Genomic DNA, 56208 nt, shown 5'->3' with positions numbered 1-56208 from the left:
GCTAGACCCCGGCCGCGCCAAGGGCTATTCACCGGCCTCGTTTCGAACTGCCCGCTTTCAGGAGCCGCCATGCTCGCCCGCATCTACAGACCGGCCAAGACGGCGATGCAGTCGGGCAAGGCCAAGAGCCTGGCCTGGCGGCTGGAGTTCGAGCCGGCGTCGGCCCGCACCATCGACCCGCTGATGGGCTGGACAAGCTCATCGGACATGAACGGCCAGGTCCGCCTGACCTTCGACACGGCCGAGGAGGCGGTGGCCTATGCCGAGCGCCACGGCATCCCGTTCCGCCTGCAGGAGCCGCAGGAGCCGCCGGTTATCATCAAGGCCTACGCCGACAACTTCGCCACCAACCGCAAGCAGTCCTGGACGCACTGAGCGCCCGACTGTCGCCGCGCGGCGCCCGTAGCTCAACCGGATAGAGCATCCGCCTTCTAAGCGGACGGTTGCAGGTTCGAGTCCTGCCGGGCGCGCCAACCTTGACCGATCATTGAACCAAGCGCCTCGCTACTCACCCCGTGAGCCATATTTCGCATAATATATCTTAGGCGATAACGAGTTGTCGAGATTTTGCGTCCGTTCGAGGCCCGCCTCTCTCACTCAGATGTGTATGACACGTCCGTAAGCGTCTAGCGCGGCTTCATGCATCGCTTCACTCATCGTCGGGTGCGGATAGACGATGCCGTGGATGTCTTCTTCCGTCGCCTCCATCGTGATGGCGGTTACGTAGCCCTGGATCATCTCGGTCACCTCGTGGCCGATCATGTGGGCGCCGATCAGCGCCCCGGTCTTGGCGTCGAAGATGACCTTGACGAAGCCGTCGGTGTCGCCGGACGCGATGGCCTTGCCGTTAACCCTGAACGGGAAACGGCCGATCTTGACCTCGCGCTTGTCGGCCCTGGCCTGCTGTTCGGTCACGCCGACCGAGGCGACCTGCGGCTGGGCGTAGGTGCAGCCGGCGATCGGAGAATGCACGTTCGGCGTCTTGAAGCCCGCGATGTGCTCGGCGGCGTGGATGCCTTCATGCGACGCCTTGTGCGCCAGCCAAGGCGCGCCGGCGCAGTCGCCGATGGCGTACAGGCCTTTGACGTTGGTCTGGCAGTGGCTGTCGGTCTTGATGTGGCCGCGGTCAAGTTCGACGCCCAGCGCTTCCAGACCGATACCGTCGGTGTTGGCCGTGATGCCGACCGCCGAGATGCAGACCTCGGCCTCCAGCGTCTCGGCCTTACCGCCGACTTCAACAGCGACCTTCACGCCCTTGGAATCCTTGGAGACCTTGGTGACCTTGGCTCCGACCTTGAACTTCATGCCGCGCTTTTCGAACGACTTCTGCGCGGCCTTGGAGACCTCTTCGTCCTCGACGGGCATGATGCGGCCCACCGCCTCGACGACGGTCACATCGCAGCCCAGCGCGCGATAGAAGCTGCCGAATTCGATGCCGATGGCGCCTGAGCCGATGACGATGAGCGACTTGGGCAGGGACTTGGGCGCCATGGCCTCGCGATAGGCCCAGATGCGCTCGCCATCGGCCTCCAGACCGATCTGCGGCAGGGCGCGGGCGCGGGCGCCGACAGCCAGCATGACAGACTTCGCCTGAAGGGTGCGCGACTGGCCGTCCTTAAGGGCGACGACGACCTTCGGGGCTCCCTGCCCTTTCTCGAGCTTGGCGTCGCCCGACACGACCTCAATCTTGTTCTTCTTCATCAGGAAGCCGACGCCCTGATTCAGCTGCTTGGCCACTCCGCGCGAGCGCTGGATGATGGCGTCGAAGTCGAACGACGCGCCCGAGGCGGACAGGCCGTACTCCTTCAGATGCGACAGACTTTCGAACTTCTCGCCGGACTTGAGCAGCGCCTTGGTGGGGATGCAGCCCCAGTTCAGGCAGATGCCGCCCAGGTTCTCGCGCTCGACAATGGCGACCTTCAGGCCCAACTGGCTGGCGCGGATCGCGGCGACATAGCCGCCCGGGCCCGAACCGATGACGATGAGATCGAAGGTGTCAGCCATGAGAATCAAGCCGTTGCAGTCAGGCCTTGCGGCCGGAAGTTAGACACGTGAGGGGCGACGCCGCCGCCCCTCGCCTGGCGTCAGGCCAGCATGGTGACCGGGTCTTCGATCATAGCCTTGAAGACCTGGAGGAAGCGGGCGCCGACCGCGCCATCGACGACGCGGTGATCGCAGGTCAGGGTCACCGTCATGACGGTGGCCACGGCCAGCTGCCCATCCTTGACCACGGGCCGCTGTTCGCCCGCGCCCACGCTCATGATCGCGCCCTGAGGCTCGTTGATGATCGAGGCGAAGTGCTTGATGCCGAACATGCCCAGGTTGGACACGCTGAAGGTGCCGCCCTGGAACTCGTCGGGCTTCAGCTTGCGGTCGCGGGCGCGCTTGGCCAAGTCCTTGGACTCGGTCGCGATCTGACTCAGCGACTTGGTCTCGGCCTTGCGGATGATCGGGGTGATCAGGCCGCCGTCGATCGCCACCGCCATCGCCACATCGGCGTTGTGATGCATGGCGATGCCTTCGGGCGAGTAGCTGGCGTTGGCTTCGGGCACGGCCTTCAACGCCATGGCCGAGGCCTTGAGCACGAAGTCGTTGACCGAAACCTTGATCCCGTCCTTCTCCAACATCGCATTGACCTTGGCGCGCGCGGCCAACAGACCGTCGATCTCGCAGTCGATGGTCAGGGGGAAATGCGGCACGTCGCGGAAGCTGTCGGTCAGGCGGCGCGCGATCGCCTTGCGCATGCCGTCCAGCGGGACCAGGTCGTAGCTGCCGTCGGGAATGCCCATCTGGGCCAGCGACTGGACCTTGCGCGGTTCGCCGCCGGCCGTGGCCGCAGGGCTGGCGGCGACGGCGGAACCGCCCTTGGCCCCCTCGACGTCACGCTTGACGATGCGGCCGTGCGGGCCGGTGCCCTTGATCGATTTCAGGTCCACACCGTTCTGCGACGCGATTCGGCGCGCCAGGGGCGAGGCGAAAATGCGGGCGCCGTCTTCAGACTTGGCCGAGGCGGCCGCCTTCGCCGGCTCGGCTTTGGGCGCTTCCGCCTTGGAGGGTGTGGCTTCAGCCTTCTCAGCCTTGACGGGAGCTTCGGCGTCCGATTTGGGCTCGGCCTTCGGCGCTGGCGCAGCCGCGCCGTCCTCGCCTTTCAGGCGGGCGATCACGCTATTGACCTTCACGCCCTCGGAGCCTTCCGGCACTACGATTTCGGCGACTTCGCCCTCGTCGACGGCCTCGACCTCCATGGTCGCCTTGTCGGTCTCGATCTCGGCGATGACGTCGCCGGCCTTGACGGTGTCGCCGGCCTTGACGTGCCACTTGGCCAGCACGCCTTCCTCCATCGTGGGCGACAGGGCCGGCATCAGGATGTCGGTCATCAGGCGTCGCCTCCCTGACGGCTCAGCGGCTCGGCCACGGTCTGGACGTTGTCGGCCTTCACTACCTCAGTGATGCCGAGCAGAATCCGATCGTAAGCGTGTTTCTGGTCGTGGCCATGACGCACCGCATAGCCATGCGCCATGTGGCGCGCCGCATACGCCAGCATGCGGCCGAACTGCATCGGATCGTTGAACGCCGGCTTTACAGACATCACCGGCTCATTCTTCGACCACCACATCCGCAGGATCTCGATGGCTTCGGGATCCGCCACGACGCTTTCAGGCGTGGTCAGCTGATGTTCGGGCTTCTCGCTCATGCCGTCACCTGCTTCACAGCCTTGATGATCTTGTCCACGCCGGGCAGCGACAGGGCTTCCAGGTTGGCCGCATAGGGCAGCGGCACGTCTTCCTGGTGCACCCGCAGCGGCGGCGCGTCGAGGTAGTCGAAGGCGTGCTCGATGACGCGCGCCACCACCTCGGCGCCGACGCCCATCGGGCCCCAGCCTTCCTCGGCCGAGACCAGACGGTTGGTCTTCTTGACGCTCTCGACGATCGTTTCGTGGTCGAGCGGGCGCAGGGTGCGCAGATCGATGACCTCGGCCTCGATCCCCTCTTCCGCCAGCTTCTCGGCGGCGGCCAGGGCGAAGCCGACCATGCGGCTGTGGGCCGTGATGGTGACGTCCTTGCCTTCGCGACGGACCTTCGCCTTGCCGATCGGCACGACGTAGTCCTCGACGTCGGGCACGTCGAACTCCAGCCCGTACATCATCTCGTGCTCGAGGAAGACGACGGGATTCGGGTCGCGGATGGCGGCCTTGAGCAGGCCCTTGGCGTCGGCCGCGTCATAGGGGGCGATGACCTTCAGGCCGGGCACCTGGGCGTACCAGGCGGAATAGTCCTGGCTGTGCTGGGCGCCGACGCGGCTGGCGGCGCCGTTCGGGCCGCGGAACACGATGGGCGCGCGGATCTGACCGCCCGACATGTACAGGGTCTTGGCCGCCGAGTTGATGATGTGGTCGATGGCCTGCATGCCGAAGTTCCAGGTCATGAACTCGACGATCGGCTTCAGCCCTGCCATGGCGGCCCCGACGCCCAGGCCGGCGAAGCCGTGCTCGGTGATCGGGGTGTCGACCACCCGCTGGTCGCCGAACTCCTGAAGCAGTTCGCGGCTGACCTTGTAGGCGCCCTGATACTGGGCGACTTCCTCGCCCATCAGGAAGACGCGGTCGTCGCGCCGCATTTCCTCGGCCATGGCGTCGCGCAGGGCGTCGCGGATGGTGGTCTTCACCAGCTTGGCGTCGGCGGGGATCTCCGGATCGCGGAGCTCGACCTTGGGCGTGACGGGCGCGGCCCCCTCGCCTTCCGGACGCGGCTCGGCGGCCTCAGGCGCCTTTTTCTCGGGATCACCAGCCTGCTCGGCCTTTGGCGCATCCTGTTTGGCCTCGGCCGTCTTGGGCGCGGGCGCGGCGTCGTCGCCGGACAGGCGTGCAATGGGGGTGTTCACCTTCACGCCCTCGGACCCTTCGGCCACCAGGATTTCGGCGACTTCGCCTTCGTCGACGGCCTCGACCTCCATGGTCGCCTTGTCGGTCTCGATCTCGGCGATGACGTCACCGGCCTTGACGGTGTCGCCGGCCTTGACGTGCCACTTGGACAGCGTGCCCTCTTCCATGGTGGGCGACAGCGCCGGCATCAGAATGTCGGTCACTGGGCGGCCTCCACATAGACGTCGGTATAGAGTTCGGACGGGTCGGGCTCCGGGCTTTCCTGAGCGAACTGGACAGCTTCGGCAACGATCGCCTTGATTTCGCTGTCGATCGCTTTCAGCTCGTCCTCGGTGGCCTTGGCCTGGTCGAGCAGGATCTTGATGTGCTCGATCGGGTCACGGGTCTTCTTGACCTCGTCGACCTCTTCCTTGGTGCGGTACTTGGCCGGGTCGGACATGGAGTGGCCGCGATAGCGGTAGGTCTTCACTTCCAGGATGAAGGGGCCGCCGCCTTCACGGGCGCGCTTGACGGCGCGCGCCGTGGCGTCGCGAACCGCCAGAACGTCCATGCCGTCGACCTGCTCGCCCGGAATGCCGAAGCTGGAGCCGCGCTGGAACAGCTCGGTCGTCGACGAGGCCCGCTCGATCGACGTGCCCATGGCGTACTGGTTGTTCTCGATGATGTAGATGGCCGGCAGCTTCCACAGCTGGGCCATGTTGAAGCTCTCGTAGACCTGGCCCTGGTTGGCCGCGCCGTCCCCGAAATAGACGAAGGCGACCGAATCATCGCCGCGATACTTGCCGGCGAAGGCCAGGCCGGTTCCCAGCGCCACCTGGGCGCCGACGATGCCGTGACCGCCGTAGAAGCCGGTCGGCACGTCGAACATGTGCATCGAGCCGCCCTTGCCCTTGGACGAGCCGCCGATGCGGCCGGTCAGCTCGGCCATGACCTCTTTGGGGTCCATGCCGGCGGCCAGCATGTGGCCGTGGTCCCGGTAGCCGGTGATGATCTTGTCGTGACCCTGTTTGACGCTCTCCTGAACGCCCACCGCCACGGCTTCCTGGCCGATATACAGGTGACAGAAGCCGCCGATCAGGCCCATGCCGTACAACTGGCCCGCGCGCTCCTCGAAACGACGGATCAGCACCATCTCGCGGTAGAAGCGCAGCAGGTCCTCCTTGGAGGCCTGGGGCGTGTTCGGAATCTTGTCGTCTGACGATTTCTTCGCGGCGGCTCTCGCCATCCGGCATCTCCCGGCTGAGCCCCGCGCGGGGCCTCTTATCGTTACGGAAAGGGGGCTTTAGCAGCCTTCGTTCCCGAAAGGCAAAGTCGCCTTCACGGCTTGTAACAATAGTTCAGCGTGGACTTAGGACAGGCGCGCAGCGGCCTGCGTCGAAGGCGCCGGCGACAAACGAACCACGTAGTCGCGCGGATCCGAGAAGCCGATCACCGCCCGCGCACGCTCTTCCAGAAGATCGCGCGACAGATTGTCGGTGCGCAGATAGCGGACGCGGACTTCAAGATCCCTGCGCTGTTCGGTCAGCCTCGCCAACTGGGCCTCACGCCGCATCAGCAGCGCTTCGCGCTCGGCGCCGCTCAGCAGTCCACGCTCGCCCGTCAGCGCTTGCACGCCCAGATAGACGATCAGCAGACCCAGCAGCAGGGACGGAAGGTAAGGCTTCATGGACTCGGGCACGGAACGCTCCTTCTGAGCGTGCGGGACAGTTACCCAGTCGTGGCCGAAAATGCCTAACGAACCGTAGCTTGGCCTTACTATTTCAGCAGCATTCCGTCGCCGAAATAGGCGCCCTGATCGCCCAGCATCTCTTCAATGCGCAGCAGCTGATTGTACTTGGCCGTGCGGTCCGAGCGGGCCAGCGAGCCGGTCTTGATCTGCCCGCAGTTGGTGGCGACAGCCAGGTCGGCGATGGTCGAATCCTCAGTCTCGCCCGAGCGGTGGCTCATGACGGCTGTGTAGCCGGCGCGCTGGGCCATATCGACGGCGTCCAGCGTCTCGGACAGGGTGCCGATCTGGTTGACCTTGATCAGGATCGAGTTGGCCAAGCCTTCGCCGATGCCGGCCGCCAGGCGGCGCGGATTGGTCACGAACAGATCGTCGCCGACCAGCTGGATCCGGTCGCCCAGGCGATCGGTTAGCAGCTTCCAGCCGTCGAAGTCGTCTTCCGCGCAGCCGTCTTCGATCGAGACGATGGGGAAGCGTTCGCACAGGTCCGCCAGATAGCCGACCATGCCGTCCTGATCGAAGGTCTTTCCCTCGCCGGCCAGCACATATTTGCCGTCCTTGAAGAACTCGGTTGAGGCCACGTCCAGGCCCAGGTGGAAGTCCTCACCGGCCAGATAGCCGGCCGACTGGCCCGCCTTGGTGATGAAGCTCAGCGCCTCTTCGGCCGAGGCCAGGTTCGGGGCGAAGCCGCCCTCGTCGCCGACGTTGGTGTTGTGGCCCGCATCCTTCAGCGCCTTCTTCAGGGCGTGGAAGATTTCGGCGCCCATGCGCAGGGCTTCGGAGAAGTCCTCGGCGCCGGTTGGCAGGATCATGAATTCCTGGATGTCGATCGGATTGTCGGCGTGGGCGCCGCCATTGATGATGTTCATCATCGGCGTCGGCAGGACGCGCGCCGAGACGCCGCCCAGGTAGCGGTGCAGCGGCAGGTTCGAGGAGATGGCGCTGGCCTTGGCCACGGCTAGGCTGACGCCCAGGATGGCGTTGGCGCCCAGGCGCGCCTTGTTCTCGGTGCCGTCCAGCGCGATCAGCGCCTCGTCAATGCGGCGCTGGTCTTCGGCGTCCATGCCCGACAGGGCGTCGAAGATTTCGCCGTTGACGGCGTCGACCGCCTTCTGGACGCCCTTGCCGCCCCAGACCTCCTTGTCGCCGTCGCGCAATTCGACAGCCTCGTGCGCGCCGGTGGAGGCGCCGGACGGAACGGCCGCGCGACCGAAGGAGCCGTCTTCCAGCACCACATCGACTTCCACCGTCGGATTGCCGCGGCTGTCGAGGATCTGGCGGGCGACGATGTCGGCGATGTCGGTCATGGGAGCGCTCTATCTGAAAGGATCAGGCCGCGTTTAGCCCGCCCCTGCCCCATCCGGCAAGGAAGCGAACCCTACAGGCAGCCTTCGACATACTGGATCGAGGGGCCGCCGCCGGTGATGGAGCTGACCCGACCATCCTGGCCGATCTCGAAGCGCAGCCCGCGCGCGTCCGGCGTGGCGCGAGCGGCGCCCGACCAGGCCGTCAGATATCTCGCCGGGGCGGCTTCATAGGCATGCGCCTGTTCGTCCAGGGTGGGATAGGCGGCCCGCACGGCGGCCTCGCTGTCGCCGATGGACACGCCAGCGTCGGCCGTGACTGTCGAGCTGCGGGTCAGACGCACGCTGGTCAACACGCCGCGTTCGATCATGACCAGAAGGCCTTCGGGCGCTCGGGCCGGGCGGAATTGGTCGCAGACTTCAGGCTCGGGACCGCCGACGGCCTCAGGTTTGGCGTCGGGGCCCAGCGCCGCCTCGACTTGCGCAAGGCTCATGCCGATCCGCAGAGGCCCGAAGCCTTGAGCGCTCAGCGTGTCGGCGCCGGACGCGGGCGTCATGGGACTGACGGCCGGCGCAGGCGATTCGACTGACGCCGACGCGGGTTCCGAGGCGCGGTCTCCGCAGGCCGAAAGGCCGGCGACCAGCACGGCGGCGACCATCAAGCGCATCACGAGCAGCCCTCGACATACTGGATCGACGGCCCGCCGCCCGAGATGGAGCGCACGGCGCCATCCTGACCGATCTCGTATTTGATGCCGCGCGCCGCCGGGCTGGAATGGTCGGGCGTCGCCCAGGTGGTCAGATATTCGGCCGGCGATGGCTCATATTTGTGCCCCGACGCCTCGATGGCCGAACCATAGACCTCGCGGACCCGCGCAGCGGTGTCGCCGACCCTGATGCCCCGCTCGCTGACGGCGGTCGACCCTTCGCCCAAGGTGACCCGCGTCACCAGCCCGTTCTCGACCATGACGTAAAGGCCCTGAGGCGCGCGTTGAGGCCGAAGCTCGTTGCACTGCTCGATCGGGTTGTCGAGCGCATGGGCGGGCGACCCCATGGCGGCCTCCAGCTCGGCCATCCGCATGCCGACGTGCACCGGGCCGAACCCGTGGGCAGTCAAGGTCAGGGCGGGCTGGGTCTCGGGCTGGGCCGGGCCGGTCGCAGCCGGCGGGTCGACAGGTTGGGCGCCGCCGGCTGCGGCGGGATCGCGCGGCGAATCGCAGGCGCTTAACGAGAAGGCGGCCAGCGACAGGGCGGCCACGTAGGCGATAGGGCGGATCATGGGCGTCTCCCAGACAGGTCCTGACCCCAAACGCACGAAAACGGCGCGCGAACCCGTCGCGCGCCGCTAAAATTAACGCCCGGCCGCGAGGCCGGAAAGCGAAAGACCTTTAGTCTTCCTTGGGCGTCAGCACCTGACGGCCACGATAGGTACCGGTCTTCAGGTCGATGTGGTGCGAACGACGCAGCTCGCCCGTGTCCTTGTCCTCGACGTAGGGGTTGGCTCCCAGCGAGTCGTGGGCGCGACGCATATTGCGACGCGAGGGCGATACTTTGCGCTTCGGAACGGCCATGTCCGTCTCAATCTCTAAGTCGGTGCGCCGGGACCGGCGCGAAAAACAACAGGGGCGGCCCGAAAGAGCCGCCACGCGAGCGCGGGCTTATGCATGAACCGGCCCATGAGTTCAAGTCCGCGCGCGGACCGGACCCGCGCGACCTCAAACGAGCTCGCGCTCCAGCACCGCAAAAGCCAGGTCATCGCGGCGGGGCAGACCAAATCGCGGGTCGGTGGCGGGGAACGGCCGCGTCTCGCCGGTGCGGCGGTATCCGCGCCGCACATACCAGTCGATCAGCTCCGTGCGCTGGATGATGACCGTCATCTCCATGCGAGAGGCGCCGAATCGATCACGCGCCGCGGCCTCGGCCGCCGCAATGAGGGCGCGCCCCATCCCCTGACCCTGATCGTCCGGTGCGACCGACAGCATACCGAGATAGGCCAGGCCCTCGCCCTTGTCGGTCACCTGCACGCAGCCAGCCAGCCCGCCGTCACGCTCGGCCATGACCACGACCTGCGCTGGATCGGCGATCACCGCCGCCAGGGTTTCCGCGTCGATGCGGTTTCCGTCCAGCAGATCGGCTTCATGGGTCCAGCCGCGTCGGGCGCTATCGCCGCGATAGGCCGCGTGGACAAAGGGCTGCAAGGCGGCGACATCCGCCGCCTTGGCCGCGCGGAACGTCAGCTCACTCACCCAGCCGCTCCGCCACCGCCTCGCCGATCGCCAGCGAACTGGTCAGGCCGGGGCTCTCGATCCCGAACAGGGCCATCAGGCCCTCGATGCCGTGATGTTCGCGCCCATGCAGCTGAAAGTCAGGCTGGACCTCGCCCGGACCATGCAGCTTGGGCCGGATGCCGGCGTAGTCGGGCGTCAGCCGCTCGACCTCCACGCCGGGCCAGAAGCGGCGGATGTAGCGGGCGAACTCTTCGGCCTTGGCCGGGTCGACCGAATAGTCCTCGCTTTCGACATAGGCGAGGTCCGGCCCGAACACCCCCTGCCCGCCCAGATCCTTGCGATAGTGGGTGCCCAGCGCGCCGGGGATGGGCGGCGGATAGATGAGCCGGTCGAACGGCGCCGCGCCCGTCAGGCGGAAATAGACGCCCTTGCCGAAATGCCCCTGGGGAATGTCACCGGCCGGATAGCCCTCGATTCTCGCCGCCACCGCCTGAGCCTGCAGCCCCGGCGCAGTGACCAGCAGGCGGCTGGTGACGGTCATCGCCCCCTCCCCGCCGACCCGGATCGAGAAACCACCGGCCGCCAGGGACTCCGCCCCCTCGAACGGCGCGGAAACCACCACCGAACCGCCTGCGTCCTCGATCTCGCCCTGCAACGCCAGCATATAGCCGTGGCTGTCGAACACGCCGCTCTCGGGAGACAGGATGGCGGCATGGGCGTTCAGCGCTGGCTCCAGCGCGCGGGCCTGGGCGCCGGTCAGATGCTCCAGACCTTCGACGTCATTGGTCGTGGCCTGCTGAAAGATCGCCTCGATGCGTTCGACCTCGGCCTCTTCGGTCGCCACGACCAGCTTGCCGCATTTCCAGTGCTCGATCTTGCGGCTTTCCAGAAAGGCGTAGAGCCGCCGCCGTCCCTCGACGCAGAAGCGCGCCTTCAGCGAACCGCTGGGATAATAGAGGCCGCCGTGAATGACCTCGCTGTTTCGCGAGGAAACGCCCTGTCCGATGTGCGGCTCGCGCTCCAGCACCAGCACGGTCAGGCCGCGCTTCGACAGCGCCCGGCCGCAGGCCAGGCCCACGGCCCCGGCGCCCACGACGGTCGCGTCGAAATCAAAGGTCATCGCGAACCGTAGCGCCGTTTGGCCTCGGCCTCGAAACTGCCGATCAGCGCCCCGACGGCGCGGTCGAAGTTGGCATGGAGCATGGCGTCCAGCATGCGCGACTTGAAGGCGAAGTCGATCATGAACTCCAGCCGCGCGCCTTCGGGGTGGGGAAAGAACTCCCAGCGATTCTTCAGATGCCTGAACGGCCCGCGCAGCAGGCCGACCTCGACCTTGGGCGCATTGCGGTCGTGTCGCACCCAGGTCGAGAAGGTCTCGTTCAGGAACGAGAAGCCGACCTTGGCCTCGGCGTCCAGAAGCGTCACGCCCGGCGCCTCCTCGCGGGCGTTCCACGTCCGCATGGACGTCACCCAGCGCACGAAGTCGGGATAGGCCCCCACGTCCGCCACCAGCTCGGCGAGCTGGGCGGGTTCATAGGGCAGGATGCGGGTCAGGCGATGGACGGCCAAGCCGGATCAGCGCGCGGCCAGAGTGGGGCTTTGGGCCATGCGCGCCGCCTTCAGCCGCGCGAAGTCGTCGCCCGCGTGGTGCGAGCTGCGCGTCAGCGGCGAGGACGACACCATCAGGAAGCCCTTGGCCCGGGCGATCGCCTCATAGGCCTTGAACTCTTCCGGCGTGACGAACCGTTCGATCGCCGCGTGCTTGCGGGTGGGCTGCAGGTACTGGCCGATGGTGATGAAGTCGACGCCGGCCGAGCGCATGTCGTCCATCACCTGCATGACCTCTTCCTTGGTCTCGCCCAGTCCGACCATGATGCCGGACTTGGTGAACTGGTTGGGGTCGCGCTCCTTGACCATCTGCAGCAGGCGCAGGGAGTGGAAGTAGCGCGCGCCGGGCCGGATCTTCAGATACAGGCGCGGCACGGTCTCCAGGTTGTGGTTGAAGACGTCGGGCGTGGCGTCGATCATCATCTCGGCCGCGCCGTCCTTGCGCAGGAAGTCGGGCGTCAGGATCTCGATGGTCGTGCCGGGCGCCTGCAGGCGAATCTGGCGAACCACCTCGGCGAAGTGGGCGGCGCCCCCGTCCGACACGTCGTCGCGGTCGACCGATGTGATCACGACGTGGTTTAGGCCCATCTGCTGGACCGCCAGGCCGACCTTCACAGGCTCTTCCGGGTCCAGCGGCTGGGGCAGGCCCGTCTTGACGTTGCAGAAGGCGCAGGCCCGCGTGCAGGTGTCGCCCATGATCATCAGGGTGGCGTGCTTCTGGCTCCAGCACTCGCCGATGTTCGGGCAGGCCGCCTCTTCGCAAACCGTGTGAAGACCCTTTTCCTTCACGATGGCGCGCGTGGCGTTGTACTGGCCCGAGCCGGGCGCTTTCACGCGCAGCCAGTCGGGCTTCTTCAGCACGACGGAGTCCGCCCGCTTCTGCTTTTCCGGGTGGCGCAGCGCCGCAGGCGACGCCTTCAGGGTGTCGATCAGGGTGACCATCGCCGGCTATGTCGGGCCTAAGCGGCCTGATGGCAAGCCACGGACGGTTTCAGCGCGTCACGATCACGCGCCGTAACGTATCTTTTCATTCCCGGCGGGCCTCTCTAGGTTCGTGCAGAGTAAACCGAGAGGGCGCAACGACCCTCAGGGAGATTGCGCCTTGCGGCCTGCCGCCGACTGGAAGACCCAACCCGAGACCCTGTTCGATTCCCTGATCTCCGCGCGTGCGCGTTTTGGCGACAAGGAGATTCTGGAAGACCAGGACCGCAAGCCCCTCACCTACACCGGCCTGATCCGCGCCGCCCTGGTGCTGGGCCGCAAGCTGGCGGCCATGACCCAGGCGGGCGAGCGGGTCGGCGTGCTGCTGCCGTCTAGCATGGGCGTGGTCGTCACCTTCTATGGTCTGCACGCCTACGGCCGCACCCCGGTCATGCTGAACTTCACCTCGGGCGAACTGAACCTGAAGGCCGCGCTCAAGGCGGCGGGCGTCAAGAAGGTGCTGACCGCCAAGCGCTTCATCACCCAGGCCAAGCTCGAGGAGCTGGTCGAGGCCCTGGCCCAGGACGCCGAGATCGTCTGGCTGGACGATGTGCGCAAGACGATCGGCTTCAAGGACAAGCTGTTCGGCCTGGCCGCCGGCCTGGCGCCCGAGCGGTTCCGCGTGAAGACCGACCCGCAGTCGGCGGGCGTGATTCTGTTCACCTCCGGCAGCTTCGGCGCGCCCAAGGGCGTCATGCTGACCCAGGCCAATCTGGTCGCCAACTGCCGCCAGGTCGGGGCGCACATCGATCTGAAGCCCGAATGGGTGATGTTCAATCCGCTTCCGACCTTCCACTGCTTCGGTCTGACCGGGGGCGTGCTGCTGCCGCTGGTGAACGGCCTGAAGGCCTTCCAGTACCCCTCGCCGCTGCACGCCAAACAGATCGTCGAGCTGCTGCCTCAGGTGAAGGCGTCGATCCTGTTCGCCACCGACACCTTCCTGAATCAGTACGCCCGCGTCGCCTCGCCCGACGACTTCGCCACGCTGCAGTTCGTGGTGGCCGGCGCCGAGAAGGTGCGCGACGAGACGCATCACCTGTTCAACACCCGCTTCGGCGGGCTGAAGCTGCTGGAGGGCTATGGGGCGACCGAGGCTGCGCCCGTGGTCGCGGTCAATCACCCCGACCGCAACCGCCCCGGCACCGTCGGCCAGCTTCTGCCCGGCATGGAGTTCCGACTGGAGAGCGTGTCGGGCATCGAGGACGGCGGGCGCCTGTATCTGCGCGGGCCCAACGTCATGGCCGGCTATCTGTCGCCCGAGGATCCGCTCAAGGTCGAGCCGCTGGACGGCGGCTGGCATGACACCGGCGACATCGTCGACATCGATCCGGACGGCTATGTCGCCATCCTGGGTCGGGTGAAGCGCTTCGCCAAGATCGGCGGCGAAATGGTCTCCCTGACCGCCGTCGAGGGTCTGGCCAGCGCCGTCTGGCCCGAGGCGCGCCACGCCGTCGTGGCCATCGCCGATGCGCGCAAGGGCGAGAAACTGGTGCTGGTCACCGACCGCAAGGACGCCGACAGCGGCCGTCTGGCCGAATGGGCCCGGACCCACGGCGCGCCCGAGCTTGCGGTGCCCAAGAAAATCGTCAAGGTCGCCGAGGTCCCGGTGCTGGGCACCGGCAAGACCGACTACGTGGCCATCCAGAAGATGGTCGAAGGCGAGGCTCGCGCCGCCTGAACGGGCCGTTTCGGGGGACTTCCAGGATGAACGCTCTTTCCGCCCATGCGCCCAAGGTTCTGGGGCTGCTGCGCATCGTCACCGGCCTGATGTTCATGCAGCACGGGACGCAGAAGATCTTCGGCTTCCCCGCGCCCGCGCGCGGCCCGTTCGAGCTGTTCAGCCAGATGGGGATCGGCGGCGTGCTGGAGCTGGTCGGCGGCGCGCTGATCGTGCTGGGCCTGTTCACCCGCCCGGTCGCCTTCATCCTGTCCGGCATGATGGCGGTGGCCTACTTCCAGTTCCACTTCGCCACCGGCGGGATCTATCCGCTGGTCAACGGCGGCGAGCTGGCGGCGCTGTACTGCTGGGTGTTCCTGTACCTGGCCTTCGCCGGACCGGGCGCCTTCGCCCTGGACAGCGCCTTCCGCGGCCGTCGCGCCTACCGCTGACGCTCAGCCGAAGCGGACGCCGGTCATCGAGATCGAGCCGCCCTCGATCACATCGTTGAAGAAGACCGGCGTCTCGCCCGGCCTCTGCTGGGCGGCCACATAGAGCAGCGGCAGATAGTGCTCATCGGTGGGCACGCTCATCTGCGCCTCTTCGGCCAGGCCGACCCAGTCGATCAGGGCGTCGTGGTCTCCGCGCGCCAGCGCCGACTTGACCGCTTCGTTGAAGCCGCTGGCCCAGGCGTGGGGCTCGCCGCCGTCACGCTTCCAGGTCCGCAGATTGTGCACGAAGTCGCCCGAACCGGCCACCATCACGCCTTCGTCCCGTAGGGGCGCCAGGCGTCGCGCCAGCTCATAGTGCCCGCGTGCGTCCAGGCGGCGATCCAGCGACAGCTGCACGATCGGCACTTCGGCGCCTGGAAACACATGAGCCAGGACCGACCAGCTTCCGTGGTCCAGACCCCAGCTGTCGGTCGGCTGCGCGCCCGTCAGTTCGGCCACACGCGCCGCCAGCGCCGGCGAACCCGGCGCCGGATACTGCATCTCGTGCAGCTCACGCGGAAAGCCGCCGAAGTCGTGGATGGTCGGCGGTTTTTCCTGAGCGGTGACGCCCAGACCCATCGTCTCCCAATGGGCGGAGACCATCACCACGCCGCGAGGCCGGCCGATGGCCTGGCCCAGCTTTCGCCAGGCGTCGGCGTGCGGCCCGCCCAAGGCGTTCATGGGCGAGCCGTGGCCGAAGAAGACGGCGGGCGCGGTCATTAGCCGTGCAGCTTGGTCGCCAGTTCGGCGATGTGGCGGCCCTGGAAGCGGGCGCCGTCCAGCTCGTTCTCGCTGGGCATCCGCGATCCGTCGCTGCCCGTGATGGTGCTGGCGCCATAGGGCGAGCCGCCCGTGATCTCGTCCAGGCGCGACTGCCCCTGGAAGGCGTAGGGCAGACCCACCACCGGCATGCCGTGGTGCATGAAGAAGTTGTGCAGACCCTGGAAGGTCGTCTCCTGCCCGCCGTGCTGGGTCGCCGTGGCGGTGAAGGCGCCGCCGATCTTGCCCAGCAGCGCGCCTGTGAACCACAGGCCGCCGGCCTGATCCAGGAAGGCGCGCATCTGCGAGGCGACCGAGCCGAAACGGGTGCCCGCGCCGATGATGATGGCGTCGTAGTTCTTCAGGTCGTCGATGACGGCGATCGGCGCGGCCTGATCCAGCTTGTAGCCGGACTTCTCGGCCAGCTCCTGCGGCACCGTTTCGGGCACGCGCTTGATGTCGACCTGCGCGCCCTCGACCTGGGCCGCGCCCTCGGCGACGGCCTGGGCCATGACCTCGAGGTGGCCGTAGGTGGAGTGATAGAGGACGAGGATCTTGGCCATGCGGGGCTCCCTGGGAGATGGAACGACGCATAAGCAACTGCGTCAGTGGCTGATCTAAGCCCGCGCGCCGCCGATGCAAGGTCTCCTCGTCAAATTTCCATCCTTGCGCCCAGCGGGCAGACCCGGGCGTAGAAGTCGCGGCCCGCGGGCGCGCGTCCGCCCCGTGAAAGCAGGAAGCGGTGCTCGACCACCATGGCCTGCTGCTCGATGTTCAGCCCGCGCCATTCGCACTCGGGCCCCAGCGGGTAGGCGTAGGCGCCCGGCCCGTCGCCGGCCTTCAGCTTGCCGACCAGCAGGCTGACGCCCTGCCGCGCCTGCCACACGTGAACCATCTCGTGCACCAGCACGCCCTGCTGAGCCAGCGAGGCCGTCGCGAAGTCGGTCGGTAGGCTGCGTCGGGGCCAGACGATCCAGTCCCGCCCGAACCAGCGGCCAATGACGAAGGCGCGTTTCACCGGCCAGGGCGCGGCGAGGATGCGCACCGGCGTGGCGTCGAAATCCTGTCCCAGCGCCTCGCGCGCCAGGGCCGCCTCTCCGCTCGTCAGTTGTGTGGCCACGGCCGCACATACTCCCAGTGCCAAGGCTCATAGACATAGGGGACGAAACCGAACCGGCCAGCATTGCGCACCAGCCAGCGATAGGCCGCGCCGTTCGCCATGTGCCGGCGGCTCCAGGCGTCGGTGGAGTCCACGCCGAATCCTTCGACATGGCCGACATACAGATCGACCGCCGTGCCCGTGCGGTGCGGCGAGCAGACCGCGCGTCTCAGACCGTCGCAGTTGCCCTGCTGGGCGCATCGCGCCGCGTCGGCCTCTGGATCGCGAAAGCCGGAGAAGATCTGCAGCAGCTCGGGGTTGGCCGCGATCTCGGGAACCTCGGCCCGCGCCGCCGCCGCCATCTGGCGATAGGCGTCCAGCACGTCACGGCGCAGCAGGCGGGTGATGCGGTCGGCGTGTTCCTCGCCCGGTGACAGGTAGCCCAGTTGCGCGATGGGCGGCGGCTCGGGGCAGTCACCGCCGACGCGCGCCATCACGAAGGGCCGCCGCTCCTGCCAGAGTCCACGGAACACCTGAAAGGTCGCCGCATCGAACTGGCCGGTCGCCGGCAGTCCACGGGTCTGCTGAAAGCCCGCCAGATGTTGGGCGAACACAGCCGATTCGGGCGCGCAGCCGGTGTCGATCTCCTTCTGGATCAGCGGCAGATAGGTTTCCCAGCCGTATTCCATGCCGGCGAAGGGCGACCATTCCATCACGCTCAGCGACCGGGCGTTGGCCTCCGCCGTCAGATCCCAGGCCCCGTCGTCCAGGTGGCAGACCTCGGCCCCGTCGGAGGCCCGAACAGGTTGGGCCTGCGCCGGCCGTTCGGATACGGCGCAGGCCAGGGCGATCACAGCGAGGGATAGGAGACGAAGCGACATCGGCTGATGGTGGCCCGGTCATGATGGCGACCGCAAGGCTGCGCTGGCGGCTCGCGCGTCTGACGCGAACACGGCATGGTGAGCGTGGCGGCCGACTCGGCGCCGCCGCCGGACCGCGTCCATGACCGCCGCCTCCTCTTCAGCCGCTCCGACCGGACGCCGCTCGAACCGCACCCTCGCCGCCTTCGCCGCCAGCTGCCTGCCCTATGCGGCGCTCGGCCTGCCGGTCTACGTCACCCTGCCCGAGTTCTACGCCAGCCACGTCGGCGTGCCGTTGGCGGCGGTCAGCCTGATCTTCCTGATCGTGCGCCTGGGCGACATCGTCACCGACCCGCTGTTCGGGGTCATCATCGACCGCACTTCGACCAAATGGGGCCGCTATCGCGTGTGGATGGCCATCGGCATGCCGATCCTGATGGGGTCGGTCGCCATGCTGTTCTTCGTCGGCCAGGGCGCAGGCGCCACCCACCTCGCCGTCTGGCTGGTGGTCATGTACATCGGCTATTCGATCAGCCTGCTCAGCCAGACCAGCTGGGCCGCGGTCCTGTCGCCGGATTACGACCAGCGATCGCGCATCTACGCCTTCTGGCAGGTGGCCAACATCCTGGGGGTGCTGGCGGTGCTGCTGATCCCGGTGGGCGCACAGGCCCTGGGCCACACCTATGTCGAGGCGGTCAGGATGCAGGGCGGCTTCATTGTCGTGCTGTTGCCCGTGGCGCTGCTCGTGACCTTCCTGTTCACGCCCGAGCCGCGCAACGTCACGCCGCCGCCGCACGGCGGGCTGAAGGCGACCCTGTCGCTGATGGCCAAGCCGGTGCTGCGCCGCCTGCTTCTGTCCGACCTGCTGCTGGGCGCGGCGCGCGGTCTGATCGGCGTCTTGTTCTTCTACTTCTTCGAACAGGCGCGGGGGTTCGAGCGCGAGCAAACCTCGCTGCTGCTGCTCGTCTATTTCGTCGCCGGCTTGGTGGGCGCGCCGCTCTGGGCCATGCTGGCCACGCGCATCGGCAAGCATAAGGCCCTGGCCGTCGCCAGCGTCTATTTCGCGGTCAGCTTCGCCGCCGCAACCCTGCTGGTGCCCGCTGGCAACCTGCCCGCCGCCATGGCCGCCATCTTCGGCACGGGCCTGGCGTTCGGCGCGGCCGACCTCTTGCTGCGCGCCATGATGGCCGATGCGTCGGACGCCATCCGGCTGGACGCCGGCGCCGACCGCACGGGCTTGCTGTTCTCGATCCTGAACGCGACGTCCAAGATGGGCTACGCCGTGTCGGTCGGGGCCTTTGCGGTGCTGGAATGGATCGGCTTCGACCCCGCCCCCGGCGCCGTCAACGACCCTGGCGTCATCCTGGGGCTGCAATGGCTGTTCATCGCCGTGCCGGTGGTGCTGCTGCTGATCTCGGCGGTGGTGCTGCGCCTCTACCCCCTGACGCCCGAGCGTCACGCCGAGGTCCGCGCCGCCCTGGCCGCTCGCGACGGAGAGGCCGCATGACCCCCATCGACCGTTTGAACGCCATCATGGCCCGGCTGCGCGATCCCGACGGCGGCTGTCCCTGGGACGTCGAGCAGACCTTCGCCACCATCGCCCCCTATACGATCGAGGAGGCCTATGAGGTCGCCGACGCCATCGAGCGCGGCGATCACGACGACCTCAAGAGCGAGCTGGGCGACCTGCTCTTCCAGGTCGTCTTCCATGCCCGCATGGCCGAGGAACAGGGCCTGTTCGCCTTCGACGACGTGGTCGGAGCCATCGCCGACAAGCTGGAACGCCGTCATCCGCACGTCTTCGGTGAAGAGGCCGCCAAGGCCGACGGCGCGGCCCAGAAGGCCCGGTGGGCGGACATCAAGGCCGCCGAGCGTCAGGCGCGCGCGCAGCACGGCGTCTTGGACGACGTGCCTGTGGGACTGCCCGCGCTCGCCCGCGCCGCCAAACTGACCAAGCGCGCCGCCCGCGTCGGCTTCGACTGGCCCAGCGTCCACGAGGTGATCGACAAGCTCGACGAGGAGGTCGCCGAACTGAAGGTCGAGATCGCCGAGGGCGACACCGCCAAGGCCGCCGAGGAGCTGGGCGACCTGCTGTTCGTTATGGCCAACCTGGGCCGCAAGCTGGGCGTCGAACCCGAAGACGCGCTGCGCGCCGCCAACGCCAAGTTCGCCCGCCGCTTCGCCTTCATTGAGGCCGAGCTGGCCAAGGCCGGGCGGACGCCGGATCAATCGGACCTGGCCGAGATGGACGGGCTGTGGAACGCGGCGAAGGCAGCGGAGCGCCGCTGAGCGGACCTAGTGAATGTCGGACAAGGGTGGAAAGCGGACGGTGCTCCTGTAGGCTACCGGCTCCCTTGGGACGTCAACTGGTGAAGATGTTCATGCGCTCTGCGGCTATCGCGGCTCTCACGCTCATAGCCGCACTGGGTGCGTGCACGACGAAGCGGCCCGAATATCCTTGGGTGGACACAAGGGACATGTGCGCGGGAGAGATCATTGGCGCGGGAGTGCATCGAACCCTTCCCTCCATTCCTTCCGCAAGTGGGACCGTGGTGGCCGTCAGTGGAGAACCGTTGCCCGAGGGACTTCACTACCGCATTTCATTCTCAAGCGATCATGGTGCCCAAACCATGACCACGACAAGTCCTGCCTTCTCCCTGTGCATCGGTAACCCTGAGAGGAAGAGCGACTACCAGTGGTTTGCCGAAGTCAGAGAAAGCGCGACGGGGCGAACCCTATTTCGATCTCCGGCTCCTCAACCCTTCAAAGCCACGGCACCCATCGTGGTTTTGGTGGATGCCCTTCCAGATTAGCAAGTAAGAGCCCGACGTCCGCAACGGGTCGAAAGCACACCCTGACTAGGGCACCGTAAACTGCCGCTCGAACCGACCCAGCGCCGCTGGGTGAAGGCGCACCGAGACTCGCGTCCGCCCCGCTTCGTCGGTTTCACGACCCGTGACGCGGCCGTTTTCATAGAGCCAGGCCAGGGCCTCGCCCTGATGCGCCTCAAGCACCAGCTCGCTTTCTGGGTCGTCGTCGATCAGGCCGGCGATGGTTTCGCGCAAGGCCTCGATCCCCTCCCCGGTCCAGGCCGAGACGGCGACCGCCTCGCCGTCGCGGGCGCGGCGTTCGGCCTGGCCCAGGACGACCTCGCGGGCCTCGTCGTCCAGCAGGTCGATCTTGTTCCAGACCTCCAGCACGCGGCGCGGGCGGTCCTCGGGGATTTCGATCTGCTTGAGCACGGCCTCGACATCGGCCGCCTGGGCGGCGCTGTCGGGCGAGGCGATGTCGCGCACATGCAGGATCAGGTCGGCCTCGCCCACCTCTTCCAGGGTGGCGCGGAAGCTCTCGACCAGTTCGTGCGGCAGGTCCGAGATGAAGCCGACCGTGTCGGCGATGATGGCGGGACGCCCCTGCGGCAGGCGGATCGTCCGCTGGGTCGTGTCCAGGGTGGCGAACAGCAGGTCCTTGGCCATGACCTCGGACCCGGTCAGCCGGTTGAACAGGGTCGACTTGCCGGCGTTGGTGTATCCGACCAGGGCCACCGTCGGGAACGGGACCTTCTTGCGGGCCTTGCGATGCAGGCCGCGCGTGCGGCGCACCTCCTCCAGCTCGGCTTTTAGCCGCACGATGCGGTCGGCGATCAGGCGTCGGTCGATCTCGATCTGGGTTTCGCCGGGGCCGCCTGTCGCGCCGGTGCCGCCGCGCTGGCGCTCAAGGTGGGTCCAGGTCCGCACTAGGCGCGAGCGCTCATAGTCCAGCCGCGCCAGCTCGACCTGCAGGCGGCCTTCCTTGGTGCGCGCCCGGCGACCGAAAATTTCGAGGATAAGGCCCGTGCGGTCGATGACCTTGCAGTTCCAGGCCTTTTCCAGATTGCGTTGCTGCACCGGCGTCAGCTGGTCATCGACGACCACGGCCTCGGCCTCGGCGGCGCGGACCAGGGCGGCCAGCTCGTCCACCTTGCCCGTGCCGAACAGGGTGGCGGGCGTGGTCTTGCGCAGGCGCACGATCTCTTCGGCGCGCACGTCCAGATCCAGCGCGCGGGCCAGGCCCGCCGCCTCCTCCAGCCGCTCGGACGCCAGACGCGGGCTGTCGCTGCGTCCGTCGGGGTGGATGACGACCGCCCGGATCAGCGGAACGGCGTGGTCGATGAGTTTTTGGGTCAATCAGTCTTCTTCGGCGTCGGGCTCGTACAACTGCACGGGCGCGGACGGCATGATGGTGGAGATGGCGTGCTTGTAGACCAGCTGCGACTGGCCATCACGACGGAGCAGCACGCAGAAGTTGTCGAACCAGGTCACGATGCCCTGAAGCTTGACCCCGTTGACGAGGAAGATGGTCAGCGGCGTCTTGGTCTTGCGGACCGAATTCAGGAAGGTGTCCTGCAGGTTTTGGCGTTTGTCTTGCGACATGGCAGGTTTGTCCTGTTCTTGTTTCTGGCGGCGGATCGAGCGCCGAGCGCGACCTTAGACGCCGTCGGACGGCCGTCGCAACACGCTAGATGGCCTCGTCACGCGCCTGGTCAAGATACAGGGTGCGCAGTTTCGTGGCGATGGGCCCCGGCTTCCCATCGCCAATGCGCGCGCCGTCGATCGACACCGCCGGCATGATGAAGCCGGTGGCGGAGGTATAGAAGGCCTCCCGCGCCCGCTTTACTTCCTCCACCGAGAAGGCGCGCTCGTCCAACTCGAGGCCCTCGGCCTCGATCAGCTTCATCACCGCCGCGCGCGTGATGCCGCGCAGGATGTTGGACTGGGTGTCGCGCGTGCGCAGCTTGCCGTTCTCGTCCACGATCCAGGCGTTGGTCGAAGACCCTTCGGTGACCAGCCCCATCTCGTCGACCATCCAGGCCTCGGCGGCGCCCATCTCCTTGGCGGCCTGCTTGGCCAGGACATTGGGCAGCAGGCCGACCGTCTTGATGTCGCATCGGCCCCAGCGGATGTCCGGATGGGTGACGACGGCCACGCCCTTTTCGGCGCTGGCGTTGCCCTTCGACAGAGGCATGGACCGAGCCGTCACGACGACGCTGGGCGGCGTGCCTTCGGCCGGGAATGGGTGATCGCGCCGCGCCGTGCCGCGCGTGACCTGCAGATAGACCAGGCCTTCGTTCACGCGGTTGCGGCGAACCGTCTCTTTCAGCACCCGCTCCATGGCCTGGCGGGTCATCGGAATGGGAATGCGAAGTTCGTCCAGGCTGCGATGCAGCCGGGTCAGGTGCCCGTCAAAGTCGGCCAGGCGACCGTCGAAAACCGACCAGACCTCATAGACGCCGTCGGCGAACTGGAACCCACGATCCTCGACGTGAACCGTCGCCTGGCCGTGCGGCTGGTAGGTTCCGTTGACGTAAGCCACCCGCGACATCAGTCGGCGCTCCCTTCCTCGTCATCTCCACCCCGTGAGGGCGACACGCCCAGCGACTTCAGCTTCCTGTGAAGCGCGGAACGCTCCATCCCGATGAAGGCGGCGGTGCGGCTGATGTTGCCGCCGAACCGCATGATCTGGGCCGCCAGATACTCGCGCTCGAAAACCTCGCGCGCTTCACGGAGCGGCAGGGCGATGGCGCGGTCCGCGCCCATGCCGCCGCCGCTAGAGGCCGCGACCTCCTGAGGCAGCATGTCGGCGGTGATGGGTTCGCCTGCGTCGCCGGTGGCAAGGATCAGCAGGCGTTCGACGTTGTTGCGCAGCTGCCGGACATTGCCGGGCCAGGGGTGAACCTGAAGCACCGCGACCGCGTCCTCCCCCACCCTGCGCCAGGGCAGGCCCTGCGAGGCGCTGAGGTTGTCGATGAAGTGCTCGATCAGCTCAGCGATGTCCTCGCGGCGCTCGGACAGGCCCGGCACACGGATCGGCACGACGTTCAATCGGTGGAACAGATCCTCACGGAACCGTCCTTCGGCGATCTCTGCTTTGAGGTCCTTTGAGGTGGAGGAAATGACGCGCACATCCACCTGAACGTCCTGCTCGCCGCCGACACGACGGAAGCGCTGTTCGACCAGCACGCGCAGAATGCGGCTCTGGCTCTCAGGCGGCATGTCGGCCACATCGTCTAGATAGAGGGTGCCGTTATGCGCTCGCTCGAACACACCGATCTTTCGCGGCCGGCCGTCGCCGCCCTCTTCGCCAAAAAGCTCCACGTCCAACCGCTCGGGCGTCATGCCGGCGGCCGAGATGGCGACGAATTCAGCTCGGGCGCGGGGGCTGGCCTCGTGGATCTGGCGCGCCACCAGCTCCTTGCCCGAGCCCGGCGGTCCGGATACGAGGACGCGGCTGTTGGCCGGCGCGACTTTCGCGATCGTCGAACGCAGGGCCTGGGCGGCCGCGGATCGACCGATCAGACCAATGGGCGTCATAGTCTGAGCGCGCAGGCGACGATTCTCGCGTTTAAGGCTGGCGGCCTCCAGCGCGCGCTCGACCACCACCACCAGTCGGTCGGACTTGAACGGCTTCTCGATGAAGTCATAGGCGCCGCGCTTGAGGGCGCTGACCGCCGTTTCGATGTTGCCGTGGCCCGAAATCATGACAACCGGCAGGTCAGGGTCGATTTCCTTGACCACGTCCAGCAGTTCCAGCCCGTCCAGACCGCCGCCCTGCATCCAGATGTCCAGGACCGCCAGCGACGGCTTGCGGGCCCGCACGGCGGCCAGGGCTTCGTCGGAATTGGAGGCCGTTCGCACCGCGTGGCCTTCATCCTCCAAAAGACCAGAAACCAGGTCCCGGATGTCGGCCTCGTCGTCAACGACCAGTATGTCTGCGCCAGTTGCTCGCATGTCGCCTCGCTATTCGGCCGCCGCGACGCGTTCACGCGCGGCCGCCTTGCCAGTCGGATCCAGGGGAAAGACGAGGCGCACCCGAGCGCCCTTCAGCGTCTCGGCGTCGGCCAGCCGAAGCTCGCCATTGTGGTCCTCGCAGATGCGCTTGACGATGGCCAGGCCCAGGCCCGTGCCCTTCTCGCGCGTGGTCACATAGGGTTCGGTCAGTCTGTCGCGGTCTTTTTCCGGTAGGCCGACGCCGTCGTCTTCGATGGTGAAGCAGGCGAGCCCCTCCTCGACCGTCAGGCGCGCGATGACCCCTGGCGTCGCCCGATCGAAAGTCATGCCTTGCGCGGCCCGCCGCGCCTGGACCGCCTCGCCGGCGTTCTTGAGAATGTTGGTCAGCGCCTGACCCACCATGCGCCCGTCGCAGCTCAGCGACGTGTGAGGCAAGGGCTCCATCAGCGTCACGCCGATGTCGGGCGCGGCGACGCGCTGGGCGAAGACCGCCTGCCGCAGCAGTTCGGCAGGATTTTCGGGCGCGAAGCGCGGCGCGGGCATGCGCGCAAACGCCGAGAACTCGTCGACCATCCGACCGATGTCGCCGACCTGACGGATGATGGTGTCGGTGCAACGATCAAACACCTCCACTTCATCGACCTGACCACGATACTTGCGACGCAGACGCTCGGCCGACAATTGGATGGGCGTCAGGGGGTTCTTGATCTCGTGGGCGATGCGGCGCGCCACGTCGCGCCAGGCAGCGTTGCGCTGGGCCGTTACCAGGCGGGTGATGTCGTCAAAGGTCAGCACCATTTCGCCGCCCACGCCGCCCTCGATGCGCACCCGCAGGCGCCGGGTGTCCCCGTCACGGCTGACGTCGATATCTTCTTCGATGTGCGCCTCGGCGCGCTTCACCAACTCACTCAGTTCGGGCGAGACATCCGCCAGCGGACGGCCGTTCAGGTCAGAGTCGGTGATCGCCAGCAGGTGCGCGGCGCTGTCGTTGATGGCCGAAATCCGACCCTTGCGGTCCAGGCCGATGACGCCCGCCGACACGCCGGACAGCACCGTCTCGATGAAACGACTGCGCGCCTGAGCGTCGTCGCTCGCGGCCTTCAGCGCCGTTTGCTGGTCCTGTAAGTCGCCTGTCATGCGGTTGAAGGCCTGCGAAAGCATGGCGATCTCGCCAGGCGCGCCCGTGCTGTCCACGCGGGCGTCGAGATCGCCGGACGCCACCTGATCCGCCGCACGGACCAGACGCCCGATTGGCCCGGAAATCGCACTGGCGGCCGACATTCCGAGCCACACCGCCCCTACCAGCACCAGCAGCACAGTCTCCAGATAAGACAGGGCGAATGCCGCCTGAATGCGTGCCCGGCTGTCCTGCGCCTCACGATAGGCCTGTATGGACTGGTCGCCGTTCTTCATCCGCGCCACCAGGCCCGGTTCCAGAGGCCTGACGAGGTACAGAAATGCGTCGCCGTAGGCCGGCAGGGCCGAGACGGAACGGACTACGTCCGGATTCTCGGTCACTTCCTGCGGAGGCGCCCCACCTTCGGCCGCCGCCTCCAGCGCCGAGCGCGGCGGGGCCAAATAGGGCGGCGCAGCAGCAGTTTCGCCGCGCGCCAGCACCTGACCTTCGCCGTCCAGAATGTAGATGGCGGGATAGCCGAATATTTCGGCGGCCTGGACCAGGGCGTCGGAGAACTGAATTCGATTGCCGAACAGTGGCCTCGCACCGGTCAGTTGATCGCCGATAGTCGCCAGATCCGCGTCCATCTGTCCCGAGACGTCGCTGATGTAGGCGCGGCCGATGTCGGCGCCGTTCTCGACCGCTGCCTGGACGTTCTGGCTGAACCACTGGTCCACGCCTCGATTGACCAGAACGCCGAACACCAGGGCCACCAGGATGGCTGGAGCGACCGCCACCACGGAGAAGATCGTCACGAACCTGAGATGAAGCCGGGCGCCGGGATCGCGTCGTCGCTGGGCCAGCCGCAGCACCCGGGCGCCGACCACCAGGGCCAACCCTCCGATCAGCAGCAGATTGCCGATCAGGACGAACAGCACCGCCTGACTGGCCGCCGCCTGCGCCCCGCCGCCGGTGGCGCCCGGCGTCGCCACGACCAGCCAGATCGCCGCTGCGGTGACGAGCACGGCCAGGACATAGGCTGAGATGAAGACGTTGCGCGCAGGCCCTTCCGCCAACCGGCCCAGCCACGGCCGTTCATCGGCGGCGGCGGCGTCAGCCAAGGATGCGGGCGCGTCAGTCATGCCAACGCAGCTTCCGCCACCTGTTGCGGATTTTCAACGGTCCTGTCGCCTGAAAGCGTCACTTCCGTCAGCCAAAGCTCGGAAAGCGCGGCTTCCACCGCGCCCGGCGTCTCCAGCCGGCACAATCGAGCCTTGGCGACGCGCCGTTCAGCGGGATCCAAAGGCCAGGGGGCCTGTTCGATGTACCACCCCAAATGCTTGCGGAACATTTTCAGGCCCAGCGGCAGACCGTAGAAGCCGACCGAAGCACGCAGGTGTTCTACGACGACGGCGAACCGTTCAGCCCGACCCGGCTCCGCCGCGATGGCGTCTCCACGGAGCGCGGCCTCCAGCTGCGCCGCCAGCCACGGCCGACCATACACGCCGCGCCCCAGCATCAGTGCGTCGGCGCCCGAACGATCAAGCGCCTCTCGGGCCTGCTGCGCCGTGACGATGTCGCCGTTGACGATGACGGGAATAGCGACCGCGCTCTTGACCTCGCCCACCGCGTCCCAATCGGCCTGGCCGGTGTAGAACTGCTTGCGGGTTCGGCCGTGCACAGTCACGGCCGATACGCCGGAGTCCTGCGCTTGCCGCGCCAGATCGGATGCATTGACGCTGTTTTCGTCCCAACCCAGCCGCATCTTGACCGTCACCGGCCGAGACACCGCGCCGACGACCGCGTCGATGATCCGCAGCGCCAGGTCCGGATCGCGCATCAGCGCCGATCCCGCCGCCGAGCCCGTAACTTCTTTGGCCGGACAGCCGTAGTTCAGATCGATGAGGTCGGCGCCGGCCTCCTCAGCCATGCGTGCGCCCTGCGCCATCGCGGACGGGTCGCGCCCGACCAGTTGGATGACCGTCAAAGGCAAGCCGTCACCAACCGCCGCCCGCCTCACTACGTCGGGCCGTCCACGCGCCAGCTCGGCCGACGCCACCATCTCGGTCGCCACATAGGGCGCGCCCAGCCGGCTGGCGACCTGCCGAAAAGGCAAATCGGTGATCCCGGTCATGGGCGCCATCAGCACCCGCCCAGGAATAGTCACGTCGCCAATGGTGAGGCTGTGGGTCATTCCGCCGCTTTGCGCCTGTCCAAGACCCTCTCGTCAAGCCCGAAGGCGGCGCTTAGAAGGCGGAATGACCTTGCAGACCGTTTTCGACGCCGTCGTGGTGGCCGCCGGTTCCGGCTCGCGCTCGGGCGGCGCCAAGCAATGGCGGATCCTGGGCGCACAGACCGTGGCTCGACGCGCCGTCCAAGCGCTTTCAGGCGCGCGCCATGGCGTGCTCGTTGTACCTTCCGGCGACGAGGCGCTGGGTGAAGCGACGCTGAATGGCATGCAGAACTGGCGCGTGGTCGCGGGTGCGGCGGATCGTGCGGGATCGGTCAGACTAGGGTTGGCGGCCTTGATCGGGGACGACGACGCTCCCGTGCTCATTCATGATGCGGCGCGCCCACTGCTCCCCGGAGCCGTGATCGACGCCCTTCTGGCGGCGGTCGAGGACGCCGACGGCGCCCTGCCCGCCCTGCCCTGCGCCGACAGTCTGCGCCGAGTGCAAGGTGGATGGATTGTCGGCGCCGAGGATCGAAACGGTCTTTTTCGCGCCCAGACGCCTCAAGCGTTCCGCCGCCGCATCACCCTTACTGAGGCTCTGGATCGCTGGACTGACGACCGTCCTCCTACCGACGAGGCCGAGGCAGTTCTGGCCGCCGGCGGACGCGTGCGGACCGTTCCGGGCGATCCCCGCCTGATGAAGCTCACCTACACTGAGGATTTCGCCATGGCCGACGCCTTGATCCCACGCCAGATCCGCGTCGGCACCGGCTTCGACGTGCACCGTTGGGGGCCTGGCGCATCGGTGTGGCTATGCGGTGTCGAAATCCCGCACGACCAGACGCTGATCGGTCATTCCGACGCCGACGCGGGCCTGCATGCGCTGACGGACGCGTTGCTAGGCGCGATCGGAGAAGGCGACATCGGCGACCACTTTCCGCCGACCGACCCGCAGTGGAAGGGGGCGGCCTCGGATCGCTTTCTGGTCCACGCCGTCGAACTGATCGCGCGCCGGGGCGGGCGGATCATCAATGTCGATGTCACCCTGATCTGCGAGCAGCCCAAGGTGAAGCCGCACCGCCAGGCCATGCGCGAACGCCTGTCGGAACTGCTGGCCATTCCGTTGGAGGCCGTGAGCGTCAAGGCTACCACGACCGAGGCGCTCGGCTTCACCGGTCGCGGAGAAGGCCTGGCCGCCCAGGCCGCGTGCAGCGTGGAGCTGCCGGCCTGACGCCGATCAATAGCTGTGCCGGCTCAGGCCGTGGTGGCGCAGCAGCGAGCCGAACAGATTGACATAGTCGTCCGTCCACGGCCGCACTTCGGTCGGCGCCAACTGGTTCCAGCGCCCAGTCGCGTCGAACTCGGCCAGGCCCTCTGCCGTCGGCGACAGGATCAGCGCCTCGGTCGAAGCCTCGGCCATGTCCGGGGTGTCCGCCCGCTCGATATAGACCTGATGTCGCGAAGGTACGCCCAGCGCCTGAGCCGCAGCCTGAGCCGGCAGCGTGATCTCCAGATTGCGGTTCGACAGGTGCAGGACCAGGACGCCGTCCGGCTTCAATAGGCTCAGATATTCCCGCATCGCTTCGACCGTCAGCAGGTGGGTCGGGATGGCGTCCGAGGAGAAGGCGTCGATCAGCAGCATGTCGTAGATGCCGGCTGGTTCCTTGGCCAAGGTCAGGCGGGCGTCGCCCAGCACGGTGCGGATCGGCCCGTCGGCGCAGTCGGAAATAAAGGTGAACCAGCGAGGATCGCGCGCCACCCGGTCAACCATCGGGTCGATTTCGAAGAAGGTCATGACGTCGCCGGCGCGCTTGAAGCCCGCCATCGCGCCGGCCCCCTGACCGACAACCCCGATGACGGCGTCGGCGCGGCGTGTCTGCACGATCTGGGTCGCCTGGCCCAGCGAAGTCTGAGGTGCGTAGTAGAGCGTCGGCATGCAGCGGAAAGCCGGAGACGTCGGCTGGGCCCCGTGCAGTGTCGTCCCATGCATCATGACATGCACGTCGCCGCCCAGGCTCGGGTCTGGCGTGCTGGCCACCCGCATGACGCCGAAGAAGCTTCGTTCGGACAGGGACCAGTCGTAGCCGCGCCCGACGTGCTGAGCCGACAGGTTGATCATGAACAGCGCCGCGACGAAGAGCAGAGCCCGTTCACGCAGCAGGAAGGCCCCAATGGCGGCCGCGCCCAGAATGATCTGCGTCGTCTGGATCAGGGTCGTGGCGTCGAACATGGCCCTGAACTCGGGATTGTAGCGCATGATCTCCAACGCTACGGGCGGCGCTGCGGTGATCACGGTGACGGCGACCAGGATCATGGCGTCCATGGTGCTGATCTGGCTGTTGCGCCACGGCCGCGCCAAGCCGACGGCGATCAGCACCAGCGGATATTCCCACACCATGTTGAAGATGACCGGGGCGATTAGGGCGTTGAAGGCCCCGCCCAGCACACCGCCGAGCGACAACAGCAGGAAGAACTCGGTCAGCCGGTCCGGCGGCGGCCGTCTGAGTGCCAGCAGCTGGTGACACATCAGAGCGGTGAAGAAGAAGGTGGCGATGTGGATGGCGAACATCACCGGCCAGAAGCCGGTTCGGAACGCCAGCATGCTGACGCAAGACGCCACCAGGGCGGCCTGAACCAGAAGCGTCACCCATACCGGAATGACCGGCTTGCTCGCGAAGGCGATCACGAAGGTCAGCAGGTACAGGGCCAGCGGCACGACCCAAAGAAAGGGCGCCGAGGCGACGTCCGTCGACAGGTGGGTCGTCACGCCCAGCATCAGGCTGGATGGCGCGGCCGCCAGCAGGACCAGGATGCCGCGTTGCTTCCATGTCAGGGGGGCGCTGCGGGCCAGCGGGGCCGGCTCCGCCGTTGATCGATCTTCGCGCCGACGCCACACGACGAAGGCCAAGACCGCCACCAGAAGAACGAACACGCCATAACCGCCGCTCCACAGACCGCGCTGGCCTGAAAGCGTCATCAAGGGCTCGACGAGCGCCGGATAGGCCAGCAAGGCCAGGAAGCTTCCAAGGTTGGACGCCGCATACAGAACGTAGGGGTTCTGGCCGTCCGGATAGCCGGCGCGCACACGCGCGTACCAGGCCTGCAGCAGCGGCGCCGTCGCCGACAGCACCGCAAAAGGCGCCCCGACCGAGATCGCCAAGGTGGCCAGAAGCCACAGGATCGGCGCCGCCGGGTCGGGCTCTCCCATCAGGCCGGAGATTTGCAGCGGCAGAAACAGGGCCGCAGCCAGCAGCAGCGCCAGGTGGATGCCGGCCTGCAGCCGGATCGACTTCACCCGCTGCAACAGGTGGGCGTAGCCGTAGCCTGCGAGCAACGCCGTCTGGAAGAAGACCATCGAGGTGTTCCAGACCGAGGGCGACCCGCCCAGCATCGGCAGGATCAGCTTGGCCGCCATGGGCTGGACCAGAAAGACCAGTGACGCCGAGGTGAAGATGGCCACGGCAAACAGCATGGGCGTGGCCGGATCGGGTCTGGGCGCGGCGGGTGCGCCGGTCAGTGCCGCGTCAGTCATCGATAACCCCGCTCAGCCCGCCGTCGACAGATCGGCGCATCGGACCTACCTAAACCGACTCGCAGGGCTTACGGATAGACCCATGTTCCCAGACGACATCCTGACGCAGGCACAGGCCGTCTGCGACGCCGCGGGCCGCGCGGGCCTGATGGTGGCCACGGCGGAAAGCTGCACTGGCGGGCTGGTCGCCGCCGCCCTGACCGCCCTGCCCGGCTCGTCGAAGATGCTGGACCGAGGGTTTGTCACCTATTCCAACGCCGCAAAGGCCGACCAACTGGGCGTGGCGACCGAGCTTATCGAGCAGCACGGTGCGGTGTCCGAGTCGGTCGCCCGCGCCATGGCCCAGGGCGCGGTCGCGCGGTCCCTGGCCGACGTTGCTGTGGCGGTGACGGGTATCGCCGGGCCCGGCGGGTCGGAGCACAAGCCCGCAGGGCTGGTCTGGTTCGCCAGCCAAGGGCCGCTCGGTCTCCGCGCGGAAAAGCGAGAGTTCGGCGATATCGGCCGCACCGAAGTGCGCATGGCCAGCCTGCGCCTGGCCCTGGATCTTTTGAAAGCTCAGCTGGACGCTCGTGCCTGAGGCGGAAATCATCGATGCGAGGGGCCATCGCTGCCCTGTGCCGACTCTGCGGCTGCGCCGTGCGCTTGAAGGGCGGCCGCCCGGGACGCGGCTGACGCTTCTGGCCACCGATCCCATGGCGCGGATCGATGCGCCGTTTCTAATGGATCAGCTGGGCGGGCGCGTGGTGACTTTGCAGGAAGCCGACGGCGTCCTGTCCATCACTGTCGAGACGCCCGCCTCGCCGACAGGCTGACCACGCGCGGATCGTCTTCAGGAGCCGGCAGAGCCGCACGACGGCGCGCCTCGACAGCCATCTCAAGCTCGGTGGCGAAGGCCCCGCCGTAAAAGACCGCATTGACGTTCCAGGACAGCCAGATCAGCAGGACGACGACCGCCCCGACCGACCCGTAGGTCGCGCCCAGATGGACGATCTGTTCGACATAGATCGCGCACATCCACGAAAAGACCATGCAGAACACCGTCGCCACCGCACCGCCCGCTATGGCCGCGCCCCAGGCGACCCGGTCGCTGTGGCTCATGGCGTAGCGATACAGCAGCGTCAGCCCGCCCCCCAAGCCCAAGGCCGGCAGCAGACCGTTCAAGGGCAGGCCTAGCTCCATCAGCTCACCATGGGTGTGAGCGAACAGACGCAGACCCACGACCGCCCCCGATACGACTGTGAACAGAGCGAAGGCGAACAGGGCCACAAAAAAGGCCAGCAGGTTAAAACGGAAGAAACCGTGCGGCTCCACCTCGTCATGTATGAGGTTAAGGCCGGCCAACAAGGCCTTGAATCCACGATGCGCAGCATAGGCGCCAATGACCAAGGCGATAGCGCTTTGTGCAGAGATCGTCCGCGTCGATGCGGATGCGAGGCGCTGGATTTCAGCCAGGAATATCCCCTGCGCCGCCTGGGGCAGAACATCGGCCAACGCCGAGGCCTGTTCGTTCACGGGCCCGATCGACAGGCCGAATTTGTACAGGCCGATCAGGATGGCGATGGCCGGAAAGACCGCCAGCAGGGCAAAGAAGGACACGCCCCCGGTGAAGAGCATGACGTCACGGCCCCAGCTGCGAGCGAAGGCCCTTCCCGACAGGCGAAGCCAGAAGCCGAGAGACGTCATCTCCGTGTTCGGTTTGCTCAAGTCCCGCCCCCGCGGAGGTGACCGGCTGTGCCGGACTCAAGTGTCGCACCTTAGGCTCATTTGACCGCCTTAGAAACGGTTTGCGGCGATCTGGGCCGATTTGTGCTTTCGCCGTTGCGCCCACCGCCTCGCTTGGGGGATATGCTGAGGACCGACGCCTGGGGGCGTTTTGCTGTTCCGGAGACACGCCGCTTGGCTTCTCAACCCCGCATTCTGGTGGTCGCGTCCGACGATGTCCGCGCGGCGGAGCTGTGCGACGGACTGGACGAACTCGGCTGGCGAACGGTGACGGCGCGTGACCCCGAATCCGCGCGCGCGGCGCTGAACGATCTGCCGCTGGAAGCGGCGATCATCGACGGGGCCTCTCCTGTGGTCGATGTCGCCGCGCTCAAGGCCGCCGCCAGACCTCGCAGTCTGCCAGTGCTGTGGTTCGGCCCGGGCGGCGAGGCGGCAGATCTGGCGATGACGCGCCCGCCCCATCCCGCGCAGGCGGTCCTTCGCATCGAACAGCTTGTGCGCGGTGCGATCGCCGAAGAAGAGTTCGACCTGCGCAGGCAGAGCCTTGCGGACCTCGGGCTAGACCTTCCCACGGTTCAGGCTGACGGCGCTCCCCTGCGCGTGCTGGTGGCTGGCCAGCCGGACCGGCGCTTCCTGGGCCTGTCCAACGCCCTGGCCGAGGCAGGCGTTGAGACGGTCGCGGCGCCCACGCCCTATACGGCTTTCGACTATCTGCACGAAAGCGCCTTCGACGCGGCGGTCCTGTGGGGCGGCGAGGATCACGCCCCGGCCCTGTCGATCGCATCAGGCATGAAGCGCAACACACGCCTCTATCACATCCCGCTGATGCTCTACCTGCGGGGCTCGGGCGACATCAGCCTGACCGATGTCTTCAACCGCGGCTTTTCCGACGTGGCCGCGGCCGACACGGATGAAACCGAAACCGCGCGGCGGATCATCGCCCTGGGCCGGACCTATCGCCGCCATCTGGAGATTCGCAGGGCGCTGGACGCCGGACGGGAGTCCGGCGCCATGGAGGCGACGACCGGCCTGTTCGGACGCGATCTCTTCGCCGCACACCTCAAGCGGATCGCGGAGGGCGCACGGGACAGGCGTCGGCCCCTCTCGGTATGCGTATTGCGTGTGGCCGAGAGCAACGCCGTGGCGGCCGCCCGTCAGGGGGGCTGGCTGGATCGCGCCCTGCCTCAGATCGGCGCGATGGTGTCGCGCCTTGTCCGTGTCGAGGATACGCCGGCGCGGCTGGCCAGCGAAGTCTTCGCCTTGGCCCTGCCGGCTACTCGCGGTCCTGCGGCGCGGTTGGCGGCTGAACGCATCGCCGCTGTCATAGCCTGCACCGCTTTTGACGCCGGCCCGGACAAGCCGCCCTTCGTCGTCGAGTTCCAGGTCGGCGTGGCCGAGGTGTCCGAGGGTCAGACGCCTGCCGCCGCCTTGGAACGCGCCTCCCAGAACCTTCAGGAAGCCAGCCGGGCCTGACCACGGTCAGCCGGCGGCCGCCACTCGCGCCAGATCCGCGGTGATGCGCTCGGCGACCTTCAGCCGGTCTTCCGGCGTGGGCCAATCGCCCTTGACCACGATCTTCTGGTCCGGACGGATTTTCCAGAAGGCCTGGTTCTTCTGGATCAGGCCAATCAGGCCCGCCGGGTTGGGGAAGCGGTTTCCGCGCAGCGTCAGCACGGCCCCCTTGGGCCCCACGTCGATCTTCTCGATGCAGGCCGTCTTGCACGCCGCCTTGATGCCCACGATCCGCAGCAGTTGTTTCGCCTCGTCCGGCAGCGGACCGAACCGGTCGATCAGTTCGGCGGCTAGGGCTTCCCGATCTTCGGTGTTCTCGGCGTCCGACAGGCGACGATACAGGCTCAGGCGGACGTTTAGGTCCAGCACGTAATCCTCTGGAATCAATACGGCCGCGCCGACATTGATAGCGGGTGACCAGCCGCGATCGACAGCTTCGCCCTCGCCGTTGGCCTTCAGGTCCGCAACCGCGTCTTCCAGCATCTGCTGATACAGTTCGACACCGACCTCGCGGATGTGACCTGACTGTTCGTCGCCCAGCAGATTGCCGCCGCCGCGCTGATCCAGGTCGTGGCTGGCCAGCTGGAAGCCGGCGCCGAGGTTGTCGAGCGACTGCAGCACCTGCAGCCGCCGCTCGGCCGACAGGGTCATGGGCTTAATCGGATCGCTGGTCAGATAGGCGAAAGCACGGGCCTTGGAGCGGCCGACACGGCCTCGGATCTGATACAGTTGGGCCAGGCCGAACATGTCGGCGCGATGCACGACCAGGGTGTTGGCCGTGGGAATATCCAGGCCGCTCTCGACGATGGTGGTCGAAACGAGCACATCGTACTGCCCGTCGTAGAAGGCGCTCATCACGTCTTCCAACTGGGTGGCCGCCATCTGGCCGTGGCCGACGACGAACTTCACCTCGGGCACCTGCTCGCGCAGGAACTTCTCGATGTCGGGCAGGTCCTTCAGACGTGGGGCGACGTAATAGGCCTGGCCGCCGCGATACTTCTCGCGCAGCAGGGCCTCGCGCACCATCACCGGGTCGAACGGCGTGACGTAGGTGCGCACCGCCAGGCGGTCGACCGGCGGCGTGGCGATGATCGACATCTCGCGAATGCCCGACAGCGCCATCTGCAGGGTGCGCGGGATCGGCGTGGCCGTCAGGGTCAGCAGGTGCACGTCTGCGCGCAGCGTCTTCAGCTTCTCCTTGTGCTTGACGCCGAAGTGCTGCTCCTCGTCGACGATCACCAGGCCCAGGTCCTTGAACCCGACCTGTTCGGCCAGGACGGCGTGGGTGCCGACGACGATCTCGACCGAGCCGTCCTTCAGGCCCGCGCGCGTCTCGTTCGCCTCCTTGCCGGTCACCAGACGCGACAACTGGCGCACCTTAACCGGCCAGCCGGCGAAGCGTTCGGTGAAGGTCTTGAAGTGCTGGCGCGCCAGCAGGGTCGTCGGTGCGACGATCGCCACCTGTTTGCCGGTCATGGCCACGACGAAGGCGGCCCGCAGCGCGACCTCGGTCTTACCGAAGCCCACATCGCCGCAGATCAGGCGGTCCATGGGCGTGCCCTTGCCCAGATCCTCCAGCACGTCGCCGATGGCGTTCAACTGATCGTCGGTCTCTTCATAGGGGAAGCGGGCGCAGAACTCGTCGAACAGGCCCGACGGCGGGGTGACGGACTCGGTCACGCGCAGCGCGCGCTTGGCGGCCAGGGCGATCAGGCCCTCGGCCATGGCGCGCAGGCGCTCCTTGGCCTTGGCCTTGCGCGCCTGCCAGCCCGCGCCACCCAGCCGGTCCAGCTGAACGCCTTCGCTGTCGGACCCGTAACGGGTCAGCAGGTCAATGTTTTCAACGGGTAGATAGAGTTTGCTCTCACCCGCGTAGAGCAGTTCCAGGCAGTCGTGCGGCGCGTCCTGAATGTCCAGGGTGCGCAGCCCTTCATACCGTCCGATGCCGTGATCCAGGTGCACCACCAGGTCGCCGGTCGTCAGCGCAGACGCCTCGGCCAGGAAGTTGGAGGCTCGACGCTTCTTGCGCGGCCGCGCCAGGCGATCGCCCAGGATGTCGGTTTCCGAGATCACCGCCAGGTCGTCGGTGACGAACCCATGCTCGACCGGCAGAACGCCGCGCAGATACAGATCCTTCGGCGCCGCATGTGCGTCGGCCCAGTCGCGCACGGCCACCACATGGGTCAGCCCGTGATCGGACAGCATGGCCGCCAGTCGCTCCGACGAACCTTCGCTCCAGGACGCGAACAGCACGCGCTTGCCCTGCCCCCTCAGCGTCTCCGCATGGCGCGCCACCGCCTCGAACAGATTGACGCTGTCCTGCGCGCGCTCGGCGGCGAAGCTGCGGCCCAGGCGGCCGCCGGCGTCTTCACCCTGCGTATCGAAGGGCGTGAGGCGACGCACGGCGCGGCCCGCCAGCGCGCTGTTCCAGTCCTCAGCCGTCAGATACAGCCGCTCGGGCGGCAGCGCCCGGTTCGCGCCCAGCGGCGCGCCGGCCGCCCGCTTGGCCTTGGCGGCTTCCTGACGCGCGTCATAGGCGTCATCGATCAGCGTCCAGCGCTCGGCGCGCGCCGCCTCTACCTGGTTGTCCAGAAACACCGGCGCATCGTCCGGCAGATAGTCGAACAGGGTGTCCAGCCGGTCGTAGAACAGCGGCAGCCACTGCTCCATGCCCTGGCGCCGCGCGCCTTCGCTGATCGAGGAGTAAAGCGGATCGTCGCCCGACGCCCCGAACAAATTCAGATAGCCACTGCGGAAACGCGAAATGCTTTCGCGATCCAGCAACACCTCGGACACAGGCGACAGCGAGACCGATTTCAGCTGACGCGTCGACCGCTGGGTCTCGGGATCGAAGGCGCGGATCGATTCCAGCTCCGAGCCGAACATGTCCAGGCGAACCGGCTCGTCAAAGCCCGGCGGGAACACATCGACCACCCCGCCGCGCACCGCGTACTCGCCGCGTTCCGACACGGTCGAGGCGCGGACATAGCCATTGGTGCTGAAGTATTTCTCGAGCGCCGCCATATCCAGATCGCGGCCGATGCGCGCCTCGAAACCTGCCGCGGTCGTGACCGAACGCGGCGGCGTGCGCTGGGCAGCGGCCGCGATGGTGGCGACCACCAGAAGCGGTCGGTCATCCTTCGGTCCCTGAGCCAGGCGCGTCAGCGTCGCCATGCGCTGGGCCGAAACCGAAGCGGTGGGGCTGAGCCTATCGTACGGCAGACAGTCCCAGGACGGATACTCAAGGACTTCAATATCCTTGGCGAAGAACTGAAACGCCTGAACAAAGGCGGCTGAGCGCTGATAGTCGCGCGCCACGAACAGGGCAACGCCGCCATTCGCCTGCACGCGCTCGGCCACCACCAGGGCGTCCAGGCCCTCGGGCGCGCCGCCCAGTTCGATGTCGACGCGCGGGGTCTTGAGTTGAGCGTCCATCAACCGATCCCCTCGCCGACAGCGCTCGCCACATGGGCGCGCATGAAGGCGCGAATGCGGTCCATCACCGGCCCCTGGTGTTCGGGCGGCGTCGGCTCGCGCTCGATGATCCAGGCGTAGAGATACTGGTCCTCGACATCCAGCAACGCCTCGAACACGTCCAGCTCGGCCTCGGTCAGGGTGGGCGCCACCTGATCGGCGAAGGGCCCCAAGACCATGTCCGCCTCGCGGAATCCGCGACGCCAGGCGCGGAAGGCGATGCGGCCCAGCCGCTGTTTCAGACGCGCGTCGATGTCGGCCACAAGGATCCTTGCCCGGTTCGTTCATTCAACAAGAGCGGTCAGATAGCGTTCCAGTCGCCGTTTCGCCAGCTATGCTGGGCGGATCATGCGGCCGCAGATTCTCTTTCCCCTGTTCGCGGAGGTCACCAGCCTGAAAGGCGTGGGGCCGCGCGTCGCGCCGCTGGTCGCCAAAGTGGCCGGGCCTCTGGTGCGCGACCTTCTGTTCCTTTCACCCTCAGGGCTGGTTCATCGCCGCCCCATGACCGCTCAGGGCGCTGTGGAGGGCGAGGTCGGGGTCTTCGACGTGACGATCGACCGGCTGTTTCCCCCGCACAAGCCCGGCGCGCCCTTCCGAATGCGCGCGTCCGACGACACCGGCTTCATCCACCTGGTCTGGTTCGGCGGATCGCCGCGTCACATCGAAAGCCTGGCCCCCAAGGGCGCGCGCCGCCTCGTCAGCGGCCGGGTCGAACGGTTCAACAACGAGGTGCAGATCCCGCACCCCGACCACATCGTGCCGCCTGAAAAGGCCGCCGACATTCCCGAGGCCGAGACGGTCTATCCCGCCACCCAGGGCCTGACCTCGCGCGTGGTGCGCAAGCTGGCCTTGCAGGCGCTGGAGACCGCGCCGGAGCTTGAGGAATGGCAGGACGCGGCCTGGCTGGCCAAGCGCGCCTGGCCGGGCTGGCGCGAGGCGCTGGGCCAGCTTCACACGCCCCGCACCGAAGCGGACCTGTCGCACGAGGCCCCGCCGCGTCAGAGGCTGGCCTATGACGAACTGCTGGCCCACCAACTGGCCTTGGCCCGCCGGCGGCGCGCGCGGCAGATCAATCCGGCCCCCGTCGCCCGCCCCGGCGAAGCGTCCGCACGCCTGCTCGACGGTCTCGGTTTCGTCCTGACAGACGCTCAGTCGCGGGCGGTCGAGGAAATCCGACACGACCTCGCCTCAGGCAAGCAGATGGGCCGGCTGCTGCAGGGCGACGTGGGGTCGGGCAAAACCGCCGTGGCTGCGCTCGCCCTCGCCGACGTGGCGGATTCCGGCTTCCAGGCCGCCCTGATGGCGCCGACCGAAATCCTGGCGCGCCAGCATCACCAGCGCCTGTCGCCCCGGCTGCAGGCCGCCGGCGTCTCCAGCCTGCTGCTGACCGGGCGCGACACTCCGGCCGAGCGGCGCGGCAAGCTGGCGGCCCTGGCGTCCGGCGAGACCCAGGTCGCCATCGGCACACACGCCCTATTCCAGGACGCCGTGCGGTTCGACAGGCTGGCCTTGGCGGTCATCGACGAACAGCATCGGTTCGGCGTGTCGGAACGTCAGCGGCTGCAGGCCAAGGGCGATCCGCGTCTGGGCGGCGTGCACCTGCTGACCATGTCGGCCACCCCGATCCCGCGCACGCTGGAGCTCAGCCAGTACGGCGAGCTGGATGTTTCGCGGCTGGACGAAAAGCCGCCCGGACGCACGCCGGTCGCCACCGCCGTCCTGCCCGCCACCCGCATCGGCGAGGTCGCGCGCCGCATGAAGGCCGCCGTCGAGGGCGGCGCCCAGGCCTATTGGATCTGTCCCCTGGTGGCCGAATCCGAAGCGATCGATCTGGCGGCCGCCGAGGCGCGCGCCGCCGATCTGCGCAAGTTCCTGGGCATCGAGGTCGGCCTGGCCCACGGCCAGATGCCGGGCGCCGAGCGCGAAGCGGTCATGGCCGATTTCGCCGACAGCCGTCTGCCTGTGCTGGTCGCCACAACGGTGGTCGAGGTCGGCGTGGATGTGCCCAACGCCTCCATCATGGTCATCGAACACGCCGACCGTTTTGGCCTGGCGCAACTGCATCAATTGCGCGGCCGCGTCGGGCGCGGCGCGCGATCCAGCGCCTGCATCCTGCTGTACGGCGGCGAAGACGGGCAGCTGGGCGAGACGGCCCGCGAGCGGCTGGAGACCCTGCGCCGCACCGAGGACGGTTTCGAGATCGCCGAGGAGGACTTCCGCCTGCGCGGCGGCGGCGACCCTCTGGGACTGAAGCAGAGCGGTTTTCCGGCATACCGATTCGCCGACCCCATTCGTCATCGCGGTCTGATGCTGGCGGCGGCCGACGACGCCCGGCTGATCCTGGGGCGCGATCCCGACCTGACGTCGGAGCGCGGCCGCGCCGTCCAGGTTCTGGAGGCGCTGTTCGACTGGCGAAATGACAGGCCCAACGCCGACTAGCCGAATGAAACTATGGTGGGCGGCGAGGGGTTCGAACCCCCGACCCCCTCGGTGTAAACGAGGTGCTCTGACCAGCTGAGCTAGCCGCCCGACATGTCGGTTTCTGCCTGTCGAAACGCCGACGCGCAAGACAAAGGGCGGCCGGACCGAAGTCCAACCGCCCCTCTTTTCAATCAGTGGCTGACGCTGGCCGCCGCGGCGTCGGCAGGCGCAGCCGGAGGCGGCAGCGGTTCGGCCGTCTCGTCCCATTCGACGGGCGTCAGCGTGCCGGTCAGCGACCACTTCAGCGCCTCGTCTGCCGTCGAGATCGGGATGATCTCCAGCGCGCCCTTCACATTGTCGGGCACGTCGGCCAGGTCCTTCTCGTTCTCCTGCGGGATCAGCACGGTCTTGACCCCGGAACGCAGGGCGGCGAGCAGCTTCTCCTTCAGGCCGCCGATGGCGGTGACACGGCCGCGCAGGGTGATCTCGCCCGTCATTGCGATATCCTTGCGGATCGGCACGCCCGTCAGGACCGAGACCATGGCGACGGTCATGGCCACGCCGGCCGAGGGGCCGTCCTTGGGCGTCGCGCCGTCCGGCACGTGGACGTGGATGTCGGTCTTCTCGAACACCGGCGGCTTGACGCCGAAAGCCAGGGAGCGCGCTCGAACGTAGGAAGCGGCCGCCGAGATCGACTCCTTCATCACCTCCTTGAGGTTGCCGGTGACCGTCATGCGGCCGCGGCCCGGCATCTTGATCGCCTCGATGGTAAGGATGTCGCCGCCGAACTCGGTCCAGGCCAGACCGGTGACGATGCCGACCTGATCGTTCTCGTCGGTCTCGCCGTAGCGGTATTTCCGCACGCCCGCGTATTCGGCCAGCTTTTCGCTGTCGACCGTGATGGTCGTGGCGCCGGTCTTGGCCATCTCGCGCACGGCCTTGCGGGCCACGCCGCCCAGAGCGCGCTCCAGCGAGCGCACGCCGGCCTCGCGGGTATAGTAGCGGATCAGCTCGCGGATTTGGTCCTCGGGCACAATCAGCTCATTGGCCTTCAGCCCGTGGTCCTCCAGCTGTTTTGACAGGACGTGGCGCTTGGCGATCTCGACCTTTTCGTCCTCGGTGTATCCGCTGACCCGGATGATCTCCATGCGGTCCATCAGGGGCTGCGGCATGTTCAGGCTGTTCGCGGTCGTCACGAACATCACCTGCGACAGGTCGTAGTCCACCTCCAGATAGTGGTCGCCGAAGGTCGAGTTCTGGGCCGGGTCCAGCACCTCCAGCAGGGCCGAAGACGGGTCGCCCCGCCAGTCGGCGCCCAGCTTGTCGATCTCGTCCAGCAGCACGAAGGCGTTGGTCGTCTTGGCCTTCTTCATCGACTGGATGATCTTGCCGGGCATGGAACCGATATAGGTGCGACGGTGGCCGCGGATTTCGGATTCGTCGCGCACACCGCCCAGCGACATGCGCACGTATTCGCGTCCCGTGGCCTTGGCGATCGACTTGGCCAGCGACGTCTTGCCGACGCCCGGAGGGCCGACGAGGCACAGAATCGGCCCCTTCAGGCTGCCGGTGCGCGCCTGGACGGCCAGATACTCGACGATCCGTTCTTTGACCTTCTCCAGACCGTAGTGATCCTCCTCGAGGATGTCTTCGGCCTTGGCTAGGTCGATGGGCTTCTGCTTGGCCTTGCCCCACGGCACCGACAGCAGCCAATCGAGATAGTTCCGCACAACGGTGGATTCGGCCGACATCGGGCTCATGTTGCGCAGCTTCTTGACCTCAGCCTCGGCCTTGGCGCGCGCTTCCTTGGACAAGCGCGTCTTACGAATGCGCTTCTCCAGCTCCATGATCTCGTCGCGCTGATCGTCGGTCTCGCCCAGCTCGCGCTGGATCGCCTTCATCTGCTCGTTGAGATAATATTCGCGCTGGGTCTTCTCCATTTGCCGCTTCACGCGGCTGCGGATCTTCTTCTCGACCTGCAGGACGCTGATCTCGCCCTCCATCAGGCCGTAGACCTTCTCCAGCCGCTGGGGCACGTCGAAGGTCTCCAGCAGCCCCTGCTTGTCGGCGATCTTGACGGAAAGATGGGCCGCCACGCTGTCGGCCAGCTTGGACGGGTCCGCGATCTGGGGAATGGAGCTGAGGGCCTCGGGCGGTACCTTCTTGTTCAGCTTCACATAGTTCTCGAACTGCTCGATCACCGCGCGCAGCAGCGCCTCGGATTGCGAGGTCTCGCCGGGCTCGTCTTCGATATCGACGGCTTCAGCCTCATAGTAGTCTTCGCGGTCGGTGAAGCGGGTCAGACGCGCGCGGCCCTTGCCTTCGACCAGCACTTTAACCGTGCCGTCTGGCAGTTTCAGCAGCTGCAGCACCGTGGCCAGGACGCCGACGGGATAGATGGCCTCGGTCGACGGATCATCGTCGACCGAATTCTTCTGGGTGGCCAGCAGAATTTGCTTTTCACCCTTCATGATCTCGTCCAGCGCGCGCACGGACTTTTCGCGCCCCACGAACAGCGGGACGACCATGTGCGGGAACACCACGATGTCTCGCAGCGGCAGAACGGGGAGGATTTTGCTCTCGGACATATGCCTACTTTCCGGGGCCCTTGCTGATCTCCGGCCCGCCGCGCCCCAGTGATCCGGCGTAAGCCCTCTCGCTGCGACTCGGCCCGCCTTTCCGGCGGCTTTCAGGGAAGTATGTGGCCTCGCGGACGCACGGTTCAAGCGTGACGGCCCACAGGGCGAAAACCTTGTCGTGAACAACCCACACGCATGATCCCGCCGATACGGGATCGTATGGCGCACGCAGGTGCAGCTGGGCTGGTCTTGGGCCGGACGATTTCCCTGCCGCGACCTGTGGCGCCATGGCCTCGGTCGGCAACTTCCCTCGAGCTTCGCCGTTCAGCGAACACGCATTGAGAGGGAGGAACCACCATGCGCCTGTTCATCGTCGCCTCGGCCGTAGGCTTGCTCGGCCTCGCCGCCTGCCAGCGCGAGGAAGCCCCCGCCCCGTCCCCCGCTATCGACGACGCTGTGCCGGCGGACGGCATGACGCCGGGCGCCGGCGCGGCATCCAGTTCAAGCGCAGCCACCGGCGCCTCCAGCGGTTCGGCGGCCTCGGCGACCGACGCCGGCCGCGACGCCGCCTCGGCCGAGAGGATGGACGCCTCAGGCGCCCGATCGACCCAGGGGTTGGGCTCGGGGCCAGGCGGTCCTGTCACGCAGGAGACCCGCGACAACGCCAAGACGCGGGCCGAGGAAACTAACCTGCACCCGCGCACACCGGGCTGAGGACGCGAAAAAGGGGCGGATCATCGATCCGCCCCTTGTCCGTCTCCGACCTCTGAGCGCGATCAGGCCGCGCCGTCGGCCTTCTTCTTCGACGCTTCGGAATAGATGATCAGCGGCTGAGCCTTGCCGTCAATGACCTCCGCGTTGACGACGACTTCCTCGACGCCCTCGAAGGTGGGCAGTTCGAACATCGTCTCCAGCAGAATGCCTTCCAGGATTGAGCGCAGGCCGCGCGCGCCAGTCTTGCGCGTGATGGCCTTCTTGGCCACCGCCGACAGGGCGTCGTCGGTGAAGGTCAGTTCGACATTCTCCATCTCGAACAGACGCTTGTACTGCTTGACCAGGGCGTTCTTGGGCTCGGTCAGGATGGTGACCAGCGCCGCCTCGTCTAGATCCTCGAGCGTCGCCAGCACCGGCAGGCGGCCGATGAACTCCGGAATCAGTCCGAAGCGCATCAGATCGTCCGGCTCGACGCCCTTCAGGATGTCGCCCGTGCGCCGCTCGTCCACTTCCTTGACCTTGGCTCCAAAGCCGATCGAGGCGCCGGCCCCGCGCGCCGAAATCACCTTCTCCAGGCCGGCGAAGGCGCCGCCGACGATGAACAGGATGTTGGCGGTGTCGACCTGCAGGAACTCCTGCTGCGGATGTTTCCGGCCGCCCTGCGGAGGCACGGAGGCGACGGTGCCTTCCATGATCTTAAGCAACGCCTGCTGCACGCCCTCGCCCGACACGTCGCGGGTGATCGACGGATTGTCTGACTTGCGCGAAATCTTGTCGATCTCGTCGATGTAGACGATGCCGCGCTGGGCACGCTCGACGTTGTAGTCGGACGACTGCAGCAGCTTCAGGATGATGTTCTCCACATCCTCGCCCACATAACCAGCTTCGGTCAGGGTCGTGGCGTCGGCCATCGTGAAGGGCACGTCGATGATCCGCGCCAGCGTCTGGGCCAGAAGCGTCTTGCCCGAGCCGGTCGGCCCGATCAGCATGATGTTCGACTTGGCCAGTTCGACGTCGTTGTTCTTCGTCGCGTGGTTCAGGCGCTTGTAGTGGTTGTGCACCGCGACCGAGAGCACCTTCTTGGCGTGGTTCTGGCCGATCACGTAGTCGTCCAGGACGTCGCGGATTTCCTTGGGCGTCGGAACGCCGTCCTTGGTCGTCTTGAAGGAAATCTTGTGTTCTTCGCGGATGATGTCCATGCACAGCTCGACGCATTCGTCGCAGATGAACACGGTCGGTCCGGCGATGAGCTTACGCACCTCGTGCTGGCTCTTTCCGCAGAAGGAGCAATACAGGGTGCTCTTGGCGTCTGTGCCGGCTGCTTTGGTCATAGACCCTTCTCACTCCCGTCAGTGGACCCGACATGGGCCCTCGGACGCTTACCCCGCCTCGAGTCGCCGACTCTGAACGCGAAGGTCTTCAAAAATTGACAATCACCCATCACAGCCGCCGCCACAACCCCGAGAGGTCGAACCGAGCAGCCGTCCTGTGCAACGCATCAGCATCGCTGGGGATCGCGGCGAATGTCTGACATGGGAAATCCTCCCGCTTCGCGCCAGCCCCTGCCCGGTCAGCCTATCGTCGCCTTCGACTTCGACGGCACCCTGACGATCCGCGACAGTTTCACCAGCTTCCTGCGCTGGCGAGCCGGGGCCGGCGGCTGGGCCCTGGGCCTGGTCAAGATGGCGCCGGCGCTTGCGGCCTACGCCCGCGACCGAGACCGCGGCGCGATCAAGGCGGCCTCGGTGAAGGTCTTCCTCAAGGACGTTTCTCGGGAAGAACTTCAGGCGGACGCCGCGCGCTTCGCCGATCACGTCTGGGGCCAGTTCATGCGGCCAGACGCTTTGGCGACCTGGGAGGACTGGGGCCGCCGGGGCGCGCACCGCGTCATCGTGACCGCGTCGCCCGAACTGACGGTCGCGCCTTTCGCTCAGCGGCTCGGCGCCGAAGGCCTGCTGGGCACGCATCTGACGTTCGACGACCAGGGCCGGATCACCGGCGCCTTCTCAAGCCCCAACTGTCGCGGCGAGGAGAAGGTGCGGCGCTTGCGCCAGGCCTTCGGCCCCGACATGGCGCTGGCCGGCGCCTATGGCGACACCTCGGGCGACACCGAAATGATCGCAATCGCCGAGGTGAAGGGCTTCCGGGTCTTTCAGCAGCGCCCCTAGGGATCAGCGCCCGTCGGCGTCCACGTCGAACACCACGGGCTTGCCGCGCGAGGCCGGGTCCCAGCCCGCCTCGATGGAGGCTGTCACGGCGTTGCGCACGGCGTCCAGATTGACCCGCTGCTTCTCCACGTCCGGCCGACCGTTGGGGCGCAGCGGCGGCGGGAACTGCACGATCGCTTCGCGCTTGAAGTCCTGATGCCGAAGCGTGATCGCCACGCCCTCCCACTGGTTGCCCGTGGTCGGACGCGGCTGGCGACGGAGCGACCAGTGATAGGTCTCTCCATCCACTTCCAGCGTGCCTTCGCTATCGCGTGTCAGCGCCATGGTCGGATCAGACCGTTTTCACGCCATCCGCATCGGCTTGTTCGCGGCGATCGTAGACATGGTCGACGATGCCCCAGGCCTTGGCGTCTTCCGCGCTCATGAAGTGGTCGCGGTCCAGCGTTTGCTCGACTTCTTCGTAGGTCCGGCCGGTGTGGTGGACGTAGATCTCGTTCAGCCGTTTCTTGGTGTAGCGGATGTCCTCGGCGTGGCGCTCGATGTCCGAGGCCTGGCCGCGGAAACCGCCCGAGGGCTGGTGCACCATGATGCGCGCGTTCGGCAGGGCGATCCGCTGGCCCGCTTCACCCGCGGCCAGGATTAGCGATCCGGCCGAGGCCGCCATGCCCATGACCACGGTCGAAACCGGGCTCTTGATGTATTGCATGGTGTCGTAGATCGCGAGCGCGGAGGTCACCTGACCGCCGGGGCTGTTGATGTACATGCTGATTTCCTTCTTCGGATTCTCCGATTCAAGGAACAGCAGCTGGGCGCTGATCAGCGACGCCATGCCGTCCTCGAACGGACCGGTCAGGAAGATGATCCGCTCGCGCAGAAGACGCGAGAAGATGTCGAAGGCCCGCTCGCCGCGGCTGGACTGCTCCACCACCATGGGGACCAGGTTCATGTTCATCAGTTCGATCGGATCGCGCATTCTCAGCCTTCTCGGGATGCCGTGGCGCGCGACTCGGTCGGCGGCGCACCGTGTAGACAGCATATCAGGTCGAGACACGCCGCACGCAAGCGCCCTAGCGATCTGAAGCCGCGGGCGCGCACAGTTAACTCCGTGCCGACAACCACGACGCCAATCGGCCTCGCGCGTCGACTTCGATGTCGCCGTAGAACAGATTATAGGGCCGCGCCTTGCGCCGCTCAGTCCAACTGCCGATTTCGCGATAGGATTCGCTGGTGGGCTTGGTGTGCCGCAAGAAGCCGTCGCGGCATTCGGCTGCGATCTCACGACCCATCAGGGCCGGCCGCGCGCCCCACTCTAGCCCAGTCGCATTGGTCGCACCGTGATGGCGGCGGGAGTCGGTCGAGGCTCCGCCATTGGAGCCGCTTACGGGGTTTACGCACACGACCGGTCGATCGCGAAGCTCCGTCAGCCGGTCGCCCTCCCAGACAAGCGCGCGGCGAAGCCGCCGGCGCACGGCTCCGTCATCGCCCTCCCCGACCTGGGACCAGCCGACCACGCAACCGGTCTCGTCCGAAGAACGGCACGCTGGCGTCGTGGGCGACAGGCCCTCCTGCGCGACAACGGCATCGATCAGATAAGCCGCGACCAGACGCCGTCGTAGTGCAGCATCCGGCGCTACACGCTCGCGCAGCAGCCTATCAATGATCTCAGCGCCCTGCTCCACCCCTGCCAGAATAATCGGCCCGTCAGGGTGGCGCGCCAGCCAGGCGTCGAAGGCGCGCTCCACGTCCTGATAGGCGAAGGCCCGGGCCTCGCGCGCATCATCGCGCAGGGTCAGCCGGGTATAGAGGCTGGCTTGGCGGTAACGCGGCGCACTGATCGCCCCGGCGCGCGCAAACGGCCCGGCGTAGTTGGGCAGCACCACCCGCGTGAGGTAGGCGTCGGCCGCCGGGTCGCCGATCGGCCCGTTCCAGTCGCGTCCGCCGTCGTAGGTGGTGGAATGCACGAAGAAGACGGCCGCCGGCCCGCTGTCGGGCGTGCGCGCCTCGTTAAGCGCCCAGGCGTCGGCGCGGGCGTAGTCTGGCGCCGGCGGCGGATCATATGTCTGGAACGGCACCTGGGGATCCAGACCAGCCCTGAGGATGTCGCCCCGCCACACTGCCACGGCCGCGACCAGCACGAAGACGAGCGCGAAGCCCGCATAGCCGACCCACTGGCGAAAGGTCAGCTTCGGCCCTCTCATCGATAGGGGTCCGGCTTGGCCAGATAGTCCTGGACGTAGCGGCGCACGCCTTCCTCCAACGGGGTCGACTGGCCCGGATAGCCCGCCGCCCGAAGCCGACCCATCTCGGCCTGGGTGAAGTACTGGTACCGCTCGCGCAGGACCTCCGGCATGTCGACATAGGCGATGCTGGGTTCGCGTCCGGCGGCCGCGAAGGTCGCCTTGGCCAGGTCGGCGAAGGACCGGGCCTGGCCCGACCCCGCGTTGAACACGCCCGTCACGGCCGGCGTCTCCAAGAGCCAGGCGACGATGTCGACAATGTCGTTCACAAAGACGAAGTCGCGCAGCTGGCCGCCGTCGGCATAATCGGGCCGGTGCGAGCGGAACAGGCTGATCGTCTCGCCCGCCGAGGCCTTGGGCCAGATCTGGGCCACGACCGACATCATGCCGACCTTGTGGTATTCGTTGGGCCCATAGACGTTGAAGAACTTCAGCCCCGCCCACTGGCGCGGCGCCTGCCCTCGACCGGCCTGGCGGACGGCGTATTCGTCGAACAGTCTTTTCGAATAACCATAGGCATTTAGGGGTTGAAGCCGACCCAGACTTTCAAGGTCGTCGCGATCCTCGAATCCCTGCTCGCCCTCGCCGTAGGTGGCGGCGGAGGAGGCGTAGATCAGCCGCGCATCATTGGCCGCGCACCAGTCCCACAGGTCACGGGACAGGGCGAAGTTGGTGCGCATCACCCGGTCGGCGTCAGGCTCGGTCGTGGACGATATGGCGCCCATATGCACCACGGCCTCGATGCGGTCGACGTGCCGATCCAGCCGTTCGAACAGCTCCTCGGGCGCCCACAGATCGGCGATCGCGTGTTTGGCGATGTTCTTCCATTTCGCCAGGTCAGCGGTCTCCAGGCGGTCGCACACCACCACGTCGTAGCCGCCCTGCTCGCACAGGCGCGCGACGATGTTCGAGCCGATGAAGCCGGCGCCGCCGGTGACGACGATCATCCGCTCGCTCACGCCCGACTCTCCGTCATCTTCTCGATGGTCCGTGTGGTGGAGAAGCCGTCCTTGAAGTCGGCCAGGCGCACTTCGCCGCCCCAGCTTTCGACCAGATCGCCGCCCACCACGCCTTCGCGGGTGTAGTCCGAACCCTTGATCAGGACATCAGGGCGCAGACGCTCGATCAGCTCCAGCGGCGTTGGAGCGTCAAAGCTCGTCACTCGATCCACGCTGGCCAAGCCGCCGATGACGGCGGCGCGGCTGTCCAGATCATTGACGGGGCGCCCCTCCCCTTTCAGGCGGCGCACGGAAGCGTCGGTGTTCAGCGCCACGACCAGTCGGTCGCACCAGCTGCGCGCCTGGGCCAGATAGGCCACGTGCCCGCGGTGCAGAATGTCGAAACAGCCGTTGGTGAAGCCGACCCGCAAGCCCTGCCGGCGCCAAGCCTCGACCTGATCGACCAGGTCTTCCACCGGCGTCACCTTGGCCGACGACAGGGCGGCGTGGCCGCTCATCTCGGCCTCGATCAGTTCGGACGGCGTGACCACGGCGGTACCGCTCTTTCCGACCACGACGCCCGAAGCCAGGATGGCGAATTCGACCGCCGTCTCCAGCGATGCGCCCGCGCCCAGCGCCAGGCCCAACGCCGCCAGACCCGTGTCGCCGGCGCCCGAGACGTCGAACACCTCGCGCGCGCGGCCCGGGAAATGCTTCACCGCTTCGCCGCGCCGCATCAGGCTCATGCCCTTGCCGGCACGCGTGACGACCAGAGCCTTGGCCGTCGTCGCGGCCATCAGCGCCGTCAGCGCGGTTTCGACCGCGGCGTCGCTTTCGACTGTCAAGCCTGTGGCGGCGGCCAGCTCGCTGGCGTTGGGCTTGATCAGGTCGACCGCGCCATAGCGCGCGAAGTCGCGGCCCTTGGGATCCACGACGACCGGCGCGCCCGACGCCGCACCCGCCTGGAGCGCCGCCGCGATCAGCGCGTCGTCCACCACCCCCTTGGCGTAGTCGGACAGCAGGATGGCGGACGCGCCTTCAAACACAGACGAGTCAAGACGCTGGCCCGCGCCGCCCTCCTCGTCATCCAATCGCAGCAGCTGCTGACCGGCGGCGACGAAGCGGGTCTTGACCGTCGTTAGCGGCGCCGAGCGCGAGACGTAGCTGTCGATGGCGGGATCGGCGTCGATCAGGGCGGCCAGTTCGTCGCCCGCAGCATCTGGCCCCGCTGCCCCGCCCAGCCGCGCCCGACCGCCCAGGGCCGCCACGTTGCGCGCCACGTTTCCGACCGCGCCGGGCATGGCCGTCTGCCGTCGCGCACGCAGCACGGGGATCGGTGCCTCGGGCGAGATGCGGCTGACCTCTCCATAGACGTAGCGGTCCAGCATCAGGTCGCCGACGCAGGCGACCATCAGGCCGCGCGCCTTGTCCAGAAGCGCCTGGAGGGCGCCGAGATCGAGGGTCCGTTCAGTCATGGCACGGACCTATCGGATTCAGGCGGCCTTCGCCATCGGCGCCTTGGCGCCCGACGACCGGGCCAGGTCATCGAAGGCGATCAGCTGGGCCGCCAGGGCCTCGAACTGATCCATCGGCACCATATTGGGGCCGTCCGACGGGGCGTTGTCGGGGTCCGGGTGGGTCTCCATGAAGACGGCGTCCACGCCCACGGCCACGGCGGCGCGCGCCAGCACCGGCACGAACTCGCGCTGGCCGCCCGAGGACGTCCCCTGCCCGCCCGGCTGCTGCACGCTGTGGGTCGCGTCGAACACGACCGGGCAGCCGATCTCGCGCAGGATCGGCAGCGAGCGCATGTCGCTGACCAGAGTGTTGTAGCCGAAGCTGGCCCCCCGCTCGCAGGCCATGACGTTGGGATTGCCGGCGCCGACGACCTTGGCGATGACGTTCTTCATGTCCCAGGGGGCCAGGAACTGACCCTTCTTGATGTTGATCGCCTTGCCCGTCGCGGCCGCGGCCAGCAGCAGGTCGGTCTGGCGGCTGAGGAAGGCGGGGATCTGCAGCACGTCGACGACCTCGCCAACCGGGCCGCACTGGGCCTCGGAATGAACGTCAGTCAGGGTCGGCAGGCCGGTCGTCTCGCGAATCTCGGCGAAGATCGGCAGGGCATCCTTCAGGCCGATCCCACGCGCGGCCGAGGCCGAGGTGCGGTTCGCCTTGTCGAAGCTGGTCTTGTAGATGATGCCCACGTCCAGCCGCGCGCCGATCTCCTTCAGCGCCTGGGCCGTTTCCAGCGCGTGCTGGCGGCTCTCCATCTGGCACGGGCCGGCGATGAAGACGATGCGCGCGCCGCCGCCGATGACGACAGGCCGGGCCAGGCCTTCGGACAGGGCGATGACGGCGTTGGGTTGGGTCACGGCTGCAAAATCTTTCGTCTGGATCGTCTGGCGGCGACGCGCATTTGGCGCATCATTGGGACGAACAGGTGGCGTCGGGCTTTCCTGCACACAAGATAGACGGAGCTGCGCCGCGTGACCACAGAGCCCCCGGTCATCCTCTGGTTTCGCCGCGATCTGCGGCTGCAGGACAACCCCGCCCTGACCGCGGCGGCGGAAACCGGCCGGCGAATCATCCCGCTCTACATCCTCGACACGGCCGGGTCCGAGCGTCTTATGGGCTCCGCCTCGCGCTGGTGGCTGGACAAGTCGCTGTCGGCGCTGGACGGCGCGCTGCGCGAGCGTGGATCGCGCCTGATCCTGCGCGCCGGTGATCCAGAGGCCGTGCTGCGCCAGATGGTCGAAGAAACCGGCGCCGACCATCTGTTCATGAACCGCCTGTTCGAGCCTGACGCCTTCGCGCGCGACGCCGACATCGCCCATGCCCTCAAGGACGAGGGTGTCACCTGCCGCGGCTTCAACGGCTCGTTGCTGTCAAAGCCGGGCGATATCCGCACCGGCCAAGGCGGGCCCTACAAGGTGTTCACGCCGTTTCTGAAGGCCCTGCTCGCGCAGATGGAGCTGCGCCCGCACACGACCGGCCCACGCGCGGTGTCGTCGCCGACCGTGAAGAGCGAATCGCTGAGCGATTGGGACCTGCACCCCACGAAGCCCGACTGGTCCAAGGGGTTCGACTGGACACCGGGCGAGGCCGGGGCCGGCGACGCCCTGTCCGCCTTCATCAAGCGAGGCCTGCAAACCTACAACAAGGGCCGCGATCATCCCGCTCAGCCGGGCGCCAGCCGCCTGTCGCCGCACCTGCATTGGGGCGAGATCGCGCCCTGGCGGGTGGTGGAGCGGGTTCGCGCGTCGGACGCGCCTCAGGCCCAGATCGACAAGTTCGTGTCCGAGTTGGCCTGGCGCGACTTTTCGGCCCAGCTGCTGCACGCCTTCCCCCAGATGACCGACACAGCCTTTCGTCCCGAATACGACCAGATGCCCTGGCGCGACGACGCCCTGGGGCTGAAGGCCTGGAAGACCGGCCAGACCGGCTACCCCATCGTCGACGCCGGGCTTCGCCAGCTCTGGACCACGGGCTGGATGCACAACCGGGTGCGGATGATCGTCGCCTCCTTCCTCGTGAAGGACCTGTTGATCGACTGGCGAAAAGGCGAAGCTTGGTTCTGGGACACCCTTGTCGACGCCGACCTGGGCAACAATGTTCAGAATTGGCAGTGGGCCGCTGGATCCGGAGCGGACGCCGCTCCGTATTTCCGGGTCTACAATCCGGTCAGCCAGGGTCAGAAGTTCGATGCAGACGGTCAGTACGTTCGACGGTGGATCCCGGAGCTCAAGCGCCTGCCCGACAAATGGCTGCATCAGCCATGGGCTGCGCCCGGCGAGGTGCTGGACCAGGCCGGCGTGCGGCTGGGCCGCGACTACCCGCGCCCGATCCTCGATCACGCTGAGGCGCGCGACCGGGCGCTGGACGCCCTCAAGACCGTCAGTCGTTCGCGCCATGACAGCTGAGGCCGCGTCGTGAGCGTCGCCACCTCCGAACCACGTACCGAAAGCGCCCGCACGCCGCGCGGCGCCGCCCTGCTGCTGCGCCTGCTGGGCTCGAACTGGCGCAGCGGCCGCCTGACGGTGCTGCTGCCCAATGGCGAGACACACCGGCTGCAGGGACCGGAGGCTGGTCCGTCAGCCGTCCTGCAGATCAAGGACTACCGCTTCGCCCGCCGCGTGCTGGCCAATGGGGATATTGGGTTCGCGGAAGGTTATATGGCCGGCGAATGGGACAGCGCGGATCTGGCGACCCTGCTGGAGACCCTGGTCGACAACTACGACCACATCCGCCGTCTGTTCGACGGCAATCCGCTGATGATCGCGGTCAACTGGGTCAGCCATCGCCTGCGCCGCAACAGCCGACGTGGGTCCAGGAAGAACATCCATGCCCACTACGACCTGGGCAACGCCTTCTACGCGACCTGGCTCGACCCCTCGATGACCTATTCGTCGGCTCGGTTCACTTCAGGCGCGACCGATCTGCAGGCCGCCCAGACCGAGAAATACGCGTCGCTGGCGCGTCTCATGGATCTGCGACCCGGTCAGACGGTGCTGGAGATCGGCTGCGGCTGGGGCGGTTTCGCCGAGTTTGCGGCGCGCGAGGTCGGGGCGCACGTGACCGGCGTCACCATCTCGCAGGAACAGCACGACTTCGCTCGCCAGCGCCTGTTCGAGGCCGGCCTGGCGGATCGCGCCGACATCCGGCTGATGGACTATCGCGACGTTCAGGGCCGCTTCGACCGCGTCGCCTCCATCGAGATGTTCGAGGCGGTCGGCCGCGAGTACTGGCCGACCTATTTCGACAAGGTGCGCAGCGTGCTCGAGCCTGACGGCCGCGCCGGTCTGCAGATCATCACCATCCAGGAAACCCTCTTCGAGGAGTACAATCTGCGCACGGACTTCATCCAGAAGTACGTCTTCCCTGGCGGCATGCTGCCGTCCGAAGAGCGGCTGGCCCCCGTGCTGGACAAGTCAGGTCTGCGCCAGACCAACATCGAGCGCTTCGGCCTGGATTACGCCGAGACCCTGAAACAGTGGGAGAACCGCTTCATGGGTGCCTGGCCGGAGATCCGGCGCATGGGCGGCTTCGACGAGCGCTTCCACCGCCTGTGGCGCTTCTATCTGGCCTACTGCCAGGCCGGCTTCCGCACGCGCCGCACCGACGTGGTGCAGCTGGTTCTTTCGCCGAGCTAGATCAGTCCGCTGAGCGGCGAGGACGGGCTAGCGTACATGCGCTTGGGCATGCGGCCGGCCAGATAGGCTTCGCGGCCTGCGATGACGGCGTGCTTCATGGCTCGACCCATACGGATCGGATCCTGGGCACCGGCGATGGCCGTGTTGGCGATCACCGCATCGCAGCCCAGTTCCATGGCGATGGCGGCGTCCGAGGCCGTGCCGACGCCGGCATCGACCAGGATCGGCACCTTCGCCTGCTCCACGATCAGGCGGATGTTGACGCGGTTCTGGATGCCCAGGCCCGACCCGATCGGGCTGGCGGCCGGCATGACGGCGGCGGCGCCCGCCTCCTCCAGCCGCTTGGCCATGACCACGTCGTCGGTGCAGTAGACCATGACGTCGAACCCGTCCTTGACCAGCAGGTCCAGCGCCCGAAGCGTCTCGACCATGTCGGGATACAGGTGGGCGCTGTCGCTCAGCACCTCCAGCTTGACCAGGTTCCAGCCGCCGGCCTCGCGCGCCAGGCGCAGGGTCCGCACAGCGTCCTCACCGGTGAAGCAGCCGGCGGTGTTGGGCAGGAAGGTGAACCGCTCGGGCTTCAGATGGTCCACCAACATGGGCTGGCTGGGATCAGACAGGTTCACCCGACGCAGCGCCACCGTCACGATGTCCGCGCCCGCGGCTTCCGCCGCCGCGGCGTTCTGGGCGTAGTCGGCGTATTTGCCAGTCCCCACGATCAGGCGCGAGGAGAAGGTCCGTCCGGCGACGGACCAAGTGTCGGCTGCTGTCTTGTCCATGGCCCCGTCCTAGCGCCCTCGCCGACGTTTCGCCAGCGAGGGCGTAAAGGTCAGCCGCGCGCGCCGCGCACCGCGCTCAGGAAGCTCTTCCAGCTGAGCTTCACGTCCGACAGGGCGCCCGCCCGGAAGGCGCGACCGGCCAGCCAGACCATCAGCAGGGCCGTGGCGAACATGCCGACCAGGGTGCCGATGACCTCGACCATGGGCGGATCGCTCGGTGCGCGCGCGCTCATCAGGAAGGGCGTAAAGAAGGGCACCCAGGACAGAACCTTGACGAGGGTCGCGTCCGGCGTGCGCAGCGCCATCTGCATGACGATGATGGGCACGACCAGGATCATCATGATCGGGCCCATCAGGGTCTGCGCGTCACGCGGCGTCTCGCAAAAAGCGCCGATGGCCGCGAACAGCACCGCATACATCAGATAACCGCCCACCATGTAGAGCAGGAAGTAGATCACGAGACCGTCGTGCATCAGCACCGAGGCGACATCACGCGCGATGTCGGGCGCGGCCGTCACCAGGCCGATACCGCCCAACAGGCCCCACGACACCAGAACCGCCAAGGTCAGCAGCGCCACGCCCAGAACCTTGCCCGTCAGGATTTCGGTGGCTGAGGCCGAGGACAGAAGCACCTCCAGGATCTTGTTGGATTTCTCCTCCATCACGGAGTTCAGCAAGATAGACGCGCCCGTAATGATCAGCGACCACAGCAGGAATCCGGTCAGAAGACCGATCAGACCCGGCATGCGGTCGCGGAACGAAACCTCGCCGCCGCTGGCCGATCGCGGTGAGAAAACGCTGACCTGGGGCCGGAAGCGCTCTGTTTGAACCACGACCTGAGGGTCGATGCCGGCCGCGCCGAACACCTGCTGCCGGTTCGCGGCGCGCAGAGCGTCGCGCACGGCGTCCTCGACCGTGCTGTCCGAGGTCCGGGCCGTCCACACTCGCGCGGCCGGTCGGCCGTCGATCTGGCTCAGGAAGACCACGGCGGACAGGCGTTCGGCCTCGGGAACCTCGTCGCCCAGATAGCGCCTGACCTCCGCGTCGCGCGCCTCGCCAGCCGCAGCCTGCGCCACCGCGGACGGCGCATCGACCAGTCGAATGGTCTGACGCGGCGGGGAGAAACCTTCAGCGGCGCGCGGCGCCTCACGGCGCAAAGCCTGAAGGCCGGCGTCATAGCCATCTGCATCAGCCACGGCCCGAATGCGGTCACCCGCCGCCGTTCCACCTTCGGGGACGGCGGCCAGTCTCAGGGCGTTTATGGCGCGCCGTTCCTGATCGGAGGCGAGCGCCTGGCGCACAGAAGCCGCCAGACCGGCCTGCGGCGGGG

53 protein-coding genes and 2 tRNA genes (1 of these 55 only partly in view) are annotated in these 56208 nt (G+C 67.2%); 16 read left to right on the top strand and 39 right to left on the bottom strand.

Annotated features, from left to right (window positions below):
• From ACK4I0_RS01790 to ACK4I0_RS01780, 3 genes are all read left to right on the top strand, one after another.
• On the top strand, nt 1-5 hold the final stretch of the coding sequence (locus tag ACK4I0_RS01790; protein WP_409607409.1) for a class I SAM-dependent RNA methyltransferase. The gene continues 1243 nt to the left of window position 1, outside the view; only the last 5 of its 1248 coding nucleotides appear in the window; its start codon lies off the left edge, out of view; the stop codon is at nt 3-5.
• 64 nt (nt 6-69) lie between these two features.
• Nucleotides 70-375, top strand: a complete 306-nt coding sequence (locus ACK4I0_RS01785) for an ETC complex I subunit (protein ID WP_409607407.1) — start codon at nt 70-72, stop codon at nt 373-375.
• A 21-nt stretch (nt 376-396) separates the two neighbouring features.
• Nucleotides 397-473, top strand: a tRNA-Arg gene (locus tag ACK4I0_RS01780).
• Between the two features lie 124 nt (nt 474-597).
• Here the strand turns inward: ACK4I0_RS01780 and lpdA are convergent.
• The 14 genes from lpdA to lipA all read right to left on the bottom strand — a co-directional run bounded on the left by lpdA (nt 598) and on the right by lipA (nt 12690).
• A complete protein-coding gene (lpdA, locus tag ACK4I0_RS01775) occupies nt 598-2004 on the bottom strand; it encodes a dihydrolipoyl dehydrogenase (protein WP_409607405.1) in 1407 nt (468 codons plus the stop codon).
• An 80-nt stretch (nt 2005-2084) separates the two neighbouring features.
• Complete coding sequence (locus ACK4I0_RS01770; protein WP_409607708.1) at nt 2085-3380, bottom strand: pyruvate dehydrogenase complex dihydrolipoamide acetyltransferase; 1296 nt, start codon at nt 3378-3380, stop codon at nt 2085-2087.
• Entirely contained in the window at nt 3377-3694 is a 318-nt protein-coding gene (locus ACK4I0_RS01765; RefSeq protein WP_409607403.1) for a DUF5076 domain-containing protein, read from the bottom strand. The genes ACK4I0_RS01770 and ACK4I0_RS01765 overlap by 4 nt, the downstream gene beginning before the upstream one ends.
• Nucleotides 3691-5085 carry a pyruvate dehydrogenase complex E1 component subunit beta gene (locus tag ACK4I0_RS01760; RefSeq protein WP_409607401.1) on the bottom strand — a complete coding sequence of 465 codons (1395 nt, stop codon included), beginning with the start codon at nt 5083-5085 and terminating at the stop codon, nt 3691-3693. The genes ACK4I0_RS01765 and ACK4I0_RS01760 overlap by 4 nt, the downstream gene beginning before the upstream one ends.
• Complete coding sequence (gene pdhA / locus ACK4I0_RS01755) at nt 5082-6107, bottom strand: pyruvate dehydrogenase (acetyl-transferring) E1 component subunit alpha (protein WP_135063222.1); 1026 nt, start codon at nt 6105-6107, stop codon at nt 5082-5084. The genes ACK4I0_RS01760 and pdhA overlap by 4 nt, the downstream gene beginning before the upstream one ends.
• Nucleotides 6108-6230: 123 nt before the next feature.
• Nucleotides 6231-6548, bottom strand: coding sequence for an FtsB family cell division protein (locus ACK4I0_RS01750; RefSeq protein ID WP_409607706.1), 318 nt, complete (start codon nt 6546-6548; stop codon nt 6231-6233).
• An 89-nt stretch (nt 6549-6637) separates the two neighbouring features.
• Nucleotides 6638-7915: a phosphopyruvate hydratase gene (eno, locus tag ACK4I0_RS01745; RefSeq protein ID WP_409607399.1), complete on the bottom strand. Its 1278-nt coding sequence runs from the start codon at nt 7913-7915 to the stop codon at nt 6638-6640.
• Between the two features lie 71 nt (nt 7916-7986).
• Nucleotides 7987-8583, bottom strand: coding sequence for a hypothetical protein (locus tag ACK4I0_RS01740; RefSeq protein ID WP_409607397.1), 597 nt, complete (start codon nt 8581-8583; stop codon nt 7987-7989).
• Nucleotides 8580-9191 carry a hypothetical protein gene (locus tag ACK4I0_RS01735; RefSeq protein WP_409607395.1) on the bottom strand — a complete coding sequence of 204 codons (612 nt, stop codon included), beginning with the start codon at nt 9189-9191 and terminating at the stop codon, nt 8580-8582. Before ACK4I0_RS01735 ends, ACK4I0_RS01740 begins: the two co-directional genes overlap by 4 nt.
• Nucleotides 9192-9300: 109 nt before the next feature.
• On the bottom strand, nt 9301-9483 hold the full coding sequence (gene rpmF, locus ACK4I0_RS01730; protein ID WP_135063214.1) for a 50S ribosomal protein L32: 183 nt from the start codon (nt 9481-9483) through the stop codon (nt 9301-9303).
• A 144-nt stretch (nt 9484-9627) separates the two neighbouring features.
• The gene (locus ACK4I0_RS01725; RefSeq protein WP_409607393.1) at nt 9628-10158 is read right to left on the bottom strand and encodes a GNAT family N-acetyltransferase; all 531 of its coding nucleotides are present in this window, start codon (nt 10156-10158) and stop codon (nt 9628-9630) included.
• A complete protein-coding gene (locus ACK4I0_RS01720) occupies nt 10151-11260 on the bottom strand; it encodes an NAD(P)/FAD-dependent oxidoreductase (protein ID WP_409607391.1) in 1110 nt (369 codons plus the stop codon). The genes ACK4I0_RS01725 and ACK4I0_RS01720 overlap by 8 nt, the downstream gene beginning before the upstream one ends.
• Nucleotides 11257-11709 carry a type II toxin-antitoxin system RatA family toxin gene (locus tag ACK4I0_RS01715; protein ID WP_409607389.1) on the bottom strand — a complete coding sequence of 151 codons (453 nt, stop codon included), beginning with the start codon at nt 11707-11709 and terminating at the stop codon, nt 11257-11259. Before ACK4I0_RS01715 ends, ACK4I0_RS01720 begins: the two co-directional genes overlap by 4 nt.
• Before the next feature lie 6 nt (nt 11710-11715).
• Nucleotides 11716-12690, bottom strand: a complete 975-nt coding sequence (gene lipA, locus ACK4I0_RS01710; RefSeq protein WP_409607387.1) for a lipoyl synthase — start codon at nt 12688-12690, stop codon at nt 11716-11718.
• Between the two features lie 160 nt (nt 12691-12850).
• Here lipA and ACK4I0_RS01705 point away from each other — a divergent pair, with 160 nt between their 5' ends.
• Together ACK4I0_RS01705 and ACK4I0_RS01700 are read left to right on the top strand one after the other, a co-directional pair.
• Nucleotides 12851-14407 carry an AMP-binding protein gene (locus ACK4I0_RS01705; protein WP_409607385.1) on the top strand — a complete coding sequence of 519 codons (1557 nt, stop codon included), beginning with the start codon at nt 12851-12853 and terminating at the stop codon, nt 14405-14407.
• 26 nt (nt 14408-14433) lie between these two features.
• On the top strand, nt 14434-14838 hold the full coding sequence (locus ACK4I0_RS01700) for a DoxX family protein (protein ID WP_135063200.1): 405 nt from the start codon (nt 14434-14436) through the stop codon (nt 14836-14838).
• A gap of 3 nt (nt 14839-14841) precedes the next feature.
• On the opposite strand, the gene ygiD is transcribed toward ACK4I0_RS01700, so the two are convergent.
• The 4 genes from ygiD to ACK4I0_RS01680 all read right to left on the bottom strand — a co-directional run bounded on the left by ygiD (nt 14842) and on the right by ACK4I0_RS01680 (nt 17616).
• Complete coding sequence (ygiD, locus tag ACK4I0_RS01695) at nt 14842-15597, bottom strand: 4,5-DOPA dioxygenase extradiol (RefSeq protein ID WP_409607383.1); 756 nt, start codon at nt 15595-15597, stop codon at nt 14842-14844.
• Nucleotides 15597-16199: an NAD(P)H:quinone oxidoreductase gene (wrbA, locus tag ACK4I0_RS01690; protein WP_409607381.1), complete on the bottom strand. Its 603-nt coding sequence runs from the start codon at nt 16197-16199 to the stop codon at nt 15597-15599. Before wrbA ends, ygiD begins: the two co-directional genes overlap by 1 nt.
• 89 nt (nt 16200-16288) lie before the next feature.
• A complete protein-coding gene (locus tag ACK4I0_RS01685; protein WP_409607379.1) occupies nt 16289-16756 on the bottom strand; it encodes a hypothetical protein in 468 nt (155 codons plus the stop codon).
• Nucleotides 16741-17616, bottom strand: coding sequence for a D-alanyl-D-alanine carboxypeptidase family protein (locus tag ACK4I0_RS01680; RefSeq protein WP_409607377.1), 876 nt, complete (start codon nt 17614-17616; stop codon nt 16741-16743). Before ACK4I0_RS01680 ends, ACK4I0_RS01685 begins: the two co-directional genes overlap by 16 nt.
• Before the next feature lie 121 nt (nt 17617-17737).
• On the opposite strand from ACK4I0_RS01680, the gene ACK4I0_RS01675 reads away from it, so the two are divergent.
• Both ACK4I0_RS01675 and mazG read left to right on the top strand, forming a co-directional pair.
• Entirely contained in the window at nt 17738-19102 is a 1365-nt protein-coding gene (locus ACK4I0_RS01675) for an MFS transporter (protein WP_409607375.1), read from the top strand.
• Entirely contained in the window at nt 19099-19884 is a 786-nt protein-coding gene (gene mazG, locus ACK4I0_RS01670) for a nucleoside triphosphate pyrophosphohydrolase (protein ID WP_409607373.1), read from the top strand. Before ACK4I0_RS01675 ends, mazG begins: the two co-directional genes overlap by 4 nt.
• A 569-nt stretch (nt 19885-20453) precedes the next feature.
• Here mazG and hflX read toward each other — a convergent pair.
• From hflX to dusB, 6 genes are all read right to left on the bottom strand, one after another.
• Complete coding sequence (gene hflX / locus ACK4I0_RS01665) at nt 20454-21761, bottom strand: GTPase HflX (protein ID WP_409607371.1); 1308 nt, start codon at nt 21759-21761, stop codon at nt 20454-20456.
• Complete coding sequence (gene hfq / locus ACK4I0_RS01660) at nt 21762-22007, bottom strand: RNA chaperone Hfq (RefSeq protein WP_003164861.1); 246 nt, start codon at nt 22005-22007, stop codon at nt 21762-21764.
• 85 nt (nt 22008-22092) lie between these two features.
• Entirely contained in the window at nt 22093-22956 is an 864-nt protein-coding gene (locus ACK4I0_RS01655) for a D-amino-acid transaminase (RefSeq protein WP_409607367.1), read from the bottom strand.
• Complete coding sequence (locus tag ACK4I0_RS01650) at nt 22956-24362, bottom strand: sigma-54-dependent transcriptional regulator (protein WP_409607365.1); 1407 nt, start codon at nt 24360-24362, stop codon at nt 22956-22958. The genes ACK4I0_RS01655 and ACK4I0_RS01650 overlap by 1 nt, the downstream gene beginning before the upstream one ends.
• Nucleotides 24363-24371: 9 nt before the next feature.
• A complete protein-coding gene (locus tag ACK4I0_RS01645) occupies nt 24372-26621 on the bottom strand; it encodes an ATP-binding protein (RefSeq protein ID WP_409607363.1) in 2250 nt (749 codons plus the stop codon).
• Nucleotides 26618-27673, bottom strand: a complete 1056-nt coding sequence (gene dusB / locus ACK4I0_RS01640) for a tRNA dihydrouridine synthase DusB (RefSeq protein WP_409607361.1) — start codon at nt 27671-27673, stop codon at nt 26618-26620. The genes ACK4I0_RS01645 and dusB overlap by 4 nt, the downstream gene beginning before the upstream one ends.
• A gap of 64 nt (nt 27674-27737) precedes the next feature.
• Between dusB and ACK4I0_RS01635 the strand changes: the two genes are divergently transcribed.
• Nucleotides 27738-28883, top strand: a complete 1146-nt coding sequence (locus ACK4I0_RS01635; protein WP_409607359.1) for a bifunctional 2-C-methyl-D-erythritol 4-phosphate cytidylyltransferase/2-C-methyl-D-erythritol 2,4-cyclodiphosphate synthase — start codon at nt 27738-27740, stop codon at nt 28881-28883.
• A 6-nt stretch (nt 28884-28889) separates the two neighbouring features.
• Here the strand turns inward: ACK4I0_RS01635 and ACK4I0_RS01630 are convergent, their stop codons facing one another.
• Entirely contained in the window at nt 28890-31184 is a 2295-nt protein-coding gene (locus ACK4I0_RS01630; protein ID WP_409607357.1) for a fused MFS/spermidine synthase, read from the bottom strand.
• An 82-nt stretch (nt 31185-31266) separates the two neighbouring features.
• Between ACK4I0_RS01630 and ACK4I0_RS01625 the strand changes: the two genes are divergently transcribed.
• Entirely contained in the window at nt 31267-31761 is a 495-nt protein-coding gene (locus ACK4I0_RS01625; protein WP_409607355.1) for a CinA family protein, read from the top strand.
• On the top strand, nt 31754-31996 hold the full coding sequence (locus ACK4I0_RS01620; protein ID WP_409607354.1) for a sulfurtransferase TusA family protein: 243 nt from the start codon (nt 31754-31756) through the stop codon (nt 31994-31996). Before ACK4I0_RS01625 ends, ACK4I0_RS01620 begins: the two co-directional genes overlap by 8 nt.
• Here ACK4I0_RS01620 and ACK4I0_RS01615 read toward each other — a convergent pair.
• A complete protein-coding gene (locus tag ACK4I0_RS01615; protein WP_409607352.1) occupies nt 31962-32867 on the bottom strand; it encodes a YihY/virulence factor BrkB family protein in 906 nt (301 codons plus the stop codon). The genes ACK4I0_RS01620 and ACK4I0_RS01615 overlap by 35 nt on opposite strands.
• 213 nt (nt 32868-33080) lie before the next feature.
• Between ACK4I0_RS01615 and ACK4I0_RS01610 the strand changes: the two genes are divergently transcribed.
• Nucleotides 33081-34379: a diguanylate cyclase domain-containing protein gene (locus ACK4I0_RS01610; RefSeq protein ID WP_409607350.1), complete on the top strand. Its 1299-nt coding sequence runs from the start codon at nt 33081-33083 to the stop codon at nt 34377-34379.
• Between the two features lie 6 nt (nt 34380-34385).
• On the opposite strand, the gene mfd is transcribed toward ACK4I0_RS01610, so the two are convergent.
• Both mfd and ACK4I0_RS01600 read right to left on the bottom strand, forming a co-directional pair.
• Complete coding sequence (gene mfd / locus ACK4I0_RS01605) at nt 34386-37853, bottom strand: transcription-repair coupling factor (protein WP_409607348.1); 3468 nt, start codon at nt 37851-37853, stop codon at nt 34386-34388.
• On the bottom strand, nt 37853-38155 hold the full coding sequence (locus ACK4I0_RS01600) for a succinate dehydrogenase assembly factor 2 (RefSeq protein ID WP_409607346.1): 303 nt from the start codon (nt 38153-38155) through the stop codon (nt 37853-37855). Before ACK4I0_RS01600 ends, mfd begins: the two co-directional genes overlap by 1 nt.
• An 85-nt stretch (nt 38156-38240) precedes the next feature.
• Between ACK4I0_RS01600 and recG the strand changes: the two genes are divergently transcribed.
• A complete protein-coding gene (gene recG, locus ACK4I0_RS01595) occupies nt 38241-40331 on the top strand; it encodes an ATP-dependent DNA helicase RecG (RefSeq protein WP_409607344.1) in 2091 nt (696 codons plus the stop codon).
• Between the two features lie 13 nt (nt 40332-40344).
• Here the strand turns inward: recG and ACK4I0_RS01590 are convergent.
• A tRNA-Val gene (locus ACK4I0_RS01590) sits at nt 40345-40421 on the bottom strand.
• An 83-nt stretch (nt 40422-40504) separates the two neighbouring features.
• Entirely contained in the window at nt 40505-42901 is a 2397-nt protein-coding gene (lon, locus tag ACK4I0_RS01585) for an endopeptidase La (RefSeq protein WP_409607342.1), read from the bottom strand.
• Nucleotides 42902-43249: 348 nt separating this feature from the next.
• Between lon and ACK4I0_RS01580 the strand changes: the two genes are divergently transcribed.
• Nucleotides 43250-43606, top strand: coding sequence for a hypothetical protein (locus ACK4I0_RS01580; protein WP_409607340.1), 357 nt, complete (start codon nt 43250-43252; stop codon nt 43604-43606).
• Between the two features lie 62 nt (nt 43607-43668).
• Here the strand turns inward: ACK4I0_RS01580 and clpX are convergent, their stop codons facing one another.
• The gene (gene clpX / locus ACK4I0_RS01575) at nt 43669-44937 is read right to left on the bottom strand and encodes an ATP-dependent Clp protease ATP-binding subunit ClpX (RefSeq protein WP_409607338.1); all 1269 of its coding nucleotides are present in this window, start codon (nt 44935-44937) and stop codon (nt 43669-43671) included.
• Nucleotides 44938-45129: 192 nt separating this feature from the next.
• Between clpX and ACK4I0_RS01570 the strand changes: the two genes are divergently transcribed.
• Nucleotides 45130-45774, top strand: a complete 645-nt coding sequence (locus tag ACK4I0_RS01570) for an HAD-IB family hydrolase (RefSeq protein ID WP_409607336.1) — start codon at nt 45130-45132, stop codon at nt 45772-45774.
• A 3-nt stretch (nt 45775-45777) separates the two neighbouring features.
• On the opposite strand, the gene ACK4I0_RS01565 is transcribed toward ACK4I0_RS01570, so the two are convergent.
• From ACK4I0_RS01565 to kdsA, 6 genes are all read right to left on the bottom strand, one after another.
• Nucleotides 45778-46098: a hypothetical protein gene (locus tag ACK4I0_RS01565; RefSeq protein WP_409607334.1), complete on the bottom strand. Its 321-nt coding sequence runs from the start codon at nt 46096-46098 to the stop codon at nt 45778-45780.
• Nucleotides 46099-46105: 7 nt separating this feature from the next.
• Nucleotides 46106-46747, bottom strand: coding sequence for an ATP-dependent Clp protease proteolytic subunit (locus tag ACK4I0_RS01560; RefSeq protein ID WP_409607332.1), 642 nt, complete (start codon nt 46745-46747; stop codon nt 46106-46108).
• Between the two features lie 124 nt (nt 46748-46871).
• Nucleotides 46872-47972, bottom strand: a complete 1101-nt coding sequence (locus ACK4I0_RS01555) for a DUF3089 domain-containing protein (protein ID WP_409607330.1) — start codon at nt 47970-47972, stop codon at nt 46872-46874.
• Complete coding sequence (gene rfaD / locus ACK4I0_RS01550; protein ID WP_409607704.1) at nt 47969-48958, bottom strand: ADP-glyceromanno-heptose 6-epimerase; 990 nt, start codon at nt 48956-48958, stop codon at nt 47969-47971. The genes ACK4I0_RS01555 and rfaD overlap by 4 nt, the downstream gene beginning before the upstream one ends.
• 8 nt (nt 48959-48966) lie before the next feature.
• The gene (gene rfaE2 / locus ACK4I0_RS01545) at nt 48967-50424 is read right to left on the bottom strand and encodes a D-glycero-beta-D-manno-heptose 1-phosphate adenylyltransferase (protein ID WP_409607328.1); all 1458 of its coding nucleotides are present in this window, start codon (nt 50422-50424) and stop codon (nt 48967-48969) included.
• 18 nt (nt 50425-50442) lie between these two features.
• On the bottom strand, nt 50443-51321 hold the full coding sequence (gene kdsA, locus ACK4I0_RS01540; protein WP_409607326.1) for a 3-deoxy-8-phosphooctulonate synthase: 879 nt from the start codon (nt 51319-51321) through the stop codon (nt 50443-50445).
• 114 nt (nt 51322-51435) lie between these two features.
• Here kdsA and ACK4I0_RS01535 point away from each other — a divergent pair, with 114 nt between their 5' ends.
• Nucleotides 51436-52869, top strand: a complete 1434-nt coding sequence (locus ACK4I0_RS01535; protein ID WP_409607324.1) for a cryptochrome/photolyase family protein — start codon at nt 51436-51438, stop codon at nt 52867-52869.
• A 9-nt stretch (nt 52870-52878) separates the two neighbouring features.
• On the top strand, nt 52879-54099 hold the full coding sequence (locus tag ACK4I0_RS01530; protein WP_409607322.1) for a class I SAM-dependent methyltransferase: 1221 nt from the start codon (nt 52879-52881) through the stop codon (nt 54097-54099).
• Here ACK4I0_RS01530 and ACK4I0_RS01525 read toward each other — a convergent pair.
• The gene (locus ACK4I0_RS01525; RefSeq protein ID WP_409607320.1) at nt 54096-54878 is read right to left on the bottom strand and encodes a thiazole synthase; all 783 of its coding nucleotides are present in this window, start codon (nt 54876-54878) and stop codon (nt 54096-54098) included. The genes ACK4I0_RS01530 and ACK4I0_RS01525 overlap by 4 nt on opposite strands.
• A gap of 50 nt (nt 54879-54928) precedes the next feature.
• The coding region (locus ACK4I0_RS01520; RefSeq protein ID WP_409607318.1) for an ABC transporter permease at nt 54929-56208 on the bottom strand (1280 nt) is incomplete at its 5' end.

The organism is Brevundimonas sp. (assembly GCF_046295775.1).
GTDB lineage: Bacteria > Pseudomonadota > Alphaproteobacteria > Caulobacterales > Caulobacteraceae > Brevundimonas.
The sequence above is the reverse complement of the archived record's forward strand: the minus strand, read 5'-3'. Positions and strand labels throughout refer to the sequence as shown.

Excerpts from the sequence above, each read along its gene's own strand:
- ACK4I0_RS01525 (WP_409607320.1), bottom strand. The coding sequence starts at position 54,878 with ATGGACAAGACAGCAGCCGACACTTGGTCCGTCGCCGGACGGACCTTC.
- ACK4I0_RS01700 (WP_135063200.1), top strand. The coding sequence starts at position 14,434 with ATGAACGCTCTTTCCGCCCATGCGCCCAAGGTTCTGGGGCTGCTGCGC.
- ACK4I0_RS01560 (WP_409607332.1), bottom strand. The coding sequence starts at position 46,747 with ATGCGCGATCCGATCGAACTGATGAACATGAACCTGGTCCCCATGGTG.
- lipA (WP_409607387.1), bottom strand. The coding sequence starts at position 12,690 with ATGGTCACCCTGATCGACACCCTGAAGGCGTCGCCTGCGGCGCTGCGC.
- ACK4I0_RS01785 (WP_409607407.1), top strand. The coding sequence starts at position 70 with ATGCTCGCCCGCATCTACAGACCGGCCAAGACGGCGATGCAGTCGGGC.
- ACK4I0_RS01570 (WP_409607336.1), top strand. The coding sequence starts at position 45,130 with ATGTCTGACATGGGAAATCCTCCCGCTTCGCGCCAGCCCCTGCCCGGT.
- recG (WP_409607344.1), top strand. The coding sequence starts at position 38,241 with ATGCGGCCGCAGATTCTCTTTCCCCTGTTCGCGGAGGTCACCAGCCTG.
- ACK4I0_RS01765 (WP_409607403.1), bottom strand. The coding sequence starts at position 3,694 with ATGAGCGAGAAGCCCGAACATCAGCTGACCACGCCTGAAAGCGTCGTG.
- ACK4I0_RS01735 (WP_409607395.1), bottom strand. The coding sequence starts at position 9,191 with ATGATCCGCCCTATCGCCTACGTGGCCGCCCTGTCGCTGGCCGCCTTC.
- ACK4I0_RS01655 (WP_409607367.1), bottom strand. The coding sequence starts at position 22,956 with ATGTCGCGGGTGGCTTACGTCAACGGAACCTACCAGCCGCACGGCCAG.
- rfaD (WP_409607704.1), bottom strand. The coding sequence starts at position 48,958 with ATGATCGTCGTCACCGGCGGCGCCGGCTTCATCGGCTCGAACATCGTC.
- lpdA (WP_409607405.1), bottom strand. The coding sequence starts at position 2,004 with ATGGCTGACACCTTCGATCTCATCGTCATCGGTTCGGGCCCGGGCGGC.
- ACK4I0_RS01750 (WP_409607706.1), bottom strand. The coding sequence starts at position 6,548 with ATGAAGCCTTACCTTCCGTCCCTGCTGCTGGGTCTGCTGATCGTCTAT.
- hfq (WP_003164861.1), bottom strand. The coding sequence starts at position 22,007 with ATGTCGCAAGACAAACGCCAAAACCTGCAGGACACCTTCCTGAATTCG.
- clpX (WP_409607338.1), bottom strand. The coding sequence starts at position 44,937 with ATGACCAAAGCAGCCGGCACAGACGCCAAGAGCACCCTGTATTGCTCC.
- ACK4I0_RS01645 (WP_409607363.1), bottom strand. The coding sequence starts at position 26,621 with ATGACTGACGCGCCCGCATCCTTGGCTGACGCCGCCGCCGCCGATGAA.
- ACK4I0_RS01555 (WP_409607330.1), bottom strand. The coding sequence starts at position 47,972 with ATGAGAGGGCCGAAGCTGACCTTTCGCCAGTGGGTCGGCTATGCGGGC.
- mazG (WP_409607373.1), top strand. The coding sequence starts at position 19,099 with ATGACCCCCATCGACCGTTTGAACGCCATCATGGCCCGGCTGCGCGAT.
- pdhA (WP_135063222.1), bottom strand. The coding sequence starts at position 6,107 with ATGGCGAGAGCCGCCGCGAAGAAATCGTCAGACGACAAGATTCCGAAC.
- lon (WP_409607342.1), bottom strand. The coding sequence starts at position 42,901 with ATGTCCGAGAGCAAAATCCTCCCCGTTCTGCCGCTGCGAGACATCGTG.
- dusB (WP_409607361.1), bottom strand. The coding sequence starts at position 27,673 with ATGACCCACAGCCTCACCATTGGCGACGTGACTATTCCTGGGCGGGTG.
- rfaE2 (WP_409607328.1), bottom strand. The coding sequence starts at position 50,424 with ATGACTGAACGGACCCTCGATCTCGGCGCCCTCCAGGCGCTTCTGGAC.
- ACK4I0_RS01615 (WP_409607352.1), bottom strand. The coding sequence starts at position 32,867 with ATGACGTCTCTCGGCTTCTGGCTTCGCCTGTCGGGAAGGGCCTTCGCT.
- ACK4I0_RS01675 (WP_409607375.1), top strand. The coding sequence starts at position 17,738 with ATGACCGCCGCCTCCTCTTCAGCCGCTCCGACCGGACGCCGCTCGAAC.
- wrbA (WP_409607381.1), bottom strand. The coding sequence starts at position 16,199 with ATGGCCAAGATCCTCGTCCTCTATCACTCCACCTACGGCCACCTCGAG.
- ACK4I0_RS01565 (WP_409607334.1), bottom strand. The coding sequence starts at position 46,098 with ATGGCGCTGACACGCGATAGCGAAGGCACGCTGGAAGTGGATGGAGAG.
- ACK4I0_RS01650 (WP_409607365.1), bottom strand. The coding sequence starts at position 24,362 with ATGCGAGCAACTGGCGCAGACATACTGGTCGTTGACGACGAGGCCGAC.
- ACK4I0_RS01625 (WP_409607355.1), top strand. The coding sequence starts at position 31,267 with ATGTTCCCAGACGACATCCTGACGCAGGCACAGGCCGTCTGCGACGCC.
- rpmF (WP_135063214.1), bottom strand. The coding sequence starts at position 9,483 with ATGGCCGTTCCGAAGCGCAAAGTATCGCCCTCGCGTCGCAATATGCGT.
- ACK4I0_RS01680 (WP_409607377.1), bottom strand. The coding sequence starts at position 17,616 with ATGTCGCTTCGTCTCCTATCCCTCGCTGTGATCGCCCTGGCCTGCGCC.
- ACK4I0_RS01635 (WP_409607359.1), top strand. The coding sequence starts at position 27,738 with ATGACCTTGCAGACCGTTTTCGACGCCGTCGTGGTGGCCGCCGGTTCC.
- mfd (WP_409607348.1), bottom strand. The coding sequence starts at position 37,853 with ATGGACGCTCAACTCAAGACCCCGCGCGTCGACATCGAACTGGGCGGC.
- ygiD (WP_409607383.1), bottom strand. The coding sequence starts at position 15,597 with ATGACCGCGCCCGCCGTCTTCTTCGGCCACGGCTCGCCCATGAACGCC.
- eno (WP_409607399.1), bottom strand. The coding sequence starts at position 7,915 with ATGACCGACATCGCCGACATCGTCGCCCGCCAGATCCTCGACAGCCGC.
- ACK4I0_RS01720 (WP_409607391.1), bottom strand. The coding sequence starts at position 11,260 with ATGACCTTTGATTTCGACGCGACCGTCGTGGGCGCCGGGGCCGTGGGC.
- ACK4I0_RS01580 (WP_409607340.1), top strand. The coding sequence starts at position 43,250 with ATGCGCCTGTTCATCGTCGCCTCGGCCGTAGGCTTGCTCGGCCTCGCC.
- ACK4I0_RS01630 (WP_409607357.1), bottom strand. The coding sequence starts at position 31,184 with ATGACTGACGCGGCACTGACCGGCGCACCCGCCGCGCCCAGACCCGAT.